55 protein-coding genes, 1 pseudogene and 1 riboswitch (1 of these 57 only partly in view) are annotated in these 55255 nt (G+C 72.7%); of the genes and pseudogenes, 31 read left to right on the forward strand and 25 right to left on the reverse strand.

Translation table 11 applies throughout. The annotated features are described in order from the left end of the window. Positions 1–898: 898 nt before the first annotated feature. Entirely contained in the window at positions 899–1288 is a 390-nt protein-coding gene (locus tag C9F11_RS10360; protein ID WP_138958987.1) for a ParB N-terminal domain-containing protein, read from the forward strand. Between the two features lie 480 nt (positions 1289–1768). Then, complete coding sequence (locus tag C9F11_RS10365) at positions 1769–2968, forward strand: IS110 family transposase (protein WP_138958988.1); 1200 nt, start codon at positions 1769–1771, stop codon at positions 2966–2968. Positions 2969–3039: 71 nt separating this feature from the next. On the opposite strand, the gene C9F11_RS47320 is transcribed toward C9F11_RS10365, so the two are convergent. The 3 genes from C9F11_RS47320 to C9F11_RS10380 all read right to left on the reverse strand — a co-directional run bounded on the left by C9F11_RS47320 (position 3040) and on the right by C9F11_RS10380 (position 5697). After that, a complete protein-coding gene (locus tag C9F11_RS47320) occupies positions 3040–3213 on the reverse strand; it encodes a hypothetical protein (protein WP_171075693.1) in 174 nt (57 codons plus the stop codon). 817 nt (positions 3214–4030) lie between these two features. Beyond that, positions 4031–4522, reverse strand: coding sequence for an NUDIX domain-containing protein (locus C9F11_RS10375; RefSeq protein ID WP_171075694.1), 492 nt, complete (start codon positions 4520–4522; stop codon positions 4031–4033). A gap of 965 nt (positions 4523–5487) precedes the next feature. Then, a complete protein-coding gene (locus tag C9F11_RS10380) occupies positions 5488–5697 on the reverse strand; it encodes a hypothetical protein (protein ID WP_138958991.1) in 210 nt (69 codons plus the stop codon). 184 nt (positions 5698–5881) lie between these two features. On the opposite strand from C9F11_RS10380, the gene C9F11_RS10385 reads away from it, so the two are divergent. Both C9F11_RS10385 and C9F11_RS10390 read left to right on the forward strand, forming a co-directional pair. Then, a complete protein-coding gene (locus tag C9F11_RS10385; protein ID WP_138958992.1) occupies positions 5882–6712 on the forward strand; it encodes a helix-turn-helix transcriptional regulator in 831 nt (276 codons plus the stop codon). Next, positions 6709–6909 carry a DUF397 domain-containing protein gene (locus tag C9F11_RS10390; RefSeq protein WP_138958993.1) on the forward strand — a complete coding sequence of 67 codons (201 nt, stop codon included), beginning with the start codon at positions 6709–6711 and terminating at the stop codon, positions 6907–6909. The genes C9F11_RS10385 and C9F11_RS10390 overlap by 4 nt, the downstream gene beginning before the upstream one ends. 14 nt (positions 6910–6923) lie before the next feature. Here C9F11_RS10390 and C9F11_RS48580 read toward each other — a convergent pair whose 3' ends face one another. Beyond that, positions 6924–7136 carry a hypothetical protein gene (locus tag C9F11_RS48580; protein ID WP_138958994.1) on the reverse strand — a complete coding sequence of 71 codons (213 nt, stop codon included), beginning with the start codon at positions 7134–7136 and terminating at the stop codon, positions 6924–6926. A gap of 546 nt (positions 7137–7682) precedes the next feature. Here C9F11_RS48580 and C9F11_RS49650 point away from each other — a divergent pair. Then, on the forward strand, positions 7683–7811 hold the full coding sequence (locus tag C9F11_RS49650; protein WP_269078077.1) for a hypothetical protein: 129 nt from the start codon (positions 7683–7685) through the stop codon (positions 7809–7811). Between the two features lie 86 nt (positions 7812–7897). Further along, complete coding sequence (locus C9F11_RS10400) at positions 7898–8689, forward strand: SURF1 family protein (protein WP_138958995.1); 792 nt, start codon at positions 7898–7900, stop codon at positions 8687–8689. Positions 8690–8702: 13 nt separating this feature from the next. On the opposite strand, the gene C9F11_RS10405 is transcribed toward C9F11_RS10400, so the two are convergent. Further along, entirely contained in the window at positions 8703–8993 is a 291-nt protein-coding gene (locus tag C9F11_RS10405) for a hypothetical protein (protein WP_138958996.1), read from the reverse strand. Between the two features lie 142 nt (positions 8994–9135). Here C9F11_RS10405 and C9F11_RS10410 point away from each other — a divergent pair, with 142 nt between their 5' ends. From C9F11_RS10410 to C9F11_RS10420, 3 genes are all read left to right on the forward strand, one after another. After that, positions 9136–10929: a glycoside hydrolase family 15 protein gene (locus tag C9F11_RS10410; RefSeq protein ID WP_138958997.1), complete on the forward strand. Its 1794-nt coding sequence runs from the start codon at positions 9136–9138 to the stop codon at positions 10927–10929. A 5-nt stretch (positions 10930–10934) separates the two neighbouring features. Next, complete coding sequence (locus tag C9F11_RS10415) at positions 10935–11690, forward strand: SDR family oxidoreductase (RefSeq protein ID WP_138958998.1); 756 nt, start codon at positions 10935–10937, stop codon at positions 11688–11690. Between the two features lie 172 nt (positions 11691–11862). Beyond that, positions 11863–12642 carry an alpha/beta hydrolase gene (locus C9F11_RS10420; protein ID WP_212767813.1) on the forward strand — a complete coding sequence of 260 codons (780 nt, stop codon included), beginning with the start codon at positions 11863–11865 and terminating at the stop codon, positions 12640–12642. Between the two features lie 82 nt (positions 12643–12724). Here the strand turns inward: C9F11_RS10420 and amaP are convergent, their stop codons facing one another. The 5 genes from amaP to C9F11_RS10445 all read right to left on the reverse strand — a co-directional run bounded on the left by amaP (position 12725) and on the right by C9F11_RS10445 (position 15258). Further along, positions 12725–13303: an alkaline shock response membrane anchor protein AmaP gene (gene amaP / locus C9F11_RS10425; RefSeq protein ID WP_138958999.1), complete on the reverse strand. Its 579-nt coding sequence runs from the start codon at positions 13301–13303 to the stop codon at positions 12725–12727. A 7-nt stretch (positions 13304–13310) separates the two neighbouring features. Further along, positions 13311–14057: a DUF6286 domain-containing protein gene (locus C9F11_RS10430; protein ID WP_138959000.1), complete on the reverse strand. Its 747-nt coding sequence runs from the start codon at positions 14055–14057 to the stop codon at positions 13311–13313. Beyond that, positions 14054–14449 (reverse strand): Asp23/Gls24 family envelope stress response protein, encoded by a 396-nt coding sequence (locus C9F11_RS10435; protein ID WP_138959001.1) that lies wholly within the window; start codon positions 14447–14449, stop codon positions 14054–14056. The genes C9F11_RS10430 and C9F11_RS10435 overlap by 4 nt, the downstream gene beginning before the upstream one ends. Positions 14450–14452: 3 nt before the next feature. Further along, positions 14453–14638, reverse strand: a complete 186-nt coding sequence (locus tag C9F11_RS10440; RefSeq protein WP_138959002.1) for a hypothetical protein — start codon at positions 14636–14638, stop codon at positions 14453–14455. Positions 14639–14763: 125 nt separating this feature from the next. Beyond that, complete coding sequence (locus C9F11_RS10445; RefSeq protein WP_138959003.1) at positions 14764–15258, reverse strand: Asp23/Gls24 family envelope stress response protein; 495 nt, start codon at positions 15256–15258, stop codon at positions 14764–14766. A 92-nt stretch (positions 15259–15350) separates the two neighbouring features. Between C9F11_RS10445 and C9F11_RS10450 the strand changes: the two genes are divergently transcribed. Further along, positions 15351–16220: a nucleopolyhedrovirus P10 family protein gene (locus C9F11_RS10450; protein WP_138959004.1), complete on the forward strand. Its 870-nt coding sequence runs from the start codon at positions 15351–15353 to the stop codon at positions 16218–16220. A 56-nt stretch (positions 16221–16276) separates the two neighbouring features. On the opposite strand, the gene C9F11_RS10455 is transcribed toward C9F11_RS10450, so the two are convergent. The 3 genes from C9F11_RS10455 to C9F11_RS10465 form a co-directional block, all read right to left on the reverse strand. Beyond that, positions 16277–17089 carry an enoyl-CoA hydratase/isomerase family protein gene (locus C9F11_RS10455; RefSeq protein WP_138959005.1) on the reverse strand — a complete coding sequence of 271 codons (813 nt, stop codon included), beginning with the start codon at positions 17087–17089 and terminating at the stop codon, positions 16277–16279. A gap of 138 nt (positions 17090–17227) precedes the next feature. Next, complete coding sequence (locus tag C9F11_RS10460) at positions 17228–17449, reverse strand: helix-turn-helix domain-containing protein (RefSeq protein ID WP_030684175.1); 222 nt, start codon at positions 17447–17449, stop codon at positions 17228–17230. Positions 17450–17863: 414 nt separating this feature from the next. Continuing rightward, positions 17864–19462, reverse strand: coding sequence for an ABC-F family ATP-binding cassette domain-containing protein (locus tag C9F11_RS10465; protein ID WP_138959006.1), 1599 nt, complete (start codon positions 19460–19462; stop codon positions 17864–17866). A 376-nt stretch (positions 19463–19838) separates the two neighbouring features. Here C9F11_RS10465 and C9F11_RS10470 point away from each other — a divergent pair, with 376 nt between their 5' ends. After that, the gene (locus C9F11_RS10470; RefSeq protein WP_138959007.1) at positions 19839–20729 is read left to right on the forward strand and encodes a neutral zinc metallopeptidase; all 891 of its coding nucleotides are present in this window, start codon (positions 19839–19841) and stop codon (positions 20727–20729) included. Positions 20730–20786: 57 nt separating this feature from the next. Next, positions 20787–20957: pseudogene (locus C9F11_RS10475) on the forward strand (VOC family protein); the annotation flags it as partial. A 37-nt stretch (positions 20958–20994) separates the two neighbouring features. Here C9F11_RS10475 and C9F11_RS10480 read toward each other — a convergent pair. The 3 genes from C9F11_RS10480 to C9F11_RS10490 form a co-directional block, all read right to left on the reverse strand. Then, positions 20995–22500 (reverse strand): hypothetical protein, encoded by a 1506-nt coding sequence (locus C9F11_RS10480; protein ID WP_171075695.1) that lies wholly within the window; start codon positions 22498–22500, stop codon positions 20995–20997. An 88-nt stretch (positions 22501–22588) separates the two neighbouring features. Then, positions 22589–23716 (reverse strand): hypothetical protein, encoded by a 1128-nt coding sequence (locus C9F11_RS10485; RefSeq protein WP_138959009.1) that lies wholly within the window; start codon positions 23714–23716, stop codon positions 22589–22591. Positions 23717–23844: 128 nt separating this feature from the next. Then, a complete protein-coding gene (locus C9F11_RS10490) occupies positions 23845–24570 on the reverse strand; it encodes a class II aldolase/adducin family protein (protein WP_138959010.1) in 726 nt (241 codons plus the stop codon). A 196-nt stretch (positions 24571–24766) separates the two neighbouring features. Here C9F11_RS10490 and C9F11_RS10495 point away from each other — a divergent pair, with 196 nt between their 5' ends. The 8 genes from C9F11_RS10495 (at position 24767) to C9F11_RS10530 (ending at position 34284) form a co-directional block, all read left to right on the forward strand. Beyond that, the gene (locus tag C9F11_RS10495) at positions 24767–25504 is read left to right on the forward strand and encodes a lysozyme (RefSeq protein ID WP_138959011.1); all 738 of its coding nucleotides are present in this window, start codon (positions 24767–24769) and stop codon (positions 25502–25504) included. Between the two features lie 214 nt (positions 25505–25718). Next, a complete protein-coding gene (locus C9F11_RS10500) occupies positions 25719–26984 on the forward strand; it encodes an inorganic phosphate transporter (protein ID WP_138959012.1) in 1266 nt (421 codons plus the stop codon). Between the two features lie 12 nt (positions 26985–26996). Next, positions 26997–27224 carry a hypothetical protein gene (locus tag C9F11_RS10505; protein WP_138959013.1) on the forward strand — a complete coding sequence of 76 codons (228 nt, stop codon included), beginning with the start codon at positions 26997–26999 and terminating at the stop codon, positions 27222–27224. A 159-nt stretch (positions 27225–27383) separates the two neighbouring features. After that, positions 27384–27468, forward strand: a riboswitch (cobalamin riboswitch). Positions 27469–27624: 156 nt separating this feature from the next. Beyond that, entirely contained in the window at positions 27625–28584 is a 960-nt protein-coding gene (locus tag C9F11_RS10510) for a cobalamin biosynthesis protein (RefSeq protein WP_138959014.1), read from the forward strand. Next, positions 28581–30140, forward strand: coding sequence for a cobyric acid synthase (locus C9F11_RS10515; RefSeq protein WP_138966319.1), 1560 nt, complete (start codon positions 28581–28583; stop codon positions 30138–30140). Before C9F11_RS10510 ends, C9F11_RS10515 begins: the two co-directional genes overlap by 4 nt. Positions 30141–30320: 180 nt before the next feature. Further along, the gene (locus C9F11_RS10520) at positions 30321–32330 is read left to right on the forward strand and encodes a putative cobaltochelatase (protein WP_138959015.1); all 2010 of its coding nucleotides are present in this window, start codon (positions 30321–30323) and stop codon (positions 32328–32330) included. Then, positions 32330–32938 carry a cob(I)yrinic acid a,c-diamide adenosyltransferase gene (gene cobO, locus C9F11_RS10525; protein ID WP_138959016.1) on the forward strand — a complete coding sequence of 203 codons (609 nt, stop codon included), beginning with the start codon at positions 32330–32332 and terminating at the stop codon, positions 32936–32938. The genes C9F11_RS10520 and cobO overlap by 1 nt, the downstream gene beginning before the upstream one ends. Further along, complete coding sequence (locus tag C9F11_RS10530; RefSeq protein ID WP_138959017.1) at positions 32932–34284, forward strand: cobyrinate a,c-diamide synthase; 1353 nt, start codon at positions 32932–32934, stop codon at positions 34282–34284. The genes cobO and C9F11_RS10530 overlap by 7 nt, the downstream gene beginning before the upstream one ends. 44 nt (positions 34285–34328) lie before the next feature. On the opposite strand, the gene C9F11_RS10535 is transcribed toward C9F11_RS10530, so the two are convergent. Continuing rightward, on the reverse strand, positions 34329–35057 hold the full coding sequence (locus tag C9F11_RS10535; RefSeq protein ID WP_138959018.1) for a ZIP family metal transporter: 729 nt from the start codon (positions 35055–35057) through the stop codon (positions 34329–34331). Between the two features lie 132 nt (positions 35058–35189). Here C9F11_RS10535 and cobC point away from each other — a divergent pair, with 132 nt between their 5' ends. Then, entirely contained in the window at positions 35190–36824 is a 1635-nt protein-coding gene (gene cobC, locus C9F11_RS10540; RefSeq protein WP_138959019.1) for an Rv2231c family pyridoxal phosphate-dependent protein CobC, read from the forward strand. A 449-nt stretch (positions 36825–37273) separates the two neighbouring features. Here the strand turns inward: cobC and C9F11_RS10545 are convergent, their stop codons facing one another. Together C9F11_RS10545 and C9F11_RS10550 are read right to left on the reverse strand one after the other, a co-directional pair. Next, positions 37274–38197 (reverse strand): SCO1860 family LAETG-anchored protein, encoded by a 924-nt coding sequence (locus C9F11_RS10545; protein WP_138959020.1) that lies wholly within the window; start codon positions 38195–38197, stop codon positions 37274–37276. Positions 38198–38553: 356 nt separating this feature from the next. Then, positions 38554–39642: an amidohydrolase family protein gene (locus C9F11_RS10550; protein WP_138959021.1), complete on the reverse strand. Its 1089-nt coding sequence runs from the start codon at positions 39640–39642 to the stop codon at positions 38554–38556. Between the two features lie 98 nt (positions 39643–39740). Between C9F11_RS10550 and C9F11_RS10555 the strand changes: the two genes are divergently transcribed. From C9F11_RS10555 to C9F11_RS10580, 6 genes are all read left to right on the forward strand, one after another. Further along, positions 39741–40844 carry an aminotransferase class V-fold PLP-dependent enzyme gene (locus C9F11_RS10555; RefSeq protein ID WP_138959022.1) on the forward strand — a complete coding sequence of 368 codons (1104 nt, stop codon included), beginning with the start codon at positions 39741–39743 and terminating at the stop codon, positions 40842–40844. A gap of 385 nt (positions 40845–41229) precedes the next feature. Next, positions 41230–41787 (forward strand): diaminobutyrate acetyltransferase, encoded by a 558-nt coding sequence (gene ectA / locus C9F11_RS10560; RefSeq protein ID WP_138959023.1) that lies wholly within the window; start codon positions 41230–41232, stop codon positions 41785–41787. Between the two features lie 81 nt (positions 41788–41868). After that, positions 41869–43140, forward strand: a complete 1272-nt coding sequence (ectB, locus tag C9F11_RS10565; RefSeq protein ID WP_138959024.1) for a diaminobutyrate--2-oxoglutarate transaminase — start codon at positions 41869–41871, stop codon at positions 43138–43140. A 56-nt stretch (positions 43141–43196) separates the two neighbouring features. After that, positions 43197–43601, forward strand: a complete 405-nt coding sequence (locus C9F11_RS10570) for an ectoine synthase (RefSeq protein WP_138959025.1) — start codon at positions 43197–43199, stop codon at positions 43599–43601. A 63-nt stretch (positions 43602–43664) separates the two neighbouring features. Next, positions 43665–44564, forward strand: coding sequence for an ectoine hydroxylase (thpD, locus tag C9F11_RS10575; protein ID WP_138959026.1), 900 nt, complete (start codon positions 43665–43667; stop codon positions 44562–44564). A gap of 133 nt (positions 44565–44697) precedes the next feature. After that, positions 44698–46368, forward strand: coding sequence for an IS1182 family transposase (locus tag C9F11_RS10580; RefSeq protein ID WP_138958190.1), 1671 nt, complete (start codon positions 44698–44700; stop codon positions 46366–46368). 51 nt (positions 46369–46419) lie between these two features. On the opposite strand, the gene C9F11_RS10585 is transcribed toward C9F11_RS10580, so the two are convergent. Beyond that, complete coding sequence (locus tag C9F11_RS10585; RefSeq protein ID WP_138959027.1) at positions 46420–47481, reverse strand: alkene reductase; 1062 nt, start codon at positions 47479–47481, stop codon at positions 46420–46422. A 188-nt stretch (positions 47482–47669) separates the two neighbouring features. Between C9F11_RS10585 and C9F11_RS10590 the strand changes: the two genes are divergently transcribed. Next, a complete protein-coding gene (locus C9F11_RS10590; RefSeq protein ID WP_138959028.1) occupies positions 47670–48164 on the forward strand; it encodes a MarR family winged helix-turn-helix transcriptional regulator in 495 nt (164 codons plus the stop codon). Here C9F11_RS10590 and C9F11_RS10595 read toward each other — a convergent pair. The 3 genes from C9F11_RS10595 to C9F11_RS10605 form a co-directional block, all read right to left on the reverse strand. Beyond that, entirely contained in the window at positions 48154–49245 is a 1092-nt protein-coding gene (locus tag C9F11_RS10595) for an aminotransferase class V-fold PLP-dependent enzyme (protein WP_138959029.1), read from the reverse strand. The genes C9F11_RS10590 and C9F11_RS10595 overlap by 11 nt on opposite strands. Positions 49246–49351: 106 nt before the next feature. Further along, the gene (locus C9F11_RS10600; protein WP_138959030.1) at positions 49352–50098 is read right to left on the reverse strand and encodes a DsbA family oxidoreductase; all 747 of its coding nucleotides are present in this window, start codon (positions 50096–50098) and stop codon (positions 49352–49354) included. 54 nt (positions 50099–50152) lie between these two features. Then, the gene (locus C9F11_RS10605) at positions 50153–50563 is read right to left on the reverse strand and encodes a helix-turn-helix domain-containing protein (RefSeq protein WP_138959031.1); all 411 of its coding nucleotides are present in this window, start codon (positions 50561–50563) and stop codon (positions 50153–50155) included. A 62-nt stretch (positions 50564–50625) separates the two neighbouring features. On the opposite strand from C9F11_RS10605, the gene C9F11_RS10610 reads away from it, so the two are divergent. Continuing rightward, positions 50626–51744, forward strand: a complete 1119-nt coding sequence (locus C9F11_RS10610; RefSeq protein ID WP_138959032.1) for a Gfo/Idh/MocA family oxidoreductase — start codon at positions 50626–50628, stop codon at positions 51742–51744. A gap of 65 nt (positions 51745–51809) precedes the next feature. On the opposite strand, the gene C9F11_RS10615 is transcribed toward C9F11_RS10610, so the two are convergent. Both C9F11_RS10615 and C9F11_RS10620 read right to left on the reverse strand, forming a co-directional pair. After that, positions 51810–52436: a DUF1349 domain-containing protein gene (locus tag C9F11_RS10615; protein WP_138959033.1), complete on the reverse strand. Its 627-nt coding sequence runs from the start codon at positions 52434–52436 to the stop codon at positions 51810–51812. A 4-nt stretch (positions 52437–52440) separates the two neighbouring features. Further along, a complete protein-coding gene (locus C9F11_RS10620) occupies positions 52441–53970 on the reverse strand; it encodes an aldehyde dehydrogenase (NADP(+)) (protein ID WP_138959034.1) in 1530 nt (509 codons plus the stop codon). Between the two features lie 166 nt (positions 53971–54136). Here C9F11_RS10620 and C9F11_RS10625 point away from each other — a divergent pair, with 166 nt between their 5' ends. Together C9F11_RS10625 and C9F11_RS10630 are read left to right on the forward strand one after the other, a co-directional pair. Then, on the forward strand, positions 54137–54910 hold the full coding sequence (locus C9F11_RS10625; RefSeq protein ID WP_138959035.1) for an IclR family transcriptional regulator: 774 nt from the start codon (positions 54137–54139) through the stop codon (positions 54908–54910). Between the two features lie 96 nt (positions 54911–55006). Continuing rightward, positions 55007–55255: the 5' end (the start) of a hypothetical protein gene (locus C9F11_RS10630; RefSeq protein ID WP_171075696.1), read on the forward strand. 753 nt of this gene lie beyond the right edge of the window; the window shows 249 of its 1002 coding nt (coding positions 1–249); it begins with the start codon at positions 55007–55009; its stop codon lies off the right edge, out of view.

Below are 55255 nucleotides of genomic sequence, written 5' to 3' on the forward strand. Positions count from 1 at the left end.
GCGGTCTGGTTCACCGGGCCCGGCTTGCTCTCCCGCCCCCTTGTGGTGCGGGGCGGTTGAACGACTCCAATTAGGCGCGTCCCGTCTTCGAAACACAAGTTCCCGTTTTGGGGCCAGCGGGCGCGTTCGAGGTACATAAGGAGAGGTCAGGGCCTGAAAGTCAGGACACAATGGGGCAAGTTACCCTTCTTCGAAACACAAGTTTCTTTGCCTGCTCTTTACTTTTACATGCGTCGATAGCTACTCGATACGGACACGCGGGCGGCTGCGAATTCAGCTCACGGATTCAGGCGTGACACGTCGAAGTGATGAATCATCATCACCCTTGCGCGTTCGTGAACAATGATTCTTCACACATATCCTGCACGGGGGTAATGCAATGATGATTTCTATGCGAGGACCGCAGGGGCGCTGTCCTTCGATCGTGTACGGGTTTCATTATTTCTGAAGCCCTGTACGCCTCGCTGAGCCACTACCGCGGATCGAGCCTGGAAAGGGTCGAGAAGGCCTGTCATGGAGCCTCAGAAGGGCTCTCAGGGGCTTTGGTGCAGGCCTGCGACCTCAGATTCGACCTGTGAGCCGGCTCGGGCATAGTGATGAATCATCATTGATGTGCACCGCGTCACACGCTGTCCCGGTTTCAGCGATAGGACACGTACATTATTGATGCGGCCGGGGGTTATATCCCCCGGCCGACGACATCAAATCAACCCCGCCCCGGAGGGCGGGACGGCAGCTCTGATCCAACCCCACCCCTGAAGGTGGGGGATGTTGATTGAGTGACTGATCCAGATAACAAAAGACTTCGGCGCGCGATAGGCGCCGGATTCTCGGATTTGAGGATGCCATTTAATGCCGCACTCTTGACCCTTCATTCTCCAGCATTAACACTGGGCACATGAAGGAGATGAATGGTATCCACAACCCGCTCAGCCTCGACATCATCGACGCCAAGGGCTATCTCACGGGGCAGGAGACTTGGGATGACGACCACGTAGCCTCTATTGCCGACAGCATGCGCCGCCACGGCTGGCAAGGCCCTCCGCTCGTTGTCCTCCCTGAGTGGGCCATCTCCTACAGCGGTACTCACCGCCTCCTGGCCGCCGCAGCCACAGGACTGGAGTCGGTTCCAGCCGTCCGCCTGGAAGACCTCTTCGAGGCTTGCGGCCTGGACCTTGAGGCCATTGTGGCCGCGGAAGACCTCATGGTGACCATGCACCGGCCCGAAATCCTGGCCCATCTGCCGGAGGGCATCCGCGCCGCGTACACCCTCGACGACATCGTTTGAGCCCTCACAGGGTGACGGCGTTGTCCACAGCCCAGGGGATATCCACCAAGATCCACAAAAGTGCTGTTCCAGGCCGAGGCTCAGGGCTTGGAGGTGGTTCTCGTGACTCGACAGGCAGCAGCTCGACGACGACCAGGCCGCGGCGGTCGACGCGTGCCCTGGCAGCACTGGACAGCGCGTAGGGCAAGGACTCGTTGACCTTGGATGCCTATCACGCGGGGCGGACGCCGGGGCATGAGAGAAGCCTTAGAACTGTTGGTGTGGTTCTAAGGCGACTTGGGCAGGTTTGATCTGGTCCGGGGGAACCGGGTGTGGCTGATGAGAAAGTGCCGCGCAGATGGCTCCCGGGGCATGGCCGCCCGGTTCCCTTGGACGCTCTGACTGCTGATTGAGAGTTGCGACCCATCGCTGACTAAGGCTTCGACGGCGGGGTGTTCCTCGGACCACGAACTTGCAGGTCACTAGGGGTGAGGACGCGCGGTGGGTACGAGACATCAGCTGATCTGGGTGGGCATCGACGCGGGCAAGGGTCACCACTGGGCGGCGGCGATCGACGGCGACGGTGAACGGCTACTGTCGCGGAAGGTGATCAACGACGAGGGCGAGGTCCTCTCGCTTCTCGCCGACGTGCTGGCCATGGCGGAGGAGGTCCGCTGGGCGGTGGACATCTCCAGCCGCCCGTCCGCTCTGCTGCTGACCCTTCTGCTCGCGCGTGGCCAGCAGGTCGTCTACATCCCCGGCAAGACCGTGAACCGCATGACCGGTGCCTACCGCGGCGAGGGCAAGACCGACGCCAAGGACGCCCGGATCATCGCCGACCTGGCCCGGCTACGGCGGGACTTCCGCCCCATTGAGCCGTCGGTGGAGCTGTCCAGCGGGCTCCAGCTTCTCGTTGGCTACCGCCAGGACCTCATCTCTGACCGGGTTCGGCTGATCAACCGGCTGCGCGAGGTCCTGGTCGGTGTCTGTCCGGCCCTGGAGCGGGCCTTCGAGTTCCGCAAGCGGCCGGGGCTGGTCCTGCTGACCGGCTACCAGACACCGGCCGCCATCCGGCGCATGGGAGTGAAACGGCTGACGGAATGGCTTGCGCGCCGGAAGGTGCGGACCCCAGCCGTGTTCGCCGAGCGTGCCGTCGAGGCCGCCGCCTCGCAACACACTGTGCTGCCCGGCGAGGATCTGGCGGCGAAGCTCGTGAACGAGCTGGCCCATCGTGTCCTCGAACTGGACGAACGAATCAAGGAGAACGAGCAGGCCATTGCCGCCCTGTTCCGCACGGACGAGCGGGCCGAAATCATCGAGTCCATGCCCGGCATGGGCCCAATCCTCGGCGCCGAGTTCCTGGCCCTCGTCGGCGACATGACCTCGCACAAGGACGCAGGTCACCTGGCCGCTCACGCCGGCCTCGCCCCCGTCCCACGAGACTCCGGCCGACGGACCAACAACATGCACCGGCCCAAGCACTACAACCGGCGCCTGCGGCACGTCTTCTACATGTCCGCCCACACGGCGATGACGCTGCCCGGCCCGTCCCAGGACTACTACCGCAAGAAGCGCAAGGAGGGGCTGTTGCATACCCAGGCCGTGCTCTCGCTGGCCCGGCGACGAGTGGATGTCCTGTGGGCCATGCTCCGCGACAAACGGCTGTTCACCGCAACCCCACCCCTGCCTCGGGCCGCTTGACAAAGGGCATTGAGATGCCCCGCCTGTCTGCCTCGGGAAGCGAACTGGCGGGGCCGGATGGAGTGTGCGTGTCAGGCGAACCGCTTGTCCCAGTTCAGGGCCACGCCGTCAGGTGACTTGTGCACGCGTTGCAGGAACTCATACTCGCCCACGGATCGGGCGGCTTCGGGGATGGTCGCGCCGAACCGTTCCGCCACGTCAAGGGCGAGTTGGTAAATCCGGTCCCACGCCATGTCAGCAGACATGGGGCCCCCGACTACCTCTGACTGTTCATCAGAGTTCACCATGATCCCCCACAGTCCATGCAGTGATGCTGCTTACCGTCGTGCCAAACGCTCTTGCTTCCACAGCTAGGGCACGTGTCGTCTCCCAGCTCGGACATCTGCCGGATCAGGACGCGCACTGAGGGGAAGAGGCTCATAGTCCATCCCTTCGGAAGTCTTCGAGCAACCCATGATGGTCATCGACCCACCAGGCCACATTGCAGTCAAGGCAGCGGTATCGCCAGCGAAGTTCGCCGCCCTTCTTCTCGTCCCTTGCCTTGGTGGTGACGACTGCTTCGCTGTGGCACTTCACGCACTTCACAGGTGGATTGCTCATGTGGGCAGTCTCTCTCACACCGTTGCTCGTGTGCAGCTGCTCCGCCGTACAACGGGCCCTCAGTGGCCCTCACACCCCTGAGGGCCCGTTGCTGGCCCAGCGGGCCCCGTCTACTTGCAGGGCCTACGTGCCGGGCCATCCGCACCGCGCAAAGGTAGGACGCGGCGCGTGGGTCTTGGGCCCCGGCTAGCGGCCGTCCAGGTACTAGCCGGGGCCGTGCCCGCACTTCCACCTACGGAGGGGGGTGGTGGCGGGCGGGATGCCCACTCTTCCTTCGTTGCGCCCCCACGCAACGGCTATCGAAGAAGCAGGCGGGCTTGTCGCACAACGGGCCCCCGGCAATCGGGAGGGGCCGGGGGCCCGTTGCTGACCTGGCATCCCCAGAACGGGGCCGGGGCCGTCGGGCCAGGTCATTCCGTGCCCAGGAATGCCGATACCGGGCACGGCGAGTCTTCAGGCGGCCTAGGGAATGTCGCTTGCGACGCCGTCCCGGAAGACGGCAAAACCCCTCATGAGGTAGGGTTTTGCGCCCGTTTCCCGCGCCCGCAGAGCCGCGCGGGTGAGGCGTTCTGTGTAGGGCCCGGCGTGGTTCGCTAGGTCAGTGCGGGCCACCCAAGCGAAGCCCTCTCCATACGGCGGAAGGTTCGTTGCCGAGTCGACCCGTCCGCAGTCGAACACGAAGGTGATGCCTTCACATAGGGTGTCCTCTTCGTTCTCGGGCGTGTAGTCGACAGCAAGCGCCCTGTTCGGGCTGACGACCAGCCCGGACTTCTCCCGCACCTGTCGCTGCACGGCAATGTGCGGATACTCGTTGGCGTTGGCGGCGCCGCCCGGAAGGACCATGGCGGGCGTGTCTGCCGGGCCCATGAGAAGCACTCGGCCCTCTCCGTCGTGGATGATGGCAGCCGCGTCGATTCTGCGGAACGGCGTGGAAGGGTGCACCTCGTTGTGCACGGGGTCTCCTTGAGTGGTGATCGAGTGGGTGCGTGGTGCCTGCCCCCGCCGGGTCCGTGGCTGCGGGGCGTGTCGGACTCCTCCGGCGGGGGCAGGTTCGTTCTCCGCCCGGGGGGGGCGGAAGCTAGATGCTCTTCACCGTCACGTAGACGACAAGGCCGATCAGGCCCAGGTGAATGGCCCCGACGAAAAGGCCAGCGACGGTGCTACCGCTCGCCCGACGAAGCCGATTCCCGGCCCGGCGCCGATGGTTCACGGTCGTGGACCGTGCAGGGCGTATTGCAGGGGAGGCCATTTCGACTCCTGTCATCAGGATTTCAGGCGCCTGTGGTCGGGGGCTACCGGCGCACGCCGGTCCCAGGGGTGCCCGAACAATTTGTGGGCCTTCATCGCACGCAAGGTGTCCGCTACGGCAATGCGGTCTTCATCGGCAGCGGCTTCCCGCAACCGGCGCGAGAGCTGCGCACACACAAGGCACTTCACGGGGTCTACTCGACCCGGGCGCGGATGCGTCAGCGGCTCCCACTCGGTGTGCCGAGGCTCCCTGAGCGCCACGGTGGCAATGAAAGCTCCTAGCGCCCACACGCCGAAGCCCGCGCGGAGGATGCGACGACGGTTCACAGGATCAACCCCCACGGCCCGCAAGAAGCGCTGCGCTCGTTCTCTTCCCTTACTCGCGCCCGCAGAGAGGCCATGACGATACTGTCCGGCTCCTCCGCCCGCTCGTGGACAACAAGGTCATCCGTAGGTTCCTGCCTCTTCTCATCCGGGGCACTCATGCGTTCCCCCTTCGAGTGATGTCGCCGCTGTGGGGGTGCCCCGCGATGATTGCGTTGTACGAGTCGACGCCCTTAGGACGTCGCTGCACTCGGGCCGCCGACCGGCCTCGGTGGGCGGCACAGCAGATTCGGCACTCAGGGTGGGCAACGGGTTCCAGCGACGGCGCGGGGGCCGGTCGCTCGATCTCACTGGCCATCGGTCAGCTTCCTCTCAAGCCCGTCCAGCGCGGCGGTGAGCCGTGCGTGGCTGCCCGTGGCGTAGCCGCCCGGCGGGCGCCACTTGACCAAGCTCCAGGGGCCGAAGTGCCGGATGCGCGCCGTCAGCTCCTCCACGCCGTCCGGCACCGCCGCCGCGTCGTCGGGCTGGCTGGTGACTCTCGTGGTTTCGCTGCTCATCGCCGTTTCCTCGTAGTGGAGTTGGTGCTTCCGAAGAGGTCCAGACTGGACCCAGAGGCGTACGATCTGAAGCGTTTCACTGCCCGACCTGCGGTTTGGTCAGATCGGCGCATGCCCATGCGGCTGACCAGCGACGATTCCACGTGATCTTGATGTGCCCAGACGAGTGGTCAGGGGTATGAGGATGGATTTAGAACAGGCGTCTCAGGACGAAGTGTCACCACGCTGCCGCTTCGGGGAAACGTTGAAGGAGATGCGTAAAAGGGGTGCGCTTGGCCCACTGAGCCAGACCGAGACGGCGCGGCGGGTTCGTACGTCGAAGTCCACCATCAGCCGAATGGAAAGCGGGCAGGGGCCCATCCCTCCGGATCTCCCCGCCCGTCTAGACGAAGCCTTCTCCACTGATGGCGTGTTCAAGGCTTTGTACGAGGAAATCAGGGTTGGCGGCTTCCCAGCTATCTACCAGCGGCGGATGGACCTTGAACGGGAGGCGATTGCCATTTGGGAGTGGTCGCCCACCGTCGTGCCTGGGCTGCTCCAGACTGGAGGCTACGCGCGCGCGATCCTACGGAAGGGCGACCCGCGGGCTACCGATGACGAGGTCTACGCGAACGTCGGGAAACGACTTGCCAGACAGGACGCCCTTCGGGGAGCAGTCCCGCCAGAGCTGCGCGTGGTGCTGTGCGAGTCCGTTGTGAGGCGAGCGCCGTGCCCCAGCCAGGACATGCGGGATCAGCTCGCTTCGCTCCTGTCGCACGCCAGGCAACCCACCACGCGGATTCAGGTGCTTCCCCTCGACGCAGAGGCTCATCTACTCATCGATGGGGCGATCAGCCTCCTGACGTCGCCAAATCACGTGACGGTCGCGTGCGTTGAGGCCTACCGTACTGCCACCATCATTGAGGACCCGGAGCACGTCCGGGCTGCTACGCGCGCATACGATGAGTTGACGGGGGAGGCCCTCTCACGCCGCGCTAGCGCGGACCTCATCAGAGAGTTAATGGAGAGACTGTGATCACGAACCCGCCCCCGGCCAACTCGTGGGCCAGGTCCAGTTACAGCGGTCCTGAGGGGGGCAACTGCGTGGAGTGCGCCCACGGCGCCACCCAAGAGACCATGTACGTGCGAGACAGCAAGAAGTCTGAAGGCCCCGTGTTGGCAGTCTCAGCCGCCTCGTGGGCACATTTCATATCCTTCGCCGCGACGCACTGACGCCTACGCCGCCCTTAGGCAGCGTCGTACTCGTGCGGCTGCCCGCCGCGCCACTCGACCCAGCGAGGGTCATCGAGCAGCCCTTCCGGATCTGGCAGGCCTGCACGGCGCAGGAACTCGATCACGTCCCGATCGGAGTGCGCGAGTCCCAAGATCTCGTCTCGTGCTGTCACCCGTCGTCCGCCAGACGGCGACGGGTGATGGACGACTATCGGAGCCGGGCCCATGGCTCCACCATGCGCCCCCGGCGCCCATCCCGCGACAGCATCGCCCGCCTGTCTGACGTCACGCACAACGAAGCCCCCTCAACTCCGAGGGGGCTCGTCGTTTGTCGACTCTCCTGTCATACACCCCGGTCATCGGGCATCAGCCCATCCGGCATGACCCCTACGGGCGTCTCACCGGTCGACCAGGCTTCGAAGATCGTCTCAGCCAGCAGCCTGAAAGCTGCCCGGGTGGCCTCCGTCGTCGTGCAGCCTGCCCGGAGGGCTATCTCCAGGTCCGCGGCCAGCGGGCCCTTCGTGCGGACGGAGAGGAGGGCAGGGGCCTTGAGTTGCCTGTTGCGGCGATCACTCTTCGTCATCAGGTGCTGTGACCAAGAGTTGGTGGATGTCGTCTAGTGCGCCCTCCGACAACTCCGGAGCCCGTAACAGCCAGTACTCGACCCACTCACTGCTAGTCATAGATGCAGCACACTCCCGCCCTACCCGGTACCAGTTTCGTCGCAGAGGAGAGTACACGTCTTCGACTGCTTCTCCTGCGCCATCCACCGCATGGCGCCGATCTGCGAGCACTGCCGGTGCCGCATCATCGGCCAGGGCGTCGAGGCCGACGGGCACTGGTACTGCGGGGCGCACTGCTCGCGCGCGGAGGGGCGGGTGGGCATCGTCGACAAGGTGTGACGGCGGACATACGCGAGGAATCCCCTGGAGCCCCCGACGGGACCCTCCCGTCGGGGGCTCCGTCGCGCACAGGTACCGTCAGAGGCGTGTACCGCTTCCTGTTGTCCCGCCAGTGGGTGATCCTCACCCTCATCGGCCTCGTCCTCATCCCCGTGATGATCGAGCTGGGCTTCTGGCAGCTGCACCGGCACGAGGCGCGCGTGGCGCGCAACGACAAGATCGCACGGGTCATCGACGCCGAGCCGGTGCCCGCCGAGCGGCTCACCGCGCCCGGCCGCGAGGTGCGGGACTCCGACGTCTACCGCCGGGTGACGGCCGAGGGGACGTACGACCCGAAGCACGAGGTCGTCGTCCGGCGCCGCACCAACTCCGACGACGAGGTCGGCTTCCACGTCCTGACCCCGTTCGTCCTGCGCGACGGCAAGGTGCTCCTCGTGAACCGCGGCTGGATCCGCGCCGACGGCCCGCAGACCGCCTTCCCCAAGATCCCCGCCCCGCCCAGGGGCCGGCTCACCGTCACCGGCCGTCTGATGGCCGACGAGACGTCGGCGGCCAGCGGCATCAAGGACGTCCGCGGCCTGCCCGACCGCCAGATCATGCTGATCAGCAGCGGCCAGCAGGCCCACGCCCTGGGCAAGCCGGTCCTCGGCGGCTACATCGCGCAGACCGCGCCGGAGAACCCCGGCGGCTCCCCGCAGCTCATCGCCGCCCCCGACCACAGCAGCATCGGCGCGCACATGGCGTACGCGATCCAGTGGTGGCTGTTCGCGGCGGGCGTGCCGGCCGGGTGGATCGTCCTGGTGCGCCGGGAGGTGCGGGACCGGCGCGAGGCGGCCGCGGCGGAGGCGGCGCCCGAGGCGGCCGCGGCCGCCGCCTGACACGCACCGGCCTCTAGTCCCCGCACCTCTCCCAGGGGTCAGGGGTGCCGTGCGAGAGGACCAGGCCGTACGACTCCACGAGCTCGCAGTCGTTCTGCTGGGTCCACTGGTAGGCCAGGACGGACCAGACCCCGATCACGATCACCGCGACCACCCCGGGCACGCTCCAGCGGGACCCGCCGCCGGGCCCGCGCCCGCCGCCCGGAGGCGGGCCCTGCGGCGGGCCCTGCGGCGGCTCTTTGGGAGGCTCCCAGCCCGGCCCGTCGTAGCCGGGGGGCCGCCATCCGCCCTCATTGTTTGGCATGCTCACGAGTATCCCGAAGGAGTGCCTCCCGCGTCCGGTGCTCGGACGAAACCGCGGGGGCCAACCGCGCGCGACCCGGCCCCCGTTGCCCCTGCCGCCGCGGACCGGATTGACGCGTCGGCGAACCGGGAAGCCGTCCCCCGTGCAGCGACCCATCGAGGACTACGCCCTCATCGGCGACCACCAGACCGCCGCCCTGGTGGCGCGGACCGGCTCCATCGACTGGCTGTGCCTGCCCCGCTTCGACTCCGCGGCCTGCTTCGCCGCGCTGCTCGGCGAGGACGAGCACGGCCACTGGCGCATCGCTCCGCAGGGCGCCGACCTCTGCGCCCGCCGCGCCTACCGGCCCGACTCGCTCGTCCTCGACACCGAGTGGGACACCCCGGGCGGCACGGTCCGCGTCACCGACTTCATGCCGCAGCGCGACCGCGCCCCCGACCTGGTGCGCGTCGTCGAGGGCGTCGAGGGCGAGGTGACCGTGCGCAGCACGCTGCGCCTGCGCTTCGACTACGGCTCGGTCGTGCCCTGGATGCGCCGCTCCGACGGCCACCGGGTGGCGGTCGCGGGCCCCGACGCGGTGTGGCTGCGCGCCGAGCCCGACGTCCGCTCCTGGGGCCGCGCGGACGCCACGTACGCCGAGTTCACCGTCCGCGCGGGCGAGCGCGTGACCTTCGTGCTCACCTGGCACCCCTCGCACGAGCCGCGCCCGCCGCTCATCGACGCCGGGCGGGCGCTGCGCGAGAGCGTCGACGACTGGCGGGCGTGGGCGGCGCACTGCCGCTACGAGGGGCCGCACCGCGACGCCGTCGTCCGCTCCCTGATCACCCTCAAGGCCCTCACGTACGCCCCGACCGGCGGCATCGTCGCCGCCCCCACCACCTCCCTGCCGGAGGAGCTCGGCGGCGTCCGCAACTGGGACTACCGCTACTGCTGGCTGCGCGACTCCACGCTCACGCTCGCCGCGCTGCTCACCGCCGGGTACCGCGATGAGGCCGAGGCCTGGCGCGACTGGCTGCTGCGGGCGGTCGCGGGCGACCCCGCGGACCTCCAGATCATGTACGGGCTCGGGGGCGAGCGGCGGCTGCCCGAGGCGGACGCCGCGTGGCTGCCGGGGTACGCGGGCTCGGTGCCGGTGCGCCTCGGCAACGCGGCCGTGTGCCAGCGCCAGCTCGACGTGTACGGCGAGGTCGTCGACTCCCTCTGGCTGGCCCGCCGCTCGGGCATGGCGACGCGTCCGCACGCCTGGCGCATCCAGCTCGCGCTCATGGAGTTCCTGCGGCGGGTCTGGCGCGAGCCGGACGAGGGGCTGTGGGAAGTGCGCGGCCCGCGCCGCCAGTTCGTGCACTCCAAGGTGATGGCCTGGGTCGCCGCCGACCGCACCGTACGCGCCCTGGAGGACCGGCCCGGCCTGGAGGGCGACGCGGACCGCTGGCGGCGGCTGCGCGCCGAGATCCACGACGAGGTCTGCGCCCGCGGCTACGACGCGGACCGGGGCACGTTCACCCAGTCGTACGGCTCCCGGGAGCTGGACGCCGCCCTGCTCCTGATCCCGCGCGTGGGCTTCCTGCCGCCCGACGACCCACGCGTCCTCGGCACCATCGACGCCGTCCGCGAGGACCTCGGCACCCGCGAGGGCTTCGTGCGCCGCTACAGCACCGACGGCGTCACGGTCGACGGCCTGCCCGGCCACGAGGGCGTCTTCCTGGCCTGCTCGTTCTGGCTCGCCGACGCGCTGCACCTGTCCGGCCGTACGAAGGAGGCCCGCGCCCTCTTCGAGCGGCTCCTGGAGCTGGGCAACGACGTGGGGCTGCTCGCCGAGGAGTACGACGCGGCACAGGGCCGCCAGTTGGGCAACTTCCCACAGGCGTTCAGCCACGTGGGTCTCGTCACTACCGCCTTCTCCCTGTTCGGCCCCGACCCCGGCACGGCAGGATAGGGCGCATGGATCTTGGCCTGAACAACCGTGTCTACGTCGTCACCGGCGCCACCCGCGGCCTCGGCAACGCCACCGCGCGCGCCCTCGTCGAGGACGGCGCCAAAGTCGTCCTCACCGGCCGCGACGAGAAGACGGCCGCCGCGGCGGCCGCGGAGCTCGGCCCGAACGCGGTCGGCGTCGGCGCGGACAACGCCGACCCCGCGACACCCGCCCGGCTCGTCGCCACCGCCCGCGAGCGCTTCGGCGGCTTCGACGGCATCCTCGTCAGCGTGGGCGGCCCGCCGTTCGCCTTCGCCGCCGACGCCACGGACGAGCTGTGGCAGGCGTCGTTCGAGTCGGTGTTCCTCGGCGCGGTACGGCTCGCGCGGGCCGCGGCGGCGGAGCTCGGCGAGGGCGGCGTCATCGGCTTCGTCCTGTCCGCGTCCGTGTACGAGCCCATCCCCGGCCTGACCATCTCCAACGGCCTCCGCCCCGGCCTCGCCGGATTCGCCAAGTCCCTCGCGGACGAGCTCGGGCCGCGCGGCATCCGGGTCGTCGGGGTGCTGCCGGGGCGCATCGACACGGAGCGCGTGCGCGAGCTGGACGGGCTCACCGCCGATCCGGAGGCGTCCCGGCACGCCTCCGAGTCCGGCATTCCGCTGCGGCGGTACGGGGCTCCGGAGGAGTTCGGGCGGGCTGCGGCGTTCCTGCTGTCGCCCGCGGCGTCGTATGTCACCGGCGTGATGCTGCCGGTGGACGGGGGCTCCCGCCACGGCTTCTAGCCCCGGGCTCCGGCCGCGGTCCCCGCCGCTACCGCGGCGGGGGTTCTCTCCCACCCGCCCACCCGTACCACCCCAGCGACCGGCCCGGCCCCGACCTCGCGGCCCGCACGCCGTCCTCATCGCCGCCCCGCCGCTACCGCGGTGGGGTGCACTGGCAGGACACCCTTCACCAGTGAAATGGCCTGGTCGGCGGGATGTTCAGCCGGGCTCGGACAAGCTGATCGTCGCCAACCACCCGCTGCCGATGAACCGCTACGGCTTCCCCTCGCACCTGGAGCCGTGGAAGCAGATGGTCCCCGGCGGCAACGACTTCGAGGTCGACTTCCTGCCGGAGTACAAGGCCCTGCACGACGCCGGCTACAACATCCTGACCTACGACGCCCGCAACCACGGCCACAGCGGTGCCGCCAACGGCGGGCTCTTCACCTGGGGCCTGTTCGAGTCGCGTGACGTGGCCGGTTCGCTCACGTACGTCAAGTCCCGGCCCGACACCGCCGGAATGACGCTCGGTCTGCTCAGCCGCTGCATGGGCGGCAACTCCACCTATGTCGCGATGGCCCGCCACCCCGAACTCTTCGAGGACGTCCGCTGCCTGGTCAACCCGCAGCCGGTCTCCCTGCGCGTGATGGCCGGACAGGCCCTCGGCGCGATGGGCATCGCGGACCGGATCGACGACTTCGACCGGGCGTTCCAGCTGGTCACCAGCTTCACCATCGACCAGGTGTCGCCCATCGAGTACGCGAAGAGCTGCCAGGTGCCCACCTTCATCACCCAGGTCCGCGATGACGTACTCACCCGGCCCGAGGACGTACAGGCGATCTTCGACGCGATCCCCGTCGCCGACAAGAAGCTGTTCTGGATCGAAGGCAGCACCCGCCGCTGGGACGGCTACACCTACTTCCCCGAACACCCGGAGCAGCTGCTCGACTGGTTCGACACGCACATGAAGTGAACCCACATGAAGTGAACCCGCTGAAGGCGACGCCGGCCTGTACGACCGGCAGTCGAGTCAACAACCCTGCGGGCCGATACGGCTAGGTCACGCGTTCCGGGCGGTGTTTGTCCGCCCGGAGCTGGACCGTCGCCGGGAGCCGGGCCAGGCCCGCCGAGTCCCGGGCGTGGGCCAGGGCCTCCACGCACAGCCGGTGCAACGCGTCCTCGGGCACGGCGTCGGCCTCCAGGACGAGCCCCACCCGCGCCTCGGGCGCGTTGCGCCGCCCGGTCAGGAGGACCCGCGCCCGCCCCACCCCGTCGAGCCCCGCGGCCTCGCTCTCCAGGGCGCTCTCCATCGCCCGGCCCCGCAGCAGCGCCCCCTCGCCGTCCCCGGTCTCGACCAGGACCTCCGCGAGGCGCCGCCGCCGCAGCTGGGCGGTGAGCCACCACAGCGACAGGAGCACGAGCAGCGCGAGGGCGCCGATGACGGTGGGCCACCACCAGCCGCGCTCGCGCCACCGCGTGCGCTGCGCCGCGCTGAGCAGCACGTCGTGCCGCCCGTCGTGCAGCCACCAGGACGGCGGCGAGACGCCGAGGCCGACGGCGAGGACGGCGCCGCCGAGCACGACGAGGGCGAGGCCGACGAGGCCGAGCAGCACGCGGTTCACCGTACGGGGCATGGCGGGCTCACCCCTTCTTCCCGGGCCGGGCGACGTGGACGGAGAGCGTGGGCGGACTGCCGAGTCCGAGGCCCCGGATGCCGTCGGCCAGGGTCCGGTCGAGGTCGCCGCGGACGTCGTCGAGGGCGCGGAAGTGCGACTCGGCCCGCACGTCGACCTTGGTCCGGGTCATGCGGACCCGGACCGACCGCACGCCCGCCACGTCCATGGCCCGGTCGCGCAGCACGGTCGCGGCGGCGGCCCGGTCGAGCCCCGCGCGGACGTCGGCGTGCCCGCGCCGCATCGGCAGGACGGCCCGCAGGCCCGGCGTCGCCGCGAGGAGCAGCAGCCACAGGCCGACGGCCACGGCGCCCGCGGCACCGGCGAGCACGGCCGTGCTGTCCAGCGGCCGCTGCGCCAGTTCGCGCGCGAGCTCGCGCCGCCAGCGCATCGCGGGGTGGTCGGCCCGTACCGCGACGACGTCGTACAGGAGGAGCCCGCAGCCGCCGAGGAGCAGGAGCGCGACGAGCGCGGCGGGCACGCGGCGCGCGGACCAGAAGCGGGGGGCCTTGTCCTCGTCGGGGGCGAGGGTGGGGTGCGGTTCGAAGGACGCCGCGGACGTCCACTGCTCCGGCCCCGCCGCCGGGTCGGAGCCGTCCGGGGCCCGCTCGACGACGGGCACGGGCCGGGTGCCGCCCGGCCCGCGGGCCGTGCCGGTCCCGTCGGGGGCCTCGTGCGTCCCGGGGGCCTCGTGCGGGTCGTGGGGCTCGCTCATCGGGTCCTCCCCTGTGCCGCGGCCCGCGCCTGCGCCGAGTGCAGCCGCTCGACCTGGACCGCCACCTCGGGCACTTCCATGCCCGCCAACGCCTCTACCCGCTCGGTGACGTGGCGACGCACGGCCGCGCACTGGCCGCCGATGTCACTGGGGTAGTCGAGCTCCAGGCTGATGCGGACGCGGGCGGCCGCGGACGGGGCCTCACCGGCGCGCGCGGAGCCGCGTGCCCTGGCCAGGACGCTGACCGTGGCGTGCGGCGGCGCGGCCCCTTCGGGCAGCGACCACAGCGCCTCCCGCGCCGCGCGTGCGGCGATCTTCGCGATGACGCGGTCGGCGATCCGGGTCGCGCCGCGCTCGGCGGGCGCGACCTGCCCCACGACCTCCGCCGCCACCGCTCACCGCCGCCGGTCGCCGCGCGTACGGAAGAAGTCGCCGGGCTCCAGGTCCCCTTCGAGGAACCGCCCCGCGACGAAGCCGATGGCGCCCAACGCGGCCACCAGCAGGAAGGCGCCGAACCCGCCGAAGTACCCGGCGAAGCCCAGGGCCATTCCGGCGATCATGCCGATGACGGCCATGCTCATCGTGCGCTCCTTCGCTCCTGCGCGTGTGCTGTTGAGGCTGTTCCCCCGGGTGGCGCCCACGACTCCGACGGCGCGGGCGCCGAATGGTGTGCGGGCCGTGCGGTCCGCGCCGTGCGCCGCGCGCGCTACTGCAGCCGGGGCTGTTCGTCGTCCTCGTCGTCGGGCAGCTTCACGTCGCTGACCGCGATGTTCACCTCGACCACTTCGAGGCCGGTCATGCGCTCCACGGCCGCGATGACGTTCTCCCGCACGGCGCGCGCGACATCGGCGATCGACACGCCGTACTCGACGACGACCTCCAGGTCGAGGGCCGTCTGCACCTCGCCGACCTCGGCCTTCACGCCGCGCGTGACGGACTTCGAGCTGCCGGGCACCCGGTCGCGCACGGCCCCGAAGGTCCGGGCGAGGCCGCCGCCCATCGCGTGGACGCCGACGACGTCACGGGCGGCGAGTCCGGCGATCTTCTCCACCACGCCGTCCGCGATGGTGGTGCGCCCCCGGGTCGCCGGATCACCGCCGCCGCGCCGTACCGACCCGCTCCGGCCCCCGGACTCGTCGGGCGAGTCGTGCGCGCTCTTCTCCAGCGTCTGGGGCGTCCTGTGCTCTGAGGTGTCGGTCATCACCGCGGTCCTTTACGACTGGGGATCTGCTCCTCGCACCACACTAAGCGCGGCCCCGCGCCCGCGCGCCAGGGATGCGGCAGGCTGGAGCGATGACGGGTGACGGATGGGCGGCGGCGGTACGGCGCCAGCTGGGCCTCGGCCGGGTGCTGCCCCTGGGCGGTGCGGGGGACGGCGCGTGGTTGACGGAGGCGGCGGCCACGGCGGCCCTGCGCCGGGCGGCCGAGCGGGTGACGGGAGCGCGGCTCACGGCCGTCCGGGTCGCCCCGGCCGGTCCGGAGGCGGCGGACACCGGGGGTCCGCCGGACGCGGACGTCTCCGCGGTTCCGGCGCCGCCGAGCGCGCTGCCGCCCGGGCCCCTGTGCGTCAGCGGGGAGGTCGCGGCGGGCACGGCCGAGCCGCTGCCCGCCCTGGCGTCCCGGCTGCGCGCGGCCCTCGCGACGGCCGCGGCGGACCGGCTCGGCCTGGTGGTCGCACGGGTGGACCTGCGGGTCACGGAACTCTGCGACGAGCCGCCGGGGCCGGGCGAGCGGCCGGACCGGGACGGAACGGCGGCGCCCGTGCCCGGCACCGCCCCCGCCACCGCGGACTCCGCCGACCCCGGTGACCCAGCTGCTGCCGGTGGCCCCGCGGACCCCGGTGACCCCGCGGACCCCGCCGCCGAGGACTCCCCCGAGGGCCGGATCGCCCGGGCCGTGCTCGCCGTGCCGGGGGTTTCCCGGCTGACCGGCGTCTTCGGCGGCCTGGGGCGCGCGGTCCACGTGCGGGAGCTCGCGTCGCCGGACTCCCTGCCGCGCCGCCACGTCCAGGTGGAGCTGGCCGTGGCGGCGGACCGGCGGGCCCTGGACGTGGCCCGCGCGGTGCGGACGGCGGTGGGCGGCGCGCTGCCGGACCGGCCGTCGGTGGCGGTCCTGGTGACGGCGGTCGACGAGCCGGGCCGGGGCGGCGCGCAGCCGGACTAGCGCACCGATTCCCTTACGGGCAGGGGCAGGTGCTCCCTGCGCGCAGGGGTGGGCGCTCAGTCGCCGAGCCCGGCGAGGTCCCGCAGCCTGCGGGCCTGGGCGGCGCGCTCGGCGGTGCGCTGCTCCTCGTACGAGCGGCCCGCTACGCCCTGGAGCAGGGCCTTGGTCTCGATGACCGCGTCCCGCGGCGCGGCGAGCAGCGCGGCGGCCAGGTCCCGCGCGGTGGCGTCGAGCTGCTCGCCGGGGACGACGATGTTGGCGAGGCCGACGCGCTCGGCCTCGTCCGCGTGCACGAAGCGGCCCGTGGCGCAGATCTCCAGGGCGCGCGCATAGCCGACGAGGGAGACGAGGGGGTGCGTGCCGGTGAGGTCGGGCACCAGGCCCAGGCTGGTCTCGCGCATGGCGAACTGCACGTCGTCGGCGACGACCCGCAGGTCGCAGGCCAGCGCGAGCTGAAAGCCCGCGCCGATGGCGTGCCCCTGTACGGCGGCGACGGACACGATGTCGCTGCGCCGCCACCAGGTGAACGCTTCCTGGTACTCGGCGATGGTCGCGTCGAGGACGTCGTCCGCGCCGCGTGCCAGATCGAGGAACGACGGCTCGCCGTCGAAGCCCTCGGGCGTGAACGCCTGCCGGTCGAGCCCGGCGGAGAAGGACTTGCCCTCGCCGCGCAGGACCACGACGCGGACGCTGCCGGGCAGCGCCCGTCCGGCCTCGGCCAACGCCCGCCACAGCGCGGGCGACTGGGCGTTGCGCTTGGCCGGATGGGTGAGGGTCACCGTGGCCACGGCGTCCTCGACCGTGAGGCGTACGCCGTCCTTGTCGAGAACCGGTGCCGCCGCGCTCTGTCGGCTGTCGGGCGAAGCCATCAGTGCCTCCGATGGGTGCAGTCGTCAGTCGGGGCGCTGGGGGCACCCCTAAGTGACTGCACAGTAACCACCCGGCCGAACGGACGGCCGACCGGGTGGTCACCCTCGGGCCACGAGAGCCGCGGACAGCGGCGGGTGTCAGACGGAGGCGGCCTTCTTGCCTCGCGTCGCACCGCCACGGCCGCGCAACACGACACCCGACTCAGTGAGCATCCGGTGCACAAATCCGTACGAACGGCCGGTCTCTTCGGCCAACGCCCGGATACTCGCACCGGCGTCGTACTTTTTCTTCAGGTCTGCCGCGAGCTTGTCGCGCGCGGCGCCGGTCACCCGGCTGCCCTTCTTCAGAGTCTCGGCCACCCGTGCCTCCTCATGGGAAGTGCGCTCTGGACTTCTCATGATCACCCCTACCGGGCGTCCTGGCCACCCATTCGGCAAGGTCCGTGTGACTTGATTCGCAGTACGGAAGCGGGCCGACACGAGCGGAATTAACGATTCCGCACGCTTCTCTCCATACCTCCGAATGGGTTCCGCGAGGAAGGGGCAGGTCAGGGGCGTGCCGGGAGAACAGGGGCGCACGGGCCGCGCGCGGTGCCGAAATGCGTGTATCGCACATCTCGGTATGAGGACGTCTCACACAGATGAAGGATCACGGATCGGCCGAATGATCCATACGGAGTGGATCAGTGATTCGATCACGCCCCCGGGGCCACCTGGGGCGGTGCACGTCAAGAGGGCCCTCGCCGGGTGTGCCGGCCAGGGCCCCGACGTGGGTCAGGCGAGGGCGACCAGGTCCGCGTAGTCCGCGCCCCACAGGTCCTCGACGCCGTCCGGGAGCAGGATGATCCGCTCCGGCTGGAGCGCCTCGACGGCGCCCTCGTCGTGCGTGACCAGGACGACGGCGCCCTTGTAGGTGCGCAGCGCGCCGAGGATCTCCTCGCGGCTGGCCGGGTCGAGGTTGTTGGTGGGCTCGTCGAGCAGGAGCACGTTCGCGGACGAGACGACCAGGGTCGCGAGCGCGAGGCGGGTCTTCTCGCCGCCGGACAGGACGCCCGCGGGCTTGTCGACGTCGTCTCCGGAGAAGAGGAACGAGCCGAGCGTCTTGCGCACCTCGACGAGGTCGAGGTCGGGGGCGGCCGAGCGCATGTTCTCCAGGACCGTGCGGTCGGGGTCCAGGGTCTCGTGCTCCTGGGCGTAGTACCCGAGCTTGAGGCCGTGGCCCTCCCTGACCTCGCCGGTGTCGGGCTTCTCGACGCCGCCGAGGAGGCGCAGGAGGGTGGTCTTGCCCGCGCCGTTGAGCCCGAGGATGACGACCCTGGAGCCCTTGTCGATGGCGAGGTCGACGTCCGTGAAGATCTCCAGGGAGCCGTACGACTTCGACAGGCCCTCGGCGGTGAGCGGGGTCTTGCCGCACGGCGAGGGCTCGGGGAAGCGCAGCTTGGCGACCTTGTCGGACTGGCGCACCTCCTCCAGACCGGCGAGGAGCTTGTCGGCGCGGCGCGCCATGTTCTGCGCGGCGACGGTCTTGGTGGCCTTGGCGCGCATCTTGTCGGCCTGCGAGTGCAGGGCCGCGGCCTTCTTCTCGGCGTTCTGCCGCTCGCGCTTGCGGCGCTTCTCGTCGGACTCGCGCTGCTGCTGGTAGAGCTTCCAGCCCATGTTGTAGACGTCGATCGTGGAGCGGTTGGCGTCCAGGTAGAAGACCTTGTTGACGACCGTCTCGACGAGGTCGACGTCGTGGGAGATGACGATGAAGCCGCCGCGGTACGTCTTCAGGTAGTCGCGGAGCCAGACGATCGAGTCGGCGTCCAGGTGGTTCGTCGGCTCGTCGAGGAGCAGGGTGTCCGCGTCCGAGAACAGGATCCGGGCCAGCTCGATGCGGCGGCGCTGACCGCCGGAGAGCGTGTGCAGGGGCTGGCCGAGCACGCGGTCGGGGAGGTTGAGCGCGGCGGCGATGGTGGCGGCCTCGGCCTCGGCTGCGTATCCGCCCTTGGTGAGGAACTCCGTCTCCTGGCGCTCGTACTGCTTCATGGCCTTCTCGCGCGTGGAGCCCTTGCCGTTGGCGATGCGCTCCTCGTTCTCCCGCATCTTGCGCAGCAGGAGGTCGAGGCCGCGGGCGGACAGGACGCGGTCGCGGGCGAGCACGTCGAGGTCGCCGGTGCGGGGGTCCTGCGGGAGGTAGCCCACCTCGCCGGAGCGGGTGATGGTGCCCCCGGCCGGGGAGCCCTCACCGGCGAGGCACTTGGTGAGCGTGGTCTTGCCCGCGCCGTTGCGGCCGACGAGACCGACGCGGTCGCCCTTGGCGATACGGAACGTCGCGTTCTCGATGAGGATGCGGGCACCGGCACGCAATTCGATACCGGAGGCGGTGATCACGGTCAGACTCCTGGGCGGGTAAGGACGGCGGAAGCGGGCGAAAAGGTGCAAGGCGACATGCGCGCGCGGGGCGCGCCGCTGAGCCGTCTAATGCAGGAGGAGAATGGCCATGAGGCAATTCTACCGGGGGCGTGCAACCGGTTTTCCGCCGCGCCCGCGCGGCCCGGTGTCCGGCGGGGTGCGGCGGGCACGGCCCGGCCGGGGCCTCCTCCGACGGCGCCGCGCGGCCGCGGCGGCCCTGCCGGTACGGGCCCCGTCGCCCGTTCGGCCCTCCGTCCGGCGCCGGGACGCGGGCGGCGTACCAGGATGAAGTGGCCGGATCCGGCGCGGGGCGGCGTCACGCCGTCCCGGACGCGAGGCAGAGGCTGGTGCGCCCATGCAGTTCGACGACGACGCGAACCTCGACACCTCCGAGGTGAAGGACGTCCGCGGCAGCCGCATCCCGGGCGGCCGGGCGACCGTCGGCGGCGGCATCGCCGGGCTCGTCGCGCTGTTCCTCGGCCTGTTCTTCGGCGTCGGTCCCGAGCAGCTCGGCCTGAGCGACTCCGGTGACGAGCCCGCCGTCTCGTCCTCGTCGCTCGCACAGGTCCAGCAGAGCTGCCGCACCGGCAAGGACGCCAACGCCCGCGAGGACTGCCGGATCGTCGCCGTGGTCAACAGCGTCCAGGACTACTGGCGCCAGGAGTTCCCGCGCCGCCAGGGGCAGTACGCGCCCGCGCGGACCGTGTTCTTCACCGGGCGCGTGGGCACCGCGTGCGGCGCCGCGTCCTCGGCGGTCGGCCCGTTCTACTGCCCCGGCGACCGGCAGGTCTATCTGGACCTGGGGTTCTTCGACGAGCTGCGGACCAAGTTCGGCTCCAGCGGCGGCCCGTTCGCGCAGGCGTACGTCGTGGCGCACGAGTACGGGCACCACGTGCAGAACCTGATGGGCACCCTCGGCCGCTCCCAGGACGGGCGGACCGGCGCGGACAGCAACGCCGTGCGGGTCGAGCTGCAGGCCGACTGCTACGCCGGGGTGTGGGCGCACAACGCCACGCGGACGCCCGACGAGTCGACGGGCAGGCCGCTGATCACCCGGCTCACGGACGACGACATCCGGGACGGCCTGGACGCGGCGGCCGCCGTCGGCGACGACCGGATCCAGGAGCGCTACCAGGGCCGGGTCACCCCCGAGTCCTGGACGCACGGCTCGGCGAAACAGCGCCAGCAGTGGTTCTACCAGGGCTATCGCACGGGTGACATGGCGCAGTGCAACACCTTCCGCTGAGCGGCCCGGGGGCGTTGTCGGACCCGGGTGCCATGCTGGGGGACACGTCACGCGTTCTACGTCGTCGTGGACGACGTGGACGCCCATCACCAGCACGCCCTGGAGCACGGCGCGGACATCCTGACGCCCCCGACGGACCAGGACTACGGCTCGCGGGACTACCTGGCCCGCGACGCCGAGGGCAACGTCTGGAGCTTCGGTACGTACGCCCCCGAGATAGGCGGCTGACCGGCCCCGCACGGGACCGGTCGGGGCCGGACCGGTGTCACACTCCCCCGGTGTGCACCTGGAACGCGGCGCGGCGCACGGCCTTCGCGAGGGCCGGGTCCGGGTGGGCCGCGGCGAGCGCGACGAGGACCTGCACGGTGCGCGGGTGGCCGACGGTGCGCACCTCGTCGAGCAGCGCGGGCACGGTGGGCTGCGGCGCGGACTCCAGGTGGCGCACGAGGAGCTCGGCCTCGCCGTGGTCGGCGACGGCGGCCGCCGTGTCGACCCACAGCCAGGTGGACTCCTCGCGGGTGAGCACCAGGTGGACGTCCTCGGGGTCAGTGCCCTCGTGCTCGGCGAGCCACAGCAGGGCGTAGGGCCGCAGCGAGGCCACGTCGACGACGGCGCGCACGTCGGGCTCGGCCGGGGCGCCGACCACGCGCAGCGCCTCGAAGGCGAGCCCCCGGAGCAGGGCGTCCTCGCCCCGGGCGGCGTCGAGGAGCTCGGTGACGGCGCTGCCCGCGTCCCGGGCGGCGAGCCAGGCGCGGTACTCGGCGCGGGCCGCGTTCGGCCGCAGCCGGGCGCAGCCGCGGAGCATGTCCTCGGCGGACTGCTCGATGTTGCCCGCCGGGCTCTGCGCGGCCACGCAGATCTGCTCCAGCTTGACCCACACCGCCCAGCTGCCCAGCGGGGTGAGCGTGGCCTGGCCGTCCGCGCAGGTCAGCGCGTCGACGGCGGCCAGGGCGCGCAGGGCCCAGTCGAGCAGCTCGGCCAGCGGGACGTCGTCGCCATGGGCGGTGCCCGGGTCGCCCCCGGTGCGCCGGGGCTCCTCCTGGGGGCCGTAGGGGATCTCGCAGCGCTCCGTGCGCAGCTCGCGGACGCGCTGGTCGAGGAGGTCGAGGAGCTGCGGCACGGGCACGGGGCCCGCGGAGAGCTGGAGGAAGGAGAGCAGCTGGGGAACGGCCTCGACGGTCTCCGCGACGGTGGCGGGCGGCAGTTCGGCCGGTGCCGGGTGGACGAGCGACCAGGCGTCGAAGAGGGCGACCCAGCCGCGCAGCACGGCCGCGTCGTCCCGGTCCCAGGCGCGCAGCCGCCAGCCGGGGCGGGCGGCGGTGCCGTGCACCTCGACGAGGCCGGCGAGGCGGGCGGCGTCCCAGTCCGCGCGCAGCTGGTGGACCGTCACGTCCAGGGCGGCCGCGGCCCGTTCGGCCGCGGCGTCGGACAGGGCGCCGGCGGCGCAGGGCGTGGCCGTGGCCGCGGCGGGGCGGTCGGCGGCGCTGAGGCGGGCCGTGCCGGGCGCGGGGCGCAGGGCGTTCTCGGCCCAGCGGGCGGCGCGGACGGCGCCCGCGAGGCCCGCGCGGGCCATGCGGGCCAGTTCGGCGGGCGCGGGGGTGCCCTCGGGGGGCACGGGCGCCGGGCGACGCGCTCGGCGCTGGGTCACCGCGCCGGGGCCGCCGAGGGGACCGCGGCCTTGACCACGCTCCGCCTCCGCTCGCCTTTCGGCCCGGGGCGACGGGGGGCGGACGAGGTGGAGCCGGGAGTCGCGCGGAATACGGGACGTCACAGGAGCAGTCTTCCTGTTGACGGTCCGAAAACCCAAACGGAATCCCGGATGAGCGCCGCGAGGACAGTGGCCGCGCGGTACGGGAGATTCACATGAGGGGGGTGAGGAAGCGGCGCAGCGCCTCTTCGTAGCGGGCGGGGTCGGCGTTCCACATGGCTCCGTGGGGCGCATCCGGAACCGTGTGCAGGGTCACGAGGTCGGGGCGCGCCGCGGCCAGGCTCCGGGACAGGTCCCAGGGGGCGACGGTGTCGCCGGGGCCGTGCGCGAGAAGCGTGGGCACCCGCAGCGCGCCGGGGTCCGCGCTCTTCACGACGCGGTCGCCGCGCAGTCCGGTGCGGCCCTGCGCGGCGCGCACGGCGAGCGGCAGGAGCGGGGCGGGGATGCCGCGCGCGGTGGCGAGGGCCCGCAGCGTGACCTCCCAGTCGAGCACCGGCGAGTCCAGGACGAGCCCCGCCACGCGATCGCGCAGCGCGGAGTGCGCGGCGGCGTGCAGGGCCATGGCGGCGCCGGTGGACCAGCCGTGCAGGACGACGCTCCGGGCGCCGTAGCGCACGGCGTAGCGGATGGCGGCGTCGAGGTCGCGCCACTCGGTCTCGCCGAGGTGGCCGAGGCCGTCCGTGGCGCGCGGGGCGCCCGGGTCGCCGCGGTAGCCCAGGCCGAGGACCGGAAGGCGCTGCGCGCGCAGGAAGTCCAGGACGACCATGGGGTGCGCGCGGGTGGTGCCGAGGCCGTGCACGGCGATGACCCAGGTGTCGCGGGTGCCGGGCACGAACCACGCGGGCAGCGCGCCGAGTTCTCCGGGGATCTCCACGTCGGCGTGGTCGATGCCGAGGGCGGAGCGGGGGTCGCCGAGGTGGACCTGCGGGGTGAGCCAGACCTTGGCGCCGGGCTCCAGGGTGCCGTGGGTGACCCGTTCCAGGCGGCGTACGACGGTGTCGGCCGGATGGGGGGCCGTCTCGACGACCGGGCCGACGACGGCGTGGCAGTCGGGGCCCGTCAGGCCGTAGACGCCGGGGCGCAGGGACGCCAGGGAGCGGGTCAGGGCGACCTGGCCCGCCGCGGTGGCGTGCACGGTCAGGCGCCGCTCCGTGGGCAGGGGGCGGTCCGCCGGGGTCTTGAGGGCGGCGTCGCTGGCGTAGCGGCCCGCCGCGATCGCCGTCAGGGCGGCCGTGGTGGCGGCGGTTACGGCTGCGGCCGTTGCTTTGGCTGGGCGCACGGGTCCAGTGTCTGCGGGGGTGGGCGGTGCGGCCAGTGGGCGTGGCCCTCACGGGTGCGCCCCCGGGCTCGCCCCGGTTCCTCCCCCGGCACCGGGGTGCCGGTGCGTCGGCGCTGCGCGCCTCGTCGTCAAGCGCCGGACGGGCCCCCCTCGCGCTGTCCGTAGGTGCTCAGTTTCCGGCCCGCCTCGCTCACCTGGTCAGGGGACAGGAGGGACGGCGTGAGGCCCGGCACCGAACGGGCCGTCAGCCACACGTGGCACATCCACTCCAGCTGGGCCGTGCGGTCGTAGGCCTGGGTGAGGGTGTCTCCGTAGGCGACCGTGCCGTGGTTCTGCAGGAGGCAGGCCGTGCGGTCGCGCAGGGCGTGGAGCATGTGCGCGGCCAGCTCGTCGGTGCCGTAGAGGGCGTAGGGGGCGACGCGGACCGGGCCGCCGAGGGCGCCGGTCATGTAGTGGACGGCCGGGAGCTCGGGGACGAGCGTGGAGACGGCGGTGGCGTGGACGGCGTGGGTGTGGACGACGGCGCCCGCACCGGTGGCGCGGTAGATCTCCAGGTGCATGGGCAGCTCGCTGGTGGGGCTCAGCGTGCCGAAGAGCCGCTTGCCGTCCAGGTCGACGCCGACCGCGTCGGCCGGGCCGAGGGCGTCGTAGGCGACACCGCTCGGCGTGACGAGGACGGTGTCCCCGACGCGTACGGAGACGTTGCCCGAGGTGCCCACGACGAGGCCTTCGGACACCGTCCTGCGCGCGGTCGCCACCAGCTCGTCCCAGGCACGGGCGACCTCCTCCCGCGCCGCGCCGCCCGCCGTGCCCCGCCCCTGCTCCTGTCGCTGCTCCTGTCGCTGCTCAGTCATGCCGCGATCCTGCCAGGCGGCGGCCGGGAAGGGACCGGTCCCGCAGCGGTCGCTCGTCCGCGAACACCCCGGCCCATGCGCCTCTTTGAACCGGTTCACCCCGCTCGACACGCTTGGCTGACGATTGAACGTTCTTAGGTGAATCTTCCAGTAGCCTCTGGGTGATTTGTCACACACGTCGCCATCTGGGGGAAGAATGGCCCGTGCTCACACACCGTCCCGCCGTCGCGCACACGCTCTCGCCGCATCCGTCGCGGCCCTGGCGATCGGCGGGACAGTGCTCACCGAAGTGCCGGCGTCGGCGGCGGGCGAGCCGCGGGGACACGACGTGTCCTCGCACCAGAAGAACGTCGACTGGCCGGGGGCGAAGGCCAAGGGCGCGCGCTTCGTCTATGTGAAGGCCACCGAGTCCCACACCTACCGCAATCCCTACTTCCGTCAGCAGTACGACGGCTCCCGCGCGGCCGGGCTCCTGCGCGGCGCGTACCACTTCGCCCTGCCGAACCGGTCGTCCGGCGCGACGCAGGCGGCGTACTTCCTGCGCAACGGCGGGCAGTGGACGGCCGACGGCTGGACGCTGCCGCCCGCCCTCGACATCGAGCACAATCCCTACGGGGACCGGAAGTGCTACGGCCTGAGCAAGGCCCGCATGGTCGCCTGGATCAAGGCCTTCAGCGACGAGGTCAGGCGCCGCTCCGGCCGCACGCCCGTGATCTACACGACCACGAAGTGGTGGAACGACTGCACCGGCGCGAGCCGCGCCTTCGGCGGGCACCCGCTGTGGCTCGCCCGCTGGTCGGCCGCGCCCGAGCCGCTGCCGAGCGGCTGGTCGTCCTGGACCTTCTGGCAGTACGCCGACCGCGGCCCGCTGCCGGGTGACCAGAATCTCTTCGGCGGGTCGACGGCACAGCTCAAGCGGTTCGCGCGGGGCTGAGCACGCCCCCTCCGGAAGCCCCTCGGACGGCCTAATTCCGGGCCCGCGCCGGGCCCTCGCCGCTCCTCCGGCGCGCCTGCCGGTGTATGCCGGAAGGACGTGGCGCGGCAGCTTCCCCGGGAGGGTCACCACCAGGCCCTGTCCAGTTCACTTTCCGTTCACTCAGGTTGCCTACGGTCCACGAGCCACTGACGTCCAACAGAAGCCTGGGTAAATGGAAAACATCACGCTTCTCCTCGGGATCGTGATCGTCACCGCTCTCGTGTTCGATTTCACGAACGGTTTCCACGACACAGCCAACGCGATGGCCACGACCATCTCGACAGGCGCTCTCAAGCCCAAGACGGCGGTGGCCATGTCCGCCGTGCTGAATCTCGTCGGAGCGTTCCTCTCCGTCGAAGTCGCCAAGACCATCTCCGGCGGCATCATCAATGAGGACGGCCTCAAGACAGAGGTCATATTCGCCGCCCTCGTGGGCGCGATCCTCTGGAACCTGCTGACCTGGCTCCTGGGGCTGCCGTCCAGCTCCTCGCACGCCCTGTTCGGCGGTCTGATCGGCGCCGCCGTGATGTCCATGGGCTGGTCGTCGGTGAACGGCGGCACGGTCGTCACCAAGGTGCTGCTCCCCGCGATCGCCGCCCCGCTCGTGGCCGGCATCGCCGCCTCGCTCGCCACCCGGCTCACGTACCGGATCAGCAGCAGGACGGACGAGAAGGCGACGTCGAAGGGCTACCGCGCCGGGCAGATCGCCTCGGCGGGCCTCGTCTCGCTCGCCCACGGCACGAACGACGCGCAGAAGACCATGGGCATCATCACCCTCGCCCTGATCACCGGCGGCGTCCTGAACCCCGGCGCGAACCCCCCGATGTGGGTCATCGTCTCCGCGGGCATCGCCATCGCGCTCGGCACCTACCTCGGCGGCTGGCGGATCATCCGCACCATGGGCAAGGGCCTCACCGAGCTGGCCCCGCCGCAGGGCTTCGCCGCGCAGACCTCCGCCGCGACCGCGATCCTCGCCTCCTCGCACATCGGCTTCTCCCTCTCCACCACCCAGGTGTGCTCCGGCGCCGTGATGGGCGCGGGCCTCGGCCGCAAGGGCGGCGTGGTCCGCTGGTCCACCGCCACCCGGATGTTCGTGGCGTGGGGCCTGACGCTGCCCGCCGCGGGCCTGGTCGGCGCGGGCGCCGAGCTGCTCACCAAGCAGGGCGACTGGGGCGTCGCGGCCACGGCCGCGCTGCTCATCGGCGGCTCCGCCGTCATCTGGTCCCTCTCGCGCCGCGAGCCGGTCGACCACACCAACGTCACGGCCGACGAGATCGGCGGCTCCGCCCGGGACACCGAGCCCGCGGGTGTCGTGACCACCGCGATCGCCGCGGTCACGCCGCCCCCGGCCGGCCCGCTCACCGCGGCCGCCGTGGCCGTCGAGCCGTCCGAGAACACCGCGCCCGTGGCGGACCCCGCCCGGCCCGCCACGGTCTAAGGAAGCAGCAGCATGAAGATCGACTGGGCAGCTCTCGGCTCCGTCTTCGGGGTCAGCCTCGTGGTGACCGTCGCCCTCGTGGGCCTGTTCACGCTCGGCATCGTCGGCCTCTCCAAGCAGGAGCAGGCACGCACGGCCGGGGGCGGCGGCGCCGCGCTCGCCCCGCGCGTGGGCGCGTACGCCTGCTTCGCGCTGTGCGCGGCCGCGGTGGCGTACGGGATCTATCTGATCGTCGCCTGACGGCGGTCCGCGCGACGACGACGAGGGGGCGGCGCCCGGTGAGCTCACCGGGCGCCGCCCCCTCGCTCCGTCCGTTCCGTCTGTTCCGTCGCAGGTCAACCGCGAGTTGACGGGCGCTGAGCGGCATGGTGGACTGCCGGGGCCAACTACGGCGGCAGCAGAGGAAGTCCGGTGCGAATCCGGCGCGGTCCCGCCACTGTCACCGGCCGGGCGCCGACCGCGCCCTCCCGGAAGCCAGGAACTCTCGCCGTCTGTCACGTCGAACCAGGGCGCGGACACCCTGAGTGAGGACACATCGCCATGCGCGGCCGACCGCCGTTCCCTGCCAGGGCTCCCTTCGGGTCGAGCGTTCCCCTGGGCGTTCCGTTCGGCGCTCGGCGCGAGACGGCGGGCTGAACCGATGCGTGCTGCCGATCGCGACTTCGCGTACGGCGCCGCCGCCGGACTCCTCGGTGACCTGCTGCTCGGCGACCCCCGCCGAGGGCATCCGGTCGCCGCGTTCGGGCGGGCGGCCGGAGCCGTCGAACGCGTCCTGTGGCGCGACCACCGGGGCTCGGGCGTACTGCACACCGTCGTGTGCGCCGGGGGCGCCGTCGCCGTGGGAGCCCTCGCCTCGCGCGCCGCGCGCCGCTCGCGCGCCGCGTCCGTCGGTCTGACGGCCGCCGCGACCTGGGCCGTCGTCGGGGGCACCTCGCTCGGCCGGGAGGCGCGGGCCATCGGCGGCGCGCTGGCCGCCGGGGACGTGGACGTCGCCCGGGAGCGCCTTCCCCATCTGTGCGGCCGTGACCCCGAGGCCCTGGACGCCGACGGAATCGCGCGGGCCGTCGTGGAGTCCGTCGCCGAGAACACCTCCGACGCCGTCGTGGGCGCCCTCGTGTGGGGCGCCGTGGCGGGCGTGCCGGGGCTCGTCGGGTTCCGGGCCGTCAACACGCTGGACGCGATGGTCGGGCACCGCTCGGCCAGGTACCTGCGGTACGGCTGGGCCTCCGCGCGGCTCGACGACGTCGCGGGGTGGCCGGGGGCCCGGCTCACCGGGCTGCTCGCCGTCGCCGCCGGGGGCGCGCCCCGGCGGGCCCTGCGCGCCTGGCGGAGTGACGCGCGCCTGCATCCGAGCCCCAACGCCGGGGTGGTCGAGGCCTCCTTCGCGGGGGCCCTGGGGGTGCGGCTCGGGGGAACGCTGTCGTATGCGGGGCGCGTCGAGGAGCGGCCCGTGCTGAACGAGGAGGGGCGGAGCGTGGTCGTGGACGACATCGAGCGGGCCGTGCGGCTGTCACGGCGGGTGAGCTGGCTCGCGCTCGGCGTGTCCGTCGGCACGCACCTGGTGCGGGCACGGGGAAGGAAGAAGGGGTGGGCCCTGTGAGCGGCGGGCTGCTCGTCGCCGGTACGACCTCCGACGCGGGGAAGAGCGTCGTCACCGCGGGGATCTGCCGGTGGCTCTCCCGCAAGGGGGTCTCCGTCGCGCCGTTCAAGGCGCAGAACATGTCGCTGAACTCCTTCGTGACCCGCGAGGGCGCCGAGATCGGGCGGGCGCAGGCCATGCAGGCGCAGGCCGCCCGGGTCGAGCCCTCGGTCCTGATGAACCCGGTGCTGCTCAAGCCGGGCGGCGAGAAGTCGAGCCAGGTCGTCCTCATGGGCAAGCCGGTGGGCGAGATGAGCGCGCGCGGCTACCACGAATACAGGGGCGGCGCGGAGCGCTCCGAACAAGGGTGGCGGCGGGAGACGGGCGGGCGGCAGCAGGCGCTGCTCGACACCGTCGTGGGATGCCTGGAGGAGTTGCGGGGCACGTATGACGCCGTGATCTGTGAGGGGGCGGGCAGTCCCGCCGAGATCAATCTGCGCCGCACCGACATCGTGAACATGGGGATCGCGCGGGCCGCCCGCTTCCCCGTGGTCGTCGTCGGCGACATCGACCGCGGGGGCGTCTTCGCCTCCTTCTTCGGGACCGTCGCGCTGCTCGGCCCCGCCGACCAGGAGCTGGTGGCGGGCTTCCTCGTCAACAAGTTCCGCGGTGACGTGTCGCTGCTCGAACCGGGCCTCGACATGCTGCGCGGGCTCACCGGGCGGGACACCTTCGGCGTGCTGCCGTTCCGGCACGGGCTCGGGATCGACGAGGAGGACGGGCTGCGGGTGTCGCTGCGCGGCGCCGTCCGGGAGTCCGCCGTCGCGCCGCCGCTCGGCGAGGACGTGCTGCGCGTCGCCGTGTGCGCCGTGCCGCTGATGTCGAACTTCACCGACGTGGACGCGCTCGCCGCCGAACCCGGCGTCGTGGTGCGGTTCGTGGACCGGGCCGAGGAGCTCGCCGACGCCGACCTCGTCGTCGTCCCGGGAACGCGCGGCACCGTGCAGGCCCTGGCGTGGCTGCGCGAGCGCGGGCTCGCGGACGCGCTCGCGCGCCGGGCCGCCGAGGGGCGGCCCGTGCTCGGCATCTGCGGCGGCTTCCAGGTGCTCGGCGAGCGCATCGAGGACGACGTGGAGTCCCGCGCGGGGTCCGTGGACGGGCTCGGACTGCTGCCCGTGCGCGTGCGGTTCGCGCGCGAGAAGACCCTGGCGCGGCCCGTCGGTCAGGCCCTCGGCGAGCCCGTCGAGGGGTACGAGATCCACCACGGCGTCGCCGAGGTCCTCGGGGGCGAGCCCTTCTTGGACGGGTGTCGCGTCGGCGAGGTGTGGGGCACGCACTGGCACGGGTCCCTGGAGAGCGACGCGTTCCGGCGGCGCTTCCTCACCGAGGTGGCCCGCGCGGCCGGGCGCCGCTTCGTGCCCGCGCCGGACACGAGTTTCGGTGCCCTGCGCGAGGAGCAGCTGGATCTGCTGGGCGACCTGATCGAGGAGAGCGCGGACACGGACGCGTTGTTGGAACTGATCGAGAACGGGGCGCCGGAGAACTTGCCGTTCGTGCCACCGGGGGCGCCCGCATGACGATCCGGCCCCGTACCGAACGAGCCCCGCATGCGCGGGGAGCACAGCAGCAGTTCGACGAGGTGATCGTGCAGGAGTGGACCATCCCCGCAGCAGTGGGGAACACTCGCTCATGCTGTGCGCCACGCCTCCTTCGCTGCACGACTACCGGCATGAATCGCACGAAGGAGTGATCCGCGTATGAGCACCCCCTACCCGTTCACCGCTGTCGTCGGCCAGGACGATCTGAGGCTCGCCCTCCTACTCAACGCCGTATCGCCCCAGGTAGGCGGCGTCCTTGTCCGTGGCGAGAAGGGCACGGCGAAGAGCACGGCCGTCAGAGCCCTATCGGCTCTGCTGCCCGAGGTCAGCATCGTGGCCGACTGCCGCTTCTCCTGCGATCCCGTCGCGCCCGACCCCGCGTGCCCGGACGGGCCGCACGAGCCCGGGACCGGTGCCGCGCGGGCCGCGCGCATGGTGGAGCTGCCCGTCGGTGCGTCCGAGGACCGGCTCGTCGGGTCCCTCGATATCGAGCGAGCCCTCGCGGAAGGCGTCAAGGCCTTCGAACCCGGGCTGCTGGCCTCGGCGAACCGCGGCATCTTGTACGTGGATGAGGTCAATCTGCTGCACGACCATCTGATCGACCTCTTGCTCGACGCCGCCGCCATGGGCGCCTCGTACGTGGAGCGCGAGGGCGTCTCCGTGCGGCACGCCGCCCGGTTCCTGCTCGTCGGGACCATGAACCCCGAAGAGGGCGAGCTGCGGCCGCAGTTGCTCGACCGGTTCGGGCTCACCGTGGAGGTCGCCGCGTCCCGCGAGCCCGACCAGCGCGTGGAGGTAGTGAAGCGGCGGCTGGCGTACGACGACGACCCGGAGGGGTTCGCGGGGCGCTGGGCCGAGGACGAGGCGGCGGTGCGGGCGCGCATCGTGGCCGCGCGGGCGCTGCTTCCGAGGGTGCGGCTCGGCGACGGCGTGCTGCGGCAGATCGCGGCGACCTGCGCGGCGTTCGAGGTCGACGGCATGCGCGCGGACATCGTGATGGCCCGCACGGCGACGGCGCTGGCCGCCTGGGCGGGGCGCGAGGACGTGCTCGCCGAGGACGTGCGGCAGGCCGCGCTGCTCGCGCTGCCGCACCGGCGGCGGCGCAACCCGTTCGACGCGCCCGGCCTCGACGAGGACAAGCTCGACGAGACCCTGGACGAGTTCGGCGACGACCACGACGGCGGTGACGACGACCCGGGCCCCGACGGCGGTGGTGGCGGTGGCGTGCCGCCGCAGGACCAGGGGCCCGACGCGCCCGCCGACGGCGGCGCGCCCGCTCCGGGCGAGGCCTCCGACGGCGGGCAGCCGCAGGGCACGGGCGCCGCGGAGCAGCAGCCGGTGCGGGCGGCCGAGCCGTTCCGCACGAAGGTCCTGAGCGTGCCCGGCCTCGGGGACGGCGCGGCCGGGCGGCGCTCGCGGGCGCGCACCGAGCACGGCAGGACGACCGGGTCGCGGCGGCCCCGCGGGACCCTGACGAAGCTGCACCTGGCGGCGACCGTGCAGGCCGCGGCGCCGCACCAGCGGGCGCGCGGCCGGGCCGGGCGCGGCCTCGTCGTGCGCAGGGACGACCTCAGGCAGGCCACCCGCGAGGGGCGCGAGGGCAACCTCGTGCTGTTCGTCGTGGACGCCTCCGGGTCGATGGCGGCGCGCAAGCGGATGGGCGCCGTGAAGGGCGCCGTGCTCTCGCTGCTGCTCGACGCCTACCAGCGGCGGGACAAGGTGGGCCTGGTGACGTTCCGGGGCTCGGCCGCCGATGTGGCGCTGCCGCCCACGTCGTCCGTGGACGCCGCCGCCGCGCGTCTGGAGTCCCTGCCCACGGGCGGGCGTACGCCGCTCGCGACCGGGCTGCTCAAGGCCCACGAGGTGCTGCGGATCGAGCGGCTGCGGGATCCGGCGCGGCGCCCCCTCGTCGTGGTCGTCACGGACGGGCGGGCCACCGGAGGGCCCGAACCCGTGGCGCTCGCCGGGCGGGCCGCCCGGCTCTTCGCGGCCGAGGGGGTCGCGTCGGTGGTCGTGGACTGCGAGGCGGGTCCGGTGCGCCTGGGGCTCGCCGGGCAGCTCGCCGGTGAACTGGGCGGCACGGCCGTCACGTTGGACGAACTGCGGGCGGACAGCATCGCCGGTCTCGTACGGAACGTGCGGGCGGGTAACGAGAGGAAGGTCGCGTAATGCCGAAGGGGCAGCCGAACGTGGTGCCGGAGGACGGCCTGACGACGCGTCAGCGCCGGAACCGGCCGTTGGTGATGGTGCACACGGGCGTCGGCAAGGGGAAGTCCACGGCCGCGTTCGGGATGGCGCTGCGCGCCTGGAACCAGGGCTGGCCGGTGGGGGTGTTCCAGTTCGTCAAGTCGGCGAAGTGGAAGGTCGGCGAGGAGAACGCGCTGAAGGTCCTCGGGGCCAGCGGCGAGGGCGGGCGCGTCGACTGGCACAAGATGGGCGAGGGCTGGTCGTGGATCCAGCGGGAGCCCGCCGCGGGCGAGCCGAGCCACGAGGAGAAGGCGCGCGAGGGCTGGGAGCAGGTCAAGCGGGACCTGGCGGCCGAGACGTACAAGTTCTACGTCCTCGACGAGTTCGCGTACCTGTTGCACTGGGGGTGGGTGGACGTGGACGAGGTCGTGGCGGTCCTGCGCGACCGGCCCGGCACCCAGCACGTGGTGATCACGGGGCGCAACGCCCCGGAGAAGCTGGTCGGGTACGCCGACCTCGTCACCGACATGTCCAAGGTCAAGCACCCGATGGACGCCGGTCAGAAGGGCCAGCGGGGCATCGAGTGGTAGCACGTGTCGTCATCGCGGCGCCGTCCTCCGGAAGCGGGAAGACGACCGTCGCGACCGGGCTCATGGCCGCCTTCACCGAGGCGGGGCTCGCCGTCTCGCCGCACAAGGTCGGGCCCGACTACATCGACCCCGGGTACCACGCGCTCGCCACCGGGCGGCCGGGGCGCAACCTCGACGCCTATCTGTGCGGCCCGGACCTGGTGGGGCCGCTGTTCGCGCACGGCTCCGCGGGGTGCGACCTCGCGGTCGTCGAGGGCGTGATGGGGATGTTCGACGGGGCGGCGGGGCAGGGTGAGCTCGCCTCCACCGCGCACGTCGCCAAGCTCCTTCGCGCGCCGGTCGTCCTCGTCGTGGACGCCTCCTCGCAGTCCCGGTCGGTGGCCGCGCTCGTGCACGGCTTCGCGTCCTGGGACCCCGAGGTGCGCCTCGGCGGGGTGATCCTCAACAAGGTGGGCTCCGCGCGCCACGAGGAGCTGCTGCGCGAGGCGCTGGACTCCTCCGGGGTGCCGGTGCTCGGCGCCCTGCGGCGGGCCCCCCAGGTGCGGGCGCCGTCCCGGCACCTGGGTCTCGTGCCGGTCGCCGAGCGGCAGGCCGAGGCCGTGGCGTCCGTGGCGGCCCTCGCCGAGCAGGTGCGGCAGGGCTGTGACCTGGAGGGGATCCTGGCGCTCGCGCGGAGCGCGGGGGTCTGGTCCGGGGACGCCTGGGACCCCGGGGCCGGTGCCGTCCCGGACAGGCCCGCCGGGCGGCCCGTGGTCGCCGTGGCGGGCGGGGCCGCGTTCACGTTCTCGTACGCCGAGCACGCCGAGCTGCTCACGGCCGCCGGGGCCGACGTCGTCGGCTTCGACCCGCTTCGCGACGAGCGGCTGCCCGAGGGGACCGCGGGCCTCGTCATCGGGGGCGGGTTCCCCGAGGTGTACGCGCCGGAGCTGTCCGCCAACGAGCCGCTGCGCAAGGCCGTGGCCGGGCTGGCGGAGAGCGGGGCACCGGTCGCCGCCGAGTGCGCGGGGCTGCTGTACCTCACCCGGGAGCTGGACGGAAAGCCGATGTGCGGGGTCCTCGACGCCCGGGCGCGGATGGCGGAGCGCCTGACGCTGGGCTACCGGGAGGCGGTGGCGGTGTCCGACAGCGTGCTCGCCCCGGCGGGGACGCGGACGCGCGGCCACGAGTTCCACCGCACCGTGGTCGAACCGGGCGCGGGCCCGGCGCCCGCGTGGGGTCTGCACGCCCCCGAGCGGCGGGTCGAGGGCTTCGTACAGCGGGGAGTCCACGCCAGCTATCTGCACACGCACTGGGCCGCCGAGCCGGGCATCGCCCGCCGGTTCGTGGAGAGGTGCGCCGCGGGATGAGCCGGGGCGGGCCGGGGCGGGCGGCCGTGCCGGTGCCGGGCGGCTCACTCCGCCAGGCCGACCACCAGCCAGATGAACCCGGCGCCCGCCACCGTGCACAGCAGCGTGGAGCGCGCCGGGTGGTCGTGGTGCGCCTCCGGCAGGATCTCGGCGGCGGCGAGGTACAGGAGCGCGCCGCCGAAGAAGCCGAGATATCCGCCGAGCAGTTGCTCCGGAATGGTGAACAGGAGCGTGGAGGCCGCGCCCACGACGGGGGCGACGGCGTCCGCGAAGAGCATCGCCACGGCCCGGCGGCGGGCGTTCCCGTACAGCTTCGTGATCGTGTACGTGTTGAAGCCGTCGGCGAAGTCGTGGGCGATGACGGCGAGCGCCACGGCCGCGCCCATGCCCCCGCCCACCTGGAAGGCCGCGCCGATCGCGACGCCGTCCATGACGCTGTGCCCGACCATCGCGGCCGCCGCCGTCAGCCCCACCTCGGGCACCCGCCCGTCGTGCTCCTCGCCGCCGTGCGCCGCCTGCCGCAGCGCGAGCAGGCGCTCCACGACGTGCGCGAGCAGGAAGCCCGCGACCGCGAGGAGCAGCGCCGCGGGCACCCCGAAGACCGGCCCGCCCGCCGCCTCCAGTGCCTCCGGCAGCAGGTCGAGCCCGACCACGCCGAGCATCAGGCCGCCCGCGAGGCCGAGCACCAGATGGCGCCGGTCGGTGACCCGCCCCGCCGTCCAGCCGCCTACCAGGGTCATCACGAACGCGCCGAGCGCCACGAACACCGCCATGCGCCCTTGCTAGCCGATCGGCCCGGCGACCGCTAACCGGTCCCGCGCCGCGCCACCCGAGCGGCCGCATCCACCCGCGACCGCCTTCACCACGAGCCTTCACCACGAGCCTTCACCACGAGAGGAGCCCCCATGGCCGACCGCCCGGCGGACCGCGCCCCCGCGCCCGGTGACCGGGCTCCCGCGCCGCGGCCGCCCGCCGTCGTCGTGGGGGTCGGCGCAGGCCGGGGCGTCCCGGCCGACGAGGTTCTCGGCCTCGTACGGGAGTGTCTGCGCGACGCGGGCCTCTCGCCGCTGTCCGTACGGGAGTTGGCGACCGTCGACGCCAAAGGGGACGAGCCCGGCGTCGTCGGGGCCGCGGCGCGGCTCGGGGTGCCGCTGGTGACGTACCCGGCGCCCGAGCTGGCCCGCGTCGCGGTGCCGAACCCGTCCGGCGCGCCGCTCGCCGCCGCCGGTACGCCGTCCGTGGCGGAGGCCGCGGCCCTCGCCCGGGGCGGGGAACTCCTGGTCGCCAAGCGGAAGTCGGCGAGGGCGACGTGCGCGGTGGCGCGGGCGCGCCCGGAACCGGGGCCCGCGCCACCGCCGACACCCCCTTTCACGCCCCCTCCCCCTCCCTCTCCCTCTCCCTCTCCCTCTTCCATTCCGACTCCGACTCCGACTCCGACGAAAGGCACCGTCATCACGGCCATGGACTTGAGCACGGACACCACGGCGGCCGGGGCCGCGGGCGGCGACGTCGACCTGCGGCACCACGGCGACGCGGAGGTGCGCGGGCGGGACGACCTCGTCGACCTGGCCGTCAACGTCCGCTCCGACACGCCTCCTTCCTGGCTGAAGCAGCACATCGCCGCCTCCCTCGACGGCCTCGCCGCCTACCCCGACGGCCGGGCGGCGCGGGCCGCCGTGGCGGCGCGGCACGGGGTGGAGCCGGAGCGGGTGCTGCTCACGGCGGGCGCCGCCGAGGCCTTCGTGCTGCTCGCGCGGGCGCTGCCGGTGCGGCGGCCGGTGGTGGTGCATCCGCAGTTCACGGAGCCGGAGGCCGCGCTGCGGGACGCCGGGCACACGGTGGAGCGGGTGCTGCTGCGGGCCGCGGACGGCTTCCGGCTCGACCCGGCGGCGGTCCCCGGCGACGCGGACCTGGTCGTCGTGGGCAACCCGACCAACCCGACGTCGGTCCTGCACCCCGCCGAGGGCCTCGCCCGCCTCGCCCGCCCCGGGCGGGTGCTCGTGGTGGACGAGGCGTTCATGGACGCGGTGCCCGGTGAGCGGGAGGCCCTCGCCGGGCGCGTCGACGTGCCCGGGCTCGTGGTGCTGCGCAGCCTCACCAAGACGTGGGGCCTCGCCGGGCTGCGCATCGGGTACGTCATCGCCGCCCCGGAGACGATCAGGGCCCTGGAGCGGGCGCAGCCGCTGTGGCCGGTGTCGTCGCCCGCCCTGGCGGCGGCCGAGGCCTGTGTGGCGCCGCGCGCGCTCGCCGAGGCGGGGCATGTGGCACACCGGGTCGCCGCCGAGCGGCAGCACCTGGTGGCCGGGCTCCGGGCGCTGCCCGGGGTGGAGGTGGTGGGCCCTGCGGAGGGGCCCTTCGTCCTGGTCCGGCTTGCCGGGGCGGCGACCGTCGTACGGGAACGGCTGCGGGAGGGGGGGTTCATGGTGCGGCGCGGCGATACGTTTCCTGGGCTCGGGCCCGACTGGATGCGGGTGGCGGTGCGCGACCGCCCCACCACGGAAGCCTTCCTCCGGGCCCTCCCGGAGGCCCGGCCCCGCTGACGCGGGGGCTTTCCCACCCACCCACCCGTGACTCGGCACCGAGCAGCGCCGGGCCGGGCCGCGCTCATGGGCTGGGTGGGACATGAGGCGCCGCGCGGCGGACGGCTCGACCCGCCTCGCCTCGCCTCGGGCATGAGGTGCGGGGCGACGGACGGCCCCGCCGTGAGGCGCCCAGGAACGCCGCGGAGCGGCGGGGTTGAGGCTCAACCATGAGGTGCCCAGGAACGGGCGGGCGGGCGGGAAAGAAACGCCGCGGAGCGGCGCGGTTGAGGCTCAACCATGAGGTGCCCAGGAATGGGCGGGTGGGTGGGAAAGGCCAGCCGCGGAGCGGCGGGGGGGCAGGGCCCGGCCCCCAGGTGCCGAGCACCAAGGGAGGCACCCGCCCCGCCAGGGCGGAAGGGGACGCCGCCGCCAGGCCGAGGCCCCGGTTCAGGGCGCCCCCGCCAGAGTCAGCGGCGACGGGTGTAGGCCAGCACCCCACCCCCCGCCAGGAGCAGCACCACCGCCCCGCCGGCCACGTAGGGCGTCATGGAGGACCCCCCGGTCTCCGCGAGGTCCTCGGTCTGCTTGGGCGCCTCCCGCCGCGCGCTGACGGGCTCGGCGGGCTTGCCGCCCTGCGGCTCGGGCAGCGGCTTGGCCCCGGGGCCGGGGGCCTCGCAGGTCGCCCCCGCCAGGGTCACCGCCCCCTTGACCGCGGCGACGCCGAGCTTCAGCGGGTCGACGGACACCTGGAGCCGGAGCGCGGTCGCGGCGGCCGTACGGGACGTGGTGCGGGTCGACGAGAGGTCGAGGCGGACCTCGCCGACGCCGGGGACGGACACCTGGGTCGTGCCCGCAGACTTGACGCTGACCTTCTTGCCGAGGACGGTCACGCCGCCGAGGAACGTCGAGGAGGCGACGGGCCGTTTGCCCGCCGTGCACACGGCCTTGGAGGTGACCTGGTCGACCTCCACCAGCGGGAGCAGCGGCAGGCCGGGCACGTGCACCTTGGCGCGGGCGACGTTGCTGTAGCCCTGGGCGGTGCCGCCCTTGACGGTGGCGCGCGCGGTGGCGACGTCGGCCCGGAGCACGCTGAACGGCTGCCCGCCCTCGACGCCGTCGAGCTTCGCGGTGAGGGTGGTCCTGCTGGCGCTCGCGGGCGCGCTCACCTCGTTCAGGGTGACGTTGAGCGGCGCCCGTACGGTCTTGTTGAGCAGGGAGACCTCGAGGCCGGTGCGGAGCACGACGGCCCCGGCGCGGCCGCCTCGGCGGTCGTCCGTCGCGTGCGCGGTGCCCGCGGTGCCGAGCGCCGCGGGACCGGCGGCGACCACGGTGGCGGCGGCGAGCGCGCCGATGCGGCGCGTGGGCAGGCGGCGGAAGGCGTTGCTGGTCAAGGTGGTGGAACCCCCACATGAGTCATGAAGGCGCCGCCGCGCACGCCACACGGGGACATCGCGTGCGCGGGGCGCCACTGATGCCGGTGTGCGCCGGGAGGCGCCGCCGACTCCGGCATCTTTACGCACTGAGAGTGAACGGGCAGCAACCTGGCGTGAGTTCACTCCATCGGGAGGTTTCCGCCCCTGCTTTCGAATCGGCTGACACGGACGTTCCCCCGAGCCCCCCGCATCACGGCGGCCCGCCGGGCACGGAGCCCGGCGGAAGGCGGCGGAACCGAGACCAACGACCCCGCCGCCCCATCCGTCACCGTCCGTCAACAGCGCGTGCGGTTCCGGTACTTCACCCGGTGCCGTCAGCCCACGACCCGGCCGTCGAGCACCACGCGCCGGGGCGCCGTGAGCACGCGTACGTCGGCCCGCGGGTCGGCCTCGTACACGACGAGGTCGCCGGGCGCCCCCTCGACGAGTCCGGGGCGCCCCAGCCAGGCCCGCGCGCCCCAGGTCGTGGCGGCGAGGGCGTCGACGGCGGGGATGCCCGCCTTGGTGAGTTCGGCGACCTCGCCGCCGATCAGGCCGTGCGCGAGGGAGCCCCCGGCGTCGGTGCCCGCGTACACCGGCACCCCGGCGTCGTACGCGGCCCGGACGGTGTCGTAGCGGCGCTCGTGGAGGCGGCGCATATGGGCCGCCCACCGGGGGAACTTCTTCTCGCCACCGGCGGCGAGCTGCGGGAACGTCGCGATGTTCACGAGGGTCGGGACGATCGCGACACCTCGCTCGGCGAACAGCGGGATGGTGTCCTCGGTCAGGCCCGTCGCGTGCTCGACGCAGTCGATGCCCGCCTCGACGAGGTCGCGCAGCGAGTCCTCGGCGAAGCAGTGCGCGGTGACGCGGGCGCCGAGCCGGTGCGCCTCGGCGATCGCCTCCCGCACGGCGCCGCGCGGCCAGCACGCCGTGAGGTCGCCCGCCTCGCGGTCGATCCAGTCGCCGACGAGCTTGACCCAGCCGTCGCCGCGGCGGGCCTCCCGCGCGACGTACGCGGCCAGGTCGCCGGGCTCGACCTCGTGCGCGTAGTTGCGGATGTAGCGGCGGGTGCGGGCGATGTGGCGGCCCGCCCGGATGATCTTCGGCAGGTCCTCGCGGTCGTCGATCCAGCGGGTGTCGGACGGCGAGCCCGCGTCGCGCAGGAGCAGCGCGCCCGCGTCGCGTTCGGTGAGCGCCTGCTTCTCGGCCTCCTCGGCCGGGACGGCGCCGTGGGCGTCGAGGCCGACGTGGCAGTGCGCGTCGACGAGGCCGGGCAGCGCCCAGCCCTGGACCGTCACGGCGTCCCGCGCGGCGGGGCGTTCGAACGTCACCCGCCCGCCGACCACCCACAGCTCGTCCCGTACGTCCTCGGGCCCGACGAGCACCCGCCCCTTCACGTGCAGCACCGCGTGATCGCTCATGGACAGCAGCTTAGGAGGCGTAGGACCTGACCGGACGGGCTCGGTAGGCTCGGTCGGACCATCCCGTCCCGACGCAGCCCGAAGTGAGCCGAAGCACCATGACACACCCCCTTCTCGACCTGGCGCCGCTGAGCGCCGCGCACTTCGCCGCCATCGAGGACCGCGTCGCCCGGCTCCTGGACACCCGGCAGGACGTGGTGATCACGCAGGGCGAGGCGCTCCTTCCGCTGGAGGGCTGCATCCGGGGCGCCGCGCGGCCCGGCACCACCGCCCTCAACGTGATCACGGGCCCGTACGGGCAGACCTTCGGCGACTGGCTGCGCGACTGTGGGGCGACGGTGGTCGACCTGGCGGTGCCCTTCCACACGGCGGTCACCGCCGCGCAGGTCGAGGAGGCCTTCGCCGCGCACCCCGAGATCGACTTCGTGTCCCTCGTGCACGCCGAGGCGGCGACCGGCAACACCAACCCGGTCGCGGAGATCGGCGAGGTCGTGCGCGCGCACGGCGCCCTGTTCATGCTGGACGCCGTCGCCTCCGTGGCGGCCGAGCCGCTGCTTCCGGACGCGTGGGGCGTGGACCTGTGCGTGATCGGCGCGCAGAAGGCCATGGGCGGGCCCGCGGGCGTGTCCGCGGTGTCGGTGAGCGAGCGGGCCTGGGATCGGATCGCCGCCAACCCGCAGGCCCCGCGCCGCTCGTACCTGTCGCTGCTCGACTGGAAGCAGCGCTGGATCGACGGCGGCCGCAAGGCGCTCCTGCACGCGCCCGCGCAGTTGGAGATGCTCGCCCTGGAGGCGTGCCTGGAGCGGATCGAGTCGGAGGGCCTGGACGCGCTGATGGCGCGGCACACGACGGCCGCAGCGGCGACGCGGGCGGGCGCGGTGGCCCTCGGCGGGGGCCTGGAGCCGTACGTCCACGAGGCCCGGGACGCGGCGCCCGTCGCCACGACGCTGCGCGCGCCGCGCGGGGTCGACGCGGCCGAGCTGGTGGCCAGGTCCCTCGCGGCCGACCCGGTGCTTCCGCTGGTCACGGGCGGTGGCGCGCTGGCCAAGGAGATGATCCGGGTCAACCACTACGGTCCGGACGCCACGCGCGGCGTGGTGCACGCCTCCCTCGCCGCCCTCGGCGCCGCGATGGGCGAGCTCGGGCTCGCCGTGGACCTGGAGGGGGCCCGCCGCGCCGTCACCGAGGCCTGGCAGGCCTAGCCGCCGCCCGCCGCGCTCCCCGTCCACCCGCCGCCCGCTCCGGGCCGGGTGGGTGGGGAATTTTCTTATCCGAGGTATAGCGGGACGCTTTTCAGGCCCCTTTAACTCTGCCTTCATGAATTCCTTAAGAGAACAGCTTCCCGTATTCGTCTGCCCGCTTTCCCCACTCCTAAACACTAGGGTTTCGTCAGCGTAAATCGGCGCAATGCGACGCTGTGACGCACTCCACATCACGCCCGATTGGTCTGAAATAACCAGGGCAAATCGGCATATAGCTCAGGCGACTCATGCGGGCGTACGCGCCTGCGTGATAACACATGGAAGTCCGCCATGTAACCCCTTCCCCCGATGCAATCCCAGAAATTGCTCGGTAAATTCAATCCGCATGACCGCTGCACAAGCCGATCTACCGACCGACCTGCAAGCGAATTTCCTCGGAATGCCCGACGGACTGCGACTCGACACTCCGGACGTCGCCGACGGCGCCGCGATCTGGCGCATCGCCCGCGACTCGAAGGTCCTCGACCTCAACTCCTCGTACAGCTATCTGCTGTGGTGCCGCGACTTCGCGGCGACGTCCGTCGTGGCCCGGGACGCCGACGGCGAGCCGGTCGGCTTCGTCACCGGCTACGTCCGCCCGGACGCGCCGCGCACCCTCGTGGTCTGGCAGGCGGCCGTCGACCACGCGCACCGCGGCCGCGGTCTCGCCGCCGCGCTGCTCGACGGGCTGACCGCGAAGGTCGTCGGGACGCGCGGGATCACCACCGTGGAGACGACCATCACGCCGGGCAACACCGCGTCCGAGCGCCTGTTCTCCTCGTACGCCCGGCGGCACGGCGCCGGTGTCGAGCGCACGGTCCTGTTCGACGCGGCCCACTTCCCCGCCGAGGACGGCGGCCACGACCCCGAAGTCCTGCACGTCATCGGGCCGTTGGCCCCCTGAGCCGACCGGGCCCGCAGCACCGCCCGCCCCCGCTTGCCCCCCTCACTCCCGCACGCCCCTTCATCTCCCAGGAGATTCGCTGTGACCATCACCCCGCCGGACCTGAGCGTCTTCGAGACCCTTGAGTCGGAGGTGCGCAGCTACTGCCGCGGTTGGCCCACCGTCTTCGACCGCGCGCAGGGCAGCCGCATGTACGACGAGGACGGCCACGAGTACCTCGACTTCTTCGCCGGTGCCGGGTCGCTCAACTACGGGCACAACAACCCCGTCCTGAAACGGGCGCTGCTCGACTACCTGGAGCGCGACGGCGTCACGCACGGCCTCGACATGTCGACGACCGCCAAGCGCGCCTTCCTGGAGTCGTTCCAGAACCTGGTCCTTCGCCCGCGCGACCTGCCGTACAAGGTCATGTTCCCGGGCCCGACGGGCACCAACGCGGTGGAGTCCGCGCTGAAGCTGGCCCGCAAGGTCAAGGGCCGCGAGTCGATCGTGTCGTTCACGAACGCCTTCCACGGCATGTCGCTCGGCTCGCTCGCGGTCACCGGCAACGCCTTCAAGCGGGCGGGCGCCGGAATCCCGCTGGTGCACGGCACGCCGATGCCCTTCGACCACTACCTGGACGGCAAGGTCCCCGACTTCCTGTGGTTCGAGCGGCTCCTGGAGGACCAGGGCTCGGGCCTGAACAAGCCCGCCGCCGTGATCGTGGAGACCGTGCAGGGCGAGGGCGGCATCAACGTGGCGCGCGCCGAGTGGCTGCGCGCCCTCGAAGCCCTCTGCCGCCGCCAGGACATGCTCCTGATCGTCGACGACATCCAGATGGGCTGCGGCCGCACCGGTGCGTTCTTCTCCTTCGAGGAAGCGGGCATCTCGCCGGACATCGTCACGGTCTCCAAGTCCATCAGCGGCTACGGCCTGCCGATGGCGCTGACCCTCTTCAAGCCGGAGCTCGACGTCTGGGAGCCGGGCGAGCACAACGGCACCTTCCGCGGCAACAACCCGGCGTTCGTGACGGCCGCCGCCGCGCTGCAGACGTACTGGTCCGACGGGCCCGCGATGGAGAAGCAGACCCGCGCCCGCGGCGAGCAGGTCGAGCAGACGCTCGTCGCGCTCGTCGACGAACACCGCGCCGACATCGTGGAGTACCGGGGCCGCGGCCTGGTGTGGGGCATCGAGTTCCGCGACAAGGAGCGCGCCACCGCCGTGGCCCGGCGCGCCTTCGAGCTCGGTCTGCTCATCGAGACCTCGGGCCCCGAGAGCGAGGTCGTCAAGCTCCTGCCGGCCCTGACCATCACGGCCGACGAGCTCGACGAGGGCCTGCGCACCCTGACCCGCGCCGTCCGCGAGACGGCCTGACCCCCCTCGTACGACCACCGAACTCGTACGACCAGCAAGAAAGGCAACGACTCACCGTGATCGTCCGCTCGTTCAAGGACATCGAAGGCACCGACCGGCACGTGAAGGCCAAGTCGGGCACCTGGGAGAGCAAGCGCATCCTGCTCGCCAAGGAGCGCGTCGGCTTCTCGCTGCACGAGACCATCCTGTACGCGGGTACGGAGACCGCCATGTGGTACGCGAACCACGTGGAGGCCGTGGTCTGCACCCGGGGCGAGGCGGAGCTCACCGACCACACCAACGGTGAGACGTACCGCATCACCCCCGGCACCATGTACCTGCTCGACGGGCACGAGAAGCACACGCTGCGCGTCAAGGAGGACTTCCACTGCCTGTGCGTCTTCAACCCGCCGGTGACGGGCCGTGAGGACCACGACGAGAACGGCGTCTACCCGCTGCTCACCGAGCCGGACCCCGAGTAGCGCGGCGGCGCGCACCCCGACATCCCCCTACGGGCCGCAACGAGAGGAGAGGCAGGCACCACCATGACCACCGCACCCGAACGCACCGGCGATCTGTACCCGACCCGAGGCGCCGAGGAGGTGCTCGTCGAGCGCAAGGACCCCGTGGTGTGGTCCGCGCCGGGCACGCCGGGGCCGTTCACGGACGAGGACCTCGCGGGGTTCGACCGGGACGGGTTCCTCGCCGTCGAGCAGCTGCTCACGCCCGACGAGGTCGGCACGTACCACGCGGAGCTCGAACGGCTGGTCAACGACCCCGCGATGCGTGCGGACGAGCGCTCCGTCGTGGAGCCGCGGTCCCAGGAGATCCGGTCCATCTTCGAGGTGCACCGGATCAGCGAGGTCTTCGCGCGCCTGGCCGCCGACCCGCGCGTGGCGGGGCGGGCCCGGCAGATCCTCGGCTCGGACGTGTACGTCCACCAGTCGCGGATCAATGTGAAGCCGGGCTTCGGGGCCTCCGGGTTCTACTGGCACTCGGACTTCGAGACCTGGCACGCGGAGGACGGCCTGCCGAACATGCGGACCGTCTCGGTGTCGATCGCGCTCACCAGGAACCACGACACCAACGGCGGGCTCATGATCATGCCGGGCTCGCACCGGACGTTCCTTGGCTGCGCGGGCGAGACGCCGAAGGACAACTACAAGAAGTCCCTGCAGATGCAGGACGCGGGCACCCCGTCGGACGAGGCGCTGACCGGCCTCGCGGCCGAGTACGGCATCAAGCTGTTCACGGGCGCGGCGGGTTCGGCGACGTGGTTCGACTGCAACGCCATGCACGGCTCGGGCGACAACATCACGCCCTATCCGCGCTCGAACGTCTTCATCGTGTTCAACAGCGTGGAGAACGCGGCGGTGGAGCCGTTCGCGGCGCCGGTGCGGCGGCCCGAGTTCATCGGCGCGCGGGACTTCACACCGGTGAAGTGATCGCACGCGCACGCGCGGAAGGGCCCGGCACCCCACGGGATGCCGTTGGCGAATTCGGGGCTCTGCGTGACGTCGGCCTTCAAGACCTGGTTGTGGTCTTGAAGGCCGACGTTGTCGTATGGGGTGGGTGTCGATGTCGATGCGTCCGATCGGAGATGGGGAGATCCCCGCGGAGACGGTGCGGGTGGCCCAGGCGGCGTTCCCGAAGGGCAGTCTGGCGATCCGGTTGCGGGATGAGCTGGGGGTGCTGTTCCGGGACGAGCAGTTCGCGGATCTGTTCCCGTCCCGGGGCAAGCCGGCCTGGTCCCCGGGCCGGCTCGCGCTGGTGTCGGTACTCCAGTTCGCCGAGGGGCTGCCCGATCGGCAGGCGGCCCTGGCGGTGCGGGCCCGGATCGACTGGAAATACGCCCTGGGCCTGGAGCTTACCGACCCGGGCTTCGACTACTCCGTACTCAGCGAGTTCCGCACCCGGCTGGTCGAGGCGGAAGCGGGGCAGCAGGTCTTCGACCACGTCCTGGAGTCCGCCCGGAAGGCGGGAATGCTGAAGGCGCCAGGCAGGGCCCGCACCGACTCCACCCACGTACTGGCCGCGATCCGGTCGCTGAACCGGCTGGAGTTCGTCATCGAGACCCTGCGCGCTGCGCTCAACGCACTCGCCGCTGCGGCCCCCAACTGGCTGTCCGCCCACGCTGATCCGGCCTGGTTCGACCGGTATGCCACCCGGCCGGAGGACTACTGGCTGCCCTCCGGCAAGGCCAAGCGGACCGAGTTGGCCGAGCAGACCGGCCGGGACGGCATGCGCCTGCTGGCCGACGTGCACGCCGCCGGGGCGCCCGTGTGGCTGCGCGAGCTGCCCGCCGTCCAGATCCTGCGCCGGGCCTGGGTTCAGCAGTACGTGTTCGATACGGAGGGCGAGGTGCGATGGCGGGACCCAAAAGAGTGCCCGCCGGGTGCTCTTCGCCTGGTCAGCCCCTATGACACCGACGCTCGCGCGAGTGTGAAGCGGGATATCAAGTGGGACGGTTTCAAGGTCCATTTGACCGAGACCTGCGATGCGGACACGTCTCACCTGATCACGAACGTGCTGACGCAGGACGCTACCGTCCAGGACAGCACGGCCACCAACCTGGTCCACGACGCCCTCGCCGCCAGGGACCTTCTGCCCGGCGAGCATCTACTGGACGCTGGCTACATCGACGGACCCCGCATCGTCACCGCCGATCGTCAGTACGGCATCACCCTGACCGGCCCCATCCGCGGCAACACCACTGCCCAGGCCAGCGGCCCCTACAGCCAGAGCGCCTTCGCCATCGACTGGCAGAGCCAGACCGTGACCTGCCCGAACGGCAAGAACGCCACCCAATGGCGGGACAAGATCTCCGATCGTGGCGCCCCCATCATCATCGTCCGGTTCTCACCCGCTGACTGCCGCACTTGCCCCGCGCGCCCCGAGTGCGTGAGCTCACCCCGAGCCGCGAGAAGGGAAATCACCCTGCGGCCCCGGGCCGAACACGAGGCGATCCAACAGGCCCGTGCAGCCCAGGGCACTCCCGAGTGGCGGGAACGCTACGCGGCCCGCAACGGCATCGAGGGCACCCTCTCCCACGCTGTTCACACCGCCGGTCTGCGCCGGTGCCGCTACCGCGGACTCGCCAGAACCCGCCTCCAGCACCAGCTCACCGCAACCGCGATCAACCTTGCCCGCCTCGACGCCCACCTCACCGGAACACCCCTGGCCCGGACCCGCACCAGCCACTTCGCACGACTTCGCCCCGCCGACCAAACGATCGACGGGGCGAAGTAGCAGGACCCCGAATTCGCCAACGGCATCCCCCACGGTGCCGGGCCCTTCCGGTCACAGCGCCGGGTAGTCCGTGTAGCCCTTCGCGTCGCCGCCGTAGAACGTGGCGCGGTCGGGCTCGTTGAACGGGCCGCCCGTCCGCAGGCGCGCCGGCAGGTCCGGGTTGGCGAGGAACAGGGAACCGTACGACAGGAGGTCGGCCGTGCCGTCCTCGATGAGCGCCAGCTCGCCGGGCCCGGTCGGCCCCTCGGTGGCCGGGTTGAGGATGAAGGGTCCGTCGAAGCCCTTGCGCAGGGCGGTGACCAGCTCGCGGATCGGGCCGACCTCCATGACGTGCAGATAGGCCAGGCCGAGCGGGGAGAGCCGCTCGACGAGGGCGAGGTAGGTCTCGTCGGGGTCCGGCTCGTGGATGCCGTTGAGCGGGTTGCCGGGCGAGAGGCGGATGCCGGTGCGGGCCGCGCCGATCTCGGCGGCGACGGCCTTGGCGACCTCGACGGCGAAGCGGACGCGGTTCTCGACCGAGCCGCCCCACTCGTCGGTGCGCCGGTTGGAGCCCGGCGCGAGGAACTGGTGGATCAGATAGCCGTTGGCGCCGTGCAGCTCGACGCCGTCGAAGCCCGCCTCGATCGCGTTGCGCGCGGCGGTCACGAACTCGCCGACGGTGGCGCGCACCTCGTCGCCGGTCAGCTCGCGCGGGGTGACGTAGTCCTTGGGGCCCTCGTGCGTGTACACCTGGCCCTCGGCGGCTATCGGGGACGCGCCGACGGGCACGAGGCCGTCGGGCAGGAGCACCGGGTGGCCGATGCGGCCGGTGTGCATGAGCTGGGCGAAGATCCTGCCGCCCGCGGCGTGCACGGCGTCGGTGACCTTGCGCCAGCCCTCGATCTGCTCGGCGCTGTGCAGACCGGGGGTGTCGGGGTAGCCCTGGCCGACCACCGACGGCTGGACGCCCTCGGTGATGACGAGGCCCGCGGTGGCACGCTGCGCGTAGTACTCGGCGTTGAGGTCCGTCGGCACGCCGCCCGCCGCGGCCCTGCTGCGGGTCATCGGGGCCATCGCGATGCGGTTGGCCAGGGGGGTGCCGGCGAGGTCGATGGGGTCGAACGCGGTGGTCATGGCGGGCTCCAAAACATCCGTAGCTGGTCCTGGCCCCACCATTGTTGGTCGGCCAAGTAATTCAACCGGGAGCCACTGTAGCGCATTCCTTGGCCGACCAAGGTAATCTCGGGGAAGACGTCGCGAAGGGCGGGGGAAGGCGTCGACACCGGCCGACCGGACCACCCGCACCGACGAGGAGCTGTGCCATGAAGACCGAAGCCGAGCGGGCCGAGCCCGCGTGTCCGTCCGCGGCCCGGGGCGGGCCCGTCAGCACCAGCATCGCCCGGGTCGCGCGGCTGCACCGCATCGCCGCGGGCAAGCTCCTGAAGGACGCCGGTCTCTACCCCGGCCAGGAGCTCATGATGATGCACCTGTGGGAGTCGGGCGCCGTGCGTCAGTCGGAGCTCATCAGGATGGTCGAGCTCGACCCCTCGACGGTCACGAAGATGCTCCAGCGCCTGGAGCAGGCGGGACACGTGCGGCGCCGCCCCGACCCCGCCGACCGGCGGGCCGTGCTCGTCGAGGCCACGGACGACGACAACGGCCTGATGCGCGCCGTGGAGAGCGCCTGGACCAAGCTGGAGCAGCACACGCTCGCGGGCCTCGACCCGGACGAGCGCGCCCAGCTGGGGCGGCTGCTCTCCCGCGTCGAGGCCAATCTGTGCGTGGAGACGGCGGGCTGCCCGGAGGTCAGCCGCTGAGGGCGGCGAGCAGGCGGTCCACGTCCGCCGCCGTGTTGTAGAAGTGGAAGGCGGCCCGCAGGTGGCCCGCGCGGTCCGAGACCTCGATGCCCGCCGCGCTCAACTCGGGCTGGCGGGCGCCGAGTCCGGGCACCGCCACGATGGGCGAGCCCGGCGCGGGCACCGGCTCGTGGCCGAGCTCGGCGAGCCCGGCGCGGAAGCGGTCCGCGAGGCCCAGGTCGTGCGCGCCGATCGCGGCCACGCCGAGCTCCTCGACGAGCTCCAGACAGTGCCGGGCGCCCGCGTACGCGAGCAGGGCCGGGCTCTCGTCGAACCGGCGCGCGGAGTGGGCGAGTTCCTCGACCGGGCCGTAGCAGCTGTCCCAGGGGCGCTCCCCCGCGACCCAGCCCGCGAGCACCGGGCGCAGGCCGCCGAAGCCCTCGGACTCCTCCGGCGCGACGAAGAACGCGACGCCGCGCGGGCAGGTGAGCCACTTGAACCCGACGGACGCCGTGAAGTCGGCCGTGGCGACGTGGTCGCGCAGGTCGAACCAGCCCGCCGCCTGCGAGGCGTCGAGGTAGAGGCGGGAGCCGTGGGCGCGGACGGCCGCGCGCAGCGCGTCGAGGTCCACGATCCGGCCGTCGGCCGACTGCGCGACGCTGACCGCGACCAGGGCCGTGCCGGGGCGGACCGACTCGGCGAGCCGCTCCAGGGGCACGGCGCGCACCTTCAGGTCCGCGCGCATGTGGAAGGGGTTCACCGTCGAGCTGAAGTCGGCCTCGGCGGTGAGGACTTCGGCGCCCTCCGGCAGCGAGGCGGCGACCAGGCCGCTGTAGACGGCCACCGAGGCGCCCGCCGCGACCCGGCCCACCGGCACGCCGACGAGCCGCGCGAAGGCGGCGCGGGCCGCCTCCACGTCCGCGAACATGTCGGCCGGGCGGCCCTGCGCCACGGAGAGGGCGCCCTCGTGCATCGCGGTGACGGCACGGGCCGGGAGCAGGCCGGTGCTCGCGCTGTTCAGATACGTGGTCCGGGGAGCGAATGCGGAGCGTACGAGAGTCGGGTCGAGGCTCTGGCCGGTGCGCGGTCCGGTGGTCTCCATGGGATCACTGTGCCCCCTGACCGCGCGCCGGTCCATCGCGGATGTGTGAGCGGTACCGGTAAGCACCGCTAATCCGTTGGTCCGCGGCCCCCGCGGCCCCGTCGGGTCAGGCCTGCGGCACCGCGCAGCCGTCCGGGCCGCAGGCCTCCGCGTCCTGGCCACCGGTGGCGCCGGCCCCGTCGCCGCCGCCGAGCACCGTCAGCGGCGACCGGCTGCCCCAGGCCTGCTCCAGGGCCTGCTCGAACACTTCGGCGGGCTGGGCGCCGGAGACGCCGTACTTGCGGTCGAGGACGAAGAACGGCACGCCGTTCGCGCCGAGCTCGGCGGCCTCGCGCTCGTCGGCGCGCACGTCGTCGGCGTAGGCGGCGGGGTCGGCGAGGACCGCGCGGGCCGCCTCGGGGTCCAGGCCCGCCTCGGCGGCGAGGGCGACGAGGCGCTCGTCGTCGTCGAAGACCGACTGCTCCTCGGCGAAGTTCGCCCGGTACAGGGCGGCGATCAGCGCGTCCTGCCGGTCGGCGCCCGCGGCCTTGGCGAAGTGCAGCAGACGGTGCATGTCGAAGGTGTTGCCGTGGTCGCGGCCCCTGGTGCGGTAGGTGAGGCCCTCCGCGCCCGCCTGCGCGCCGACGCCTTCCTCGGCCGCCTCGGCCTGCGCCTGCGACATCCCGTACTTGCGCTCCAGCATGGTGAGCACGGGGGTGGTGTCACCCTTGGCGCGGTGCGGGTCGAGCTCGAAGGAGCGGTGCACCACCTCGACGGCCTCGCGGTGCGGGAAGTCCGCGAGCGCCCGCTCGAAGCGGGCCTTGCCCACGTAGCACCAGGGGCAGGCGATGTCGCTCCAGATCTCGACGCGCATGTTCTGACTCATCTCCAGGTCCGGCGATGCGGAGACGGCCTCCGCTCCTGGGGTTCAACCCCCGGCGGGCCCTGTCCATTCCTCGGACCGGGCGAAATGTTCCGTGTTCTCCCGGATCCAGGTGCGCAGCTGGGCCAGCGGCTCCAGGGCGCCCCGGCCGAGCGCGGTCAGCTCGTACTCGACGCGGGGCGGCACCTCGGCGTGGACGGTGCGCAGCACCAGGCCGTAGTCCTCCAGGCGCCGCAGCGTCCGCGTGAGGACCTTGGGGCTGATCCCCTCCAGCGTGCGGCGCAGCTCGCCGAAGCGGCGCGGCCCGTCGGCGAGGGCCGTGATCGCGAGGCCCGTCCACTTGTTGGCGAGCAGCTCGAAGATCTCCCGGCCGGGGCACAGCAGGCCGTAGATGTCGTGCTTGTGCGTGCTGTCCGGCCGGGCACCGGCGGGGGAAACACCGCTCTGACCTGTCATGGTTTCCAGAATATAGTTGGGGCCCTTGCGGGTGATCAGGGGCCCGGTCCTACGTTTCGGCCATGGAGATCCGCACCCAGAACCCCGTCCGGACCGGCATCGTCGGTCTCTCCGCCCGCGGCGGCTGGGCCCCGCAGTCGCATCTGCCCGCCCTGGCCCGGCTCGACGGCTACGACCTGCTCGCCCTTGCCGCTTCGAGCCCCGAGTCCGCCCTCGCCGCCGGCGCGCGCTACGGCGTTCCGCGCGCGTACGGCAGCGCCCGCGAGCTCGTCCGCGACCCCGACGTCGACCTCGTGGTGGTCAGCGTCCGCGTGCCGCTGCACCGCGAGGTGATCCTGGCGGCGCTCGCGGCGGGCAAGGCCGTCCTGTCGGAGTGGCCGCTCGGCAACGGCCTCGCGGAGGCCGAGGAACTGGCCGCCGCCGCGGCGGCCGCGGGCGTGCGCACGTTCGCCGGACTCCAGGCGCGCTCGGCGCCCGCCGTGCGGTACGTGCGCGACCTGGTCGCCGACGGCTTCGCCGGTGAGGTCCTGTCCACGAGCCTCGTCGCGTCGGGGCGCCGCTGGGGCGCCACCTTCGAGCCGGGCGGCGACTACCTCCTGGACCGGGCCAACGGCGGCACGATGCTCACCATCCCCTTCGGCCACACCGTCGACGCCCTGGCCATGGTGCTCGGGGAGTTCACCGAGGTCTCGGCGACCACGGCGACCCGGCGTCCGGTCGTGCGCGAGGAGGGCTCGGGGCGCACCGCCGCCATGACGGCCGACGACCAGATCGCGGTGAGCGGACGGCTGACCTCCGGTGCCGTCGCCTCCGTGCACTTCCGGGGCGGGCTCGCCCGCGGCACCACCTTCCACTGGGAGATCAACGGCACGGACGGCGACCTGGTGGTCACCGGCGACCACGGGCACCTCCAGCAGGCCCGCCTCACCGTGCGCGGCGCCCGGGGCACGGACGGCGCCCTGCGGGAACTGCCCGTGCCGGAGCGGTACTTCGACGTGCCCGCGCTGGACGACGTGCGCGGCGAGGTGCCGTACAACATCGGCGTCCAGTACGCGGAGGTCCTGCGCGACCTGCGCGAGTCCACTTCGGGTGTGCCGGACTTCGCCCACGCGGCCCGGCGGCAGCGGCTGCTCGACGCGGTCGAGCGGGCCGCCGCCACGGGTTCGCGCGTTGCGCTGTGACTGAATGCTGCCGGTCCGTTGGAACTGCGCGGCCAGCCACCGACGGGCCGCAGAGCACGGATTGCTCAAGAACCGTCGCGCAAGGCCTTCGGCCAGTTGGGGCGGAACTCGATGTGGTCGAAGGTCACCACGCAGCCCTCGCCCTGGGGCGACTGCGCGAGGAAGCCGACGAGCGCCGCGCCGGCCGAGGCCGCGTCGCCCAGCTGGAAGATGCGGACGAACGTCCAGTGCGCGCCGTCCGTCGACGCGTGGAAGGCGAACGCCGTGCCGGTGCGGCTGATCCGCAGCCACACGTGGGAGCCGTCGACGACGAAGGCGTTGGCGTCGTCGGAGCGGCCCCGGGTGACGACGGTGCAGATCGTGGGCAGGTCCGGGGAGCGCTCGAAGCAGAGCTTCGCCCACTCCCGTTCGCCGACGTGCAGATAGAGCACGCCCGCGTCGAAGGCGGCCGCGAAGCCGACCGTGACCCGGGCGATCAGCTGGAAGTCCCCCTCGGGCGCGCCGAGCAGCCGGGGCGCGTCGGACGCGGGGTCCAGGGCCTCGCCGGTGGGCGGCACGAAGCGGTCCTGACGGGGGCCCGCCCAGCCGGTGAGGACCCCGTCCTCGTAACCCCAGTCGCCGTCGGGCCCGTACGGTCTGAGCGGGAAGGGCAGTTCGGGCAGCTCGAGGCTGCCGGTGTCCTTGGCGTTCATGCCGTCAGTGTTCCAGGCGGCCGTCGTAACGGCGGGGCAGACCCAGGGGATTGGCGTCGTGGAGCTCCGGCGGAAGGAGCGCCTCGGGGGTGCTCTGGTACACGACGGGGCGCAGCCAGCGCTCGATGGCGGTGGAGCCGACGGAGGTGGAGGTGCTGGTCGTCGCCGGGTAGGGCCCGCCGTGGTGCTGCGCGGGGGCCACGGCGACGCCGGTGGGCCAGCCGTTGACGAGGACGCGGCCCGCGAGCGGCGTCAGTTCGGCGAGCAGTTCGGTGCCGCGGCCCTCGCCCGCGGCCTCGTCGGCCGAGAGCTGCACGGTCGCCGTGAGGTTGCCGGGGAGCCGGGCGAGCACGGCGGTGATCTCCTGCCGGGACGCGTAGCGGGCGACGACGGTGACCGGGCCGAAGCACTCCTCCAGGAGCAGGTCGTGCTCCCCCGCGGCGGCCAGGCGTGCCGCGGGGACGGTGAGGAACCCGGCCGCCACGGTGTGCTCGCCGGCCGCGCCCGGCGTCACCGGCGCGCTCACCTCCGGGAGTCCGGCGCGCTCGGCGACCCCGGCGACGAAGGCGTCGCGCATGCGGTGGTCGAGGAGCACGCCCGGCTCACCGTCGCTGACCGCGTCGGTGAGGGACTTCACCAGGCGGTCGCCGTCCGCTCCCTCGGGGGCGAGGACGAGGCCCGGCTTCACGCAGAACTGGCCGACGCCGAGCGTCATCGAGCCCGCGAGGCCGGTGCCGATCCGCTCGGCGCGCTCGGCGGCCGCGGCCTCGGTGACGACGACCGGGTTGAGCGAGCCCAGCTCGCCGTGGAAGGGGATCGGCACCGGGCGCGCGGCCGCCGCGTCGAAGAGGGCGCGTCCGCCGCGCACCGAACCGGTGAACCCGGCGGCGGCGACCAGCGGGTGCCGGATCAGTTCGAGGCCCGCGTCGAAGCCGTGCACCAGGCCGACGACCTCGCGCGGCAGGCCGTGCTCGGCGGCCGCGCGGCGCAGCACGGACGCGACGAGCTCGGAGGTGGCCGGGTGGTCGGGGTGCGCCTTGACGACGACGGGGCAGCCCGCGGCGAGCGCGCTCGCGGTGTCGCCGCCGGGCACGGAGAAGGCGAAGGGGAAGTTGGAGGCCCCGTAGACGGCGACGACGCCGAGCGGGACCCGGTAACGGCGCAGGTCGGGGGTGGGGGGTGTGGTGCTCGCGTCGGGGTGGTCGATGACGACGCCCAGATAGGCGCCCTCGTCGAGGACGTCCGCGAAGGCGCGCAGCTGGAAGCGGGTGCGGGTGAGCTCGCCGCCGAGCCGGACCGGGCCGAGCGCCGTCTCCGCGTCGGCGGCCTCCACCAGCGGGCCCTCGGCGCCGCCCAGGAGGTCCGCGGCGGTGCGCAGGAAGGCCGCGCGGGTCGCGCGGTCCGTGAGGGCGGCGCGCGCGGCGTGCGCCGCGGCGACGGTCCGGCCGACCTCCTCGGCCGTGGCTTCGACGGCGACCTGCTCGCGCCGCTTCCCGGTTCGGGGGTCGACGCTCCACACTGGTGCTGCTGCCACCGGGGGTCCTCCAGGCTTCCCAGAAATCCACGATTGACGTGCCGTTGCCGCCGCCGTTCGCTCCGCACCCACCAGGGCCGTTCGATATACTGAACGCCGTCTCCCATGGTGAATCCGGCGGGGACAGTGGAGACTATTTCTCGTCGCACGTGAGGGGTCAAGGGCGATGGCAGCTGCTGAGACGGGCGGGGGCGCGCAGGTCAAGTCCGCGGTGCGGACGGTGGAGTTGCTCGAGTTCTTCGCGGGCCGCCCCGGCATGCACTCCCTGGCCGACGTCCAAGAGGCGGTCGGCTACCCGAAGTCCAGCCTCTACATGCTCCTTCGCACGCTCGTCGAGCTGGGCTGGATCGAGACCGACGCCACCGGCACGCGGTACGGCATCGGGGTGCGGGCCCTGCTCGTCGGCACGTCGTACATCGACGGCGACGAGGTCGTCGCGGCGGCCCGGCCCACGCTCGACCGGCTCTCGGACGACACCACCGAGACGATCCACCTCGCGCGGCTCGACGGCACGAACGTGGTGTATCTGGCCACCCGCCAGTCCCAGCACTATCTGCGCCCGTTCACGCGTGTGGGCCGCAGGCTGCCCGCGCACTCCACCTCGCTCGGCAAGGCGCTGCTCGCCACCCACACCGACGAGCAGGTGCGCAAGCTCCTGCCGGAGACGCTGCCGTCGCTGACCGAGAACACGATCACCGACCGCGAGCAGCTCATCGAGGAGCTGCGCACCGTGCGGGAGCAGGGCTTCGCCGTGGACCGCGAGGAGAACACCCTCGGTCTGCGCTGCTTCGGCGTGGCGATCCCCTACCGCACGCCCGCGCGGGACGCGATCAGCTGCTCCGTGCCGGTGGCCCGGCTCACGCCCGCGCACGAGCAGATGGTCAAGGACGCGCTCTTCGACGCCCGCGACCGGCTCACCCTGGCCACGCGGCGGCTCTGACCTCCTCTTCGACGGCGGGCCCCCTCCCCCGCGCGGCGGAGGCGGTTCGTCGCCGGGCAGGACGTGGCGCGATCCGCCGCGCGCCAGCCTGGAGGCATGACCCAGCTCCTCGTCCCCTCCTCCGGACTCCCCGCCGCCGACAGGCCCGGCAGGACCCGCCGCGTCCTGCGCGCCGTCGCCATCGCCTCCTGCCTGCCGTACCTGTCCCTGAAAGCGGCCTGGATCGCCGGCAGCCACATCGGCATCCCGGAAGGCAGCGCGCTGCTCGACCACCGCGGCGTCATGATCGCCGCCAACACCCTGACCGTGCTCATGGACGCGGCCGTGATCGTCCTCGCGCTGCTG

The sequence above is a fragment of the Streptomyces sp. YIM 121038 genome, assembly GCF_006088715.1.
In the GTDB taxonomy this organism is placed as follows: domain Bacteria; phylum Actinomycetota; class Actinomycetes; order Streptomycetales; family Streptomycetaceae; genus Streptomyces.

What these genes read in the sequence shown, in the direction of transcription:
- C9F11_RS10360 (WP_138958987.1), top strand. Translation starts at nt 899, where the DNA reads ATGAAGGAGATGAATGGTATCCACAACCCGCTCAGCCTCGACATCATC.
- C9F11_RS47320 (WP_171075693.1), bottom strand. Translation starts at nt 3,213, where the DNA reads ATGTCTGCTGACATGGCGTGGGACCGGATTTACCAACTCGCCCTTGAC.
- C9F11_RS10380 (WP_138958991.1), bottom strand. Translation starts at nt 5,697, where the DNA reads ATGAGCAGCGAAACCACGAGAGTCACCAGCCAGCCCGACGACGCGGCG.
- C9F11_RS10385 (WP_138958992.1), top strand. Translation starts at nt 5,882, where the DNA reads ATGGATTTAGAACAGGCGTCTCAGGACGAAGTGTCACCACGCTGCCGC.
- C9F11_RS48580 (WP_138958994.1), bottom strand. Translation starts at nt 7,136, where the DNA reads ATGGGCCCGGCTCCGATAGTCGTCCATCACCCGTCGCCGTCTGGCGGA.
- C9F11_RS49650 (WP_269078077.1), top strand. Translation starts at nt 7,683, where the DNA reads ATGGCGCCGATCTGCGAGCACTGCCGGTGCCGCATCATCGGCCAGGGC.
- C9F11_RS10405 (WP_138958996.1), bottom strand. Translation starts at nt 8,993, where the DNA reads ATGCCAAACAATGAGGGCGGATGGCGGCCCCCCGGCTACGACGGGCCG.
- C9F11_RS10415 (WP_138958998.1), top strand. Translation starts at nt 10,935, where the DNA reads ATGGATCTTGGCCTGAACAACCGTGTCTACGTCGTCACCGGCGCCACC.
- amaP (WP_138958999.1), bottom strand. Translation starts at nt 13,303, where the DNA reads ATGCCCCGTACGGTGAACCGCGTGCTGCTCGGCCTCGTCGGCCTCGCC.
- C9F11_RS10430 (WP_138959000.1), bottom strand. Translation starts at nt 14,057, where the DNA reads ATGAGCGAGCCCCACGACCCGCACGAGGCCCCCGGGACGCACGAGGCC.
- C9F11_RS10440 (WP_138959002.1), bottom strand. Translation starts at nt 14,638, where the DNA reads ATGAGCATGGCCGTCATCGGCATGATCGCCGGAATGGCCCTGGGCTTC.
- C9F11_RS10445 (WP_138959003.1), bottom strand. Translation starts at nt 15,258, where the DNA reads ATGACCGACACCTCAGAGCACAGGACGCCCCAGACGCTGGAGAAGAGC.
- C9F11_RS10450 (WP_138959004.1), top strand. Translation starts at nt 15,351, where the DNA reads ATGACGGGTGACGGATGGGCGGCGGCGGTACGGCGCCAGCTGGGCCTC.
- C9F11_RS10455 (WP_138959005.1), bottom strand. Translation starts at nt 17,089, where the DNA reads ATGGCTTCGCCCGACAGCCGACAGAGCGCGGCGGCACCGGTTCTCGAC.
- C9F11_RS10470 (WP_138959007.1), top strand. Translation starts at nt 19,839, where the DNA reads ATGCAGTTCGACGACGACGCGAACCTCGACACCTCCGAGGTGAAGGAC.
- C9F11_RS10490 (WP_138959010.1), bottom strand. Translation starts at nt 24,570, where the DNA reads ATGACTGAGCAGCGACAGGAGCAGCGACAGGAGCAGGGGCGGGGCACG.
- C9F11_RS10495 (WP_138959011.1), top strand. Translation starts at nt 24,767, where the DNA reads ATGGCCCGTGCTCACACACCGTCCCGCCGTCGCGCACACGCTCTCGCC.
- C9F11_RS10500 (WP_138959012.1), top strand. Translation starts at nt 25,719, where the DNA reads ATGGAAAACATCACGCTTCTCCTCGGGATCGTGATCGTCACCGCTCTC.
- C9F11_RS10505 (WP_138959013.1), top strand. Translation starts at nt 26,997, where the DNA reads ATGAAGATCGACTGGGCAGCTCTCGGCTCCGTCTTCGGGGTCAGCCTC.
- C9F11_RS10510 (WP_138959014.1), top strand. Translation starts at nt 27,625, where the DNA reads ATGCGTGCTGCCGATCGCGACTTCGCGTACGGCGCCGCCGCCGGACTC.
- C9F11_RS10520 (WP_138959015.1), top strand. Translation starts at nt 30,321, where the DNA reads ATGAGCACCCCCTACCCGTTCACCGCTGTCGTCGGCCAGGACGATCTG.
- cobO (WP_138959016.1), top strand. Translation starts at nt 32,330, where the DNA reads ATGCCGAAGGGGCAGCCGAACGTGGTGCCGGAGGACGGCCTGACGACG.
- C9F11_RS10535 (WP_138959018.1), bottom strand. Translation starts at nt 35,057, where the DNA reads ATGGCGGTGTTCGTGGCGCTCGGCGCGTTCGTGATGACCCTGGTAGGC.
- cobC (WP_138959019.1), top strand. Translation starts at nt 35,190, where the DNA reads ATGGCCGACCGCCCGGCGGACCGCGCCCCCGCGCCCGGTGACCGGGCT.
- C9F11_RS10550 (WP_138959021.1), bottom strand. Translation starts at nt 39,642, where the DNA reads ATGAGCGATCACGCGGTGCTGCACGTGAAGGGGCGGGTGCTCGTCGGG.
- C9F11_RS10555 (WP_138959022.1), top strand. Translation starts at nt 39,741, where the DNA reads ATGACACACCCCCTTCTCGACCTGGCGCCGCTGAGCGCCGCGCACTTC.
- ectA (WP_138959023.1), top strand. Translation starts at nt 41,230, where the DNA reads ATGACCGCTGCACAAGCCGATCTACCGACCGACCTGCAAGCGAATTTC.
- thpD (WP_138959026.1), top strand. Translation starts at nt 43,665, where the DNA reads ATGACCACCGCACCCGAACGCACCGGCGATCTGTACCCGACCCGAGGC.
- C9F11_RS10580 (WP_138958190.1), top strand. Translation starts at nt 44,698, where the DNA reads ATGTCGATGCGTCCGATCGGAGATGGGGAGATCCCCGCGGAGACGGTG.
- C9F11_RS10585 (WP_138959027.1), bottom strand. Translation starts at nt 47,481, where the DNA reads ATGACCACCGCGTTCGACCCCATCGACCTCGCCGGCACCCCCCTGGCC.
- C9F11_RS10590 (WP_138959028.1), top strand. Translation starts at nt 47,670, where the DNA reads ATGAAGACCGAAGCCGAGCGGGCCGAGCCCGCGTGTCCGTCCGCGGCC.
- C9F11_RS10595 (WP_138959029.1), bottom strand. Translation starts at nt 49,245, where the DNA reads ATGGAGACCACCGGACCGCGCACCGGCCAGAGCCTCGACCCGACTCTC.
- C9F11_RS10600 (WP_138959030.1), bottom strand. Translation starts at nt 50,098, where the DNA reads ATGCGCGTCGAGATCTGGAGCGACATCGCCTGCCCCTGGTGCTACGTG.
- C9F11_RS10605 (WP_138959031.1), bottom strand. Translation starts at nt 50,563, where the DNA reads ATGACAGGTCAGAGCGGTGTTTCCCCCGCCGGTGCCCGGCCGGACAGC.
- C9F11_RS10610 (WP_138959032.1), top strand. Translation starts at nt 50,626, where the DNA reads ATGGAGATCCGCACCCAGAACCCCGTCCGGACCGGCATCGTCGGTCTC.
- C9F11_RS10615 (WP_138959033.1), bottom strand. Translation starts at nt 52,436, where the DNA reads ATGAACGCCAAGGACACCGGCAGCCTCGAGCTGCCCGAACTGCCCTTC.
- C9F11_RS10625 (WP_138959035.1), top strand. Translation starts at nt 54,137, where the DNA reads ATGGCAGCTGCTGAGACGGGCGGGGGCGCGCAGGTCAAGTCCGCGGTG.